The sequence below is a fragment of the Pseudoalteromonas amylolytica genome (assembly GCF_001854605.1).
Taxonomy (GTDB): domain Bacteria; phylum Pseudomonadota; class Gammaproteobacteria; order Enterobacterales; family Alteromonadaceae; genus Pseudoalteromonas; species Pseudoalteromonas amylolytica.
Window position 1 is genome coordinate 3,997 of record NZ_MKJU01000031.1, and the last position, 57,671, is coordinate 61,667.

General features: G+C 43.2%; 52 protein-coding genes (1 of these 52 running past the window's edge). 29 read left to right on the top strand and 23 right to left on the bottom strand.

The window, feature by feature from the left end; translation table 11 throughout:
• Positions 1–100: 100 nt before the first annotated feature.
• Together BET10_RS17760 and BET10_RS17770 are read right to left on the bottom strand one after the other, a co-directional pair.
• Entirely contained in the window at positions 101–487 is a 387-nt protein-coding gene (locus tag BET10_RS17760) for an energy transducer TonB family protein (protein WP_071038891.1), read from the bottom strand.
• A gap of 491 nt (positions 488–978) precedes the next feature.
• Positions 979–1,890, bottom strand: coding sequence for a hypothetical protein (locus BET10_RS17770; RefSeq protein WP_070986970.1), 912 nt, complete (start codon positions 1,888–1,890; stop codon positions 979–981).
• Between the two features lie 402 nt (positions 1,891–2,292).
• Here BET10_RS17770 and BET10_RS17775 point away from each other — a divergent pair, with 402 nt between their 5' ends.
• Positions 2,293–3,249: an integron integrase gene (locus BET10_RS17775; RefSeq protein WP_070986972.1), complete on the top strand. Its 957-nt coding sequence runs from the start codon at positions 2,293–2,295 to the stop codon at positions 3,247–3,249.
• A gap of 47 nt (positions 3,250–3,296) precedes the next feature.
• Here BET10_RS17775 and BET10_RS17780 read toward each other — a convergent pair whose 3' ends face one another.
• The 7 genes from BET10_RS17780 to BET10_RS17810 all read right to left on the bottom strand — a co-directional run bounded on the left by BET10_RS17780 (position 3,297) and on the right by BET10_RS17810 (position 10,888).
• Positions 3,297–4,058, bottom strand: a complete 762-nt coding sequence (locus BET10_RS17780) for an SDR family oxidoreductase (RefSeq protein ID WP_070986973.1) — start codon at positions 4,056–4,058, stop codon at positions 3,297–3,299.
• A 5-nt stretch (positions 4,059–4,063) separates the two neighbouring features.
• Positions 4,064–4,951, bottom strand: coding sequence for a 3-hydroxyisobutyrate dehydrogenase (gene mmsB / locus BET10_RS17785; protein WP_070986975.1), 888 nt, complete (start codon positions 4,949–4,951; stop codon positions 4,064–4,066).
• Positions 4,952–4,961: 10 nt separating this feature from the next.
• Positions 4,962–6,101, bottom strand: a complete 1,140-nt coding sequence (locus tag BET10_RS17790; protein WP_070986977.1) for an enoyl-CoA hydratase/isomerase family protein — start codon at positions 6,099–6,101, stop codon at positions 4,962–4,964.
• Positions 6,101–6,877 carry an enoyl-CoA hydratase gene (locus tag BET10_RS17795; protein WP_070986979.1) on the bottom strand — a complete coding sequence of 259 codons (777 nt, stop codon included), beginning with the start codon at positions 6,875–6,877 and terminating at the stop codon, positions 6,101–6,103. The genes BET10_RS17790 and BET10_RS17795 overlap by 1 nt, the downstream gene beginning before the upstream one ends.
• Before the next feature lie 10 nt (positions 6,878–6,887).
• On the bottom strand, positions 6,888–8,045 hold the full coding sequence (locus BET10_RS17800; protein WP_070986981.1) for an acyl-CoA dehydrogenase family protein: 1,158 nt from the start codon (positions 8,043–8,045) through the stop codon (positions 6,888–6,890).
• An 85-nt stretch (positions 8,046–8,130) separates the two neighbouring features.
• Positions 8,131–9,621 (bottom strand): CoA-acylating methylmalonate-semialdehyde dehydrogenase, encoded by a 1,491-nt coding sequence (locus BET10_RS17805; RefSeq protein WP_070986982.1) that lies wholly within the window; start codon positions 9,619–9,621, stop codon positions 8,131–8,133.
• An 88-nt stretch (positions 9,622–9,709) separates the two neighbouring features.
• Positions 9,710–10,888 (bottom strand): thiolase family protein, encoded by a 1,179-nt coding sequence (locus BET10_RS17810; protein ID WP_070986984.1) that lies wholly within the window; start codon positions 10,886–10,888, stop codon positions 9,710–9,712.
• A 320-nt stretch (positions 10,889–11,208) separates the two neighbouring features.
• Here BET10_RS17810 and BET10_RS17815 point away from each other — a divergent pair, with 320 nt between their 5' ends.
• From BET10_RS17815 to BET10_RS17850, 8 genes are all read left to right on the top strand, one after another.
• Positions 11,209–11,604, top strand: coding sequence for a MerR family transcriptional regulator (locus tag BET10_RS17815; RefSeq protein ID WP_070986986.1), 396 nt, complete (start codon positions 11,209–11,211; stop codon positions 11,602–11,604).
• A 20-nt stretch (positions 11,605–11,624) separates the two neighbouring features.
• Positions 11,625–12,800, top strand: coding sequence for an isovaleryl-CoA dehydrogenase (locus tag BET10_RS17820; RefSeq protein WP_070986988.1), 1,176 nt, complete (start codon positions 11,625–11,627; stop codon positions 12,798–12,800).
• Positions 12,801–12,810: 10 nt separating this feature from the next.
• Positions 12,811–14,418 carry a carboxyl transferase domain-containing protein gene (locus tag BET10_RS17825; RefSeq protein ID WP_070986990.1) on the top strand — a complete coding sequence of 536 codons (1,608 nt, stop codon included), beginning with the start codon at positions 12,811–12,813 and terminating at the stop codon, positions 14,416–14,418.
• Between the two features lie 12 nt (positions 14,419–14,430).
• Positions 14,431–15,213, top strand: a complete 783-nt coding sequence (locus tag BET10_RS17830; RefSeq protein WP_070986992.1) for an enoyl-CoA hydratase/isomerase family protein — start codon at positions 14,431–14,433, stop codon at positions 15,211–15,213.
• A gap of 10 nt (positions 15,214–15,223) precedes the next feature.
• Entirely contained in the window at positions 15,224–17,176 is a 1,953-nt protein-coding gene (locus tag BET10_RS17835) for an acetyl/propionyl/methylcrotonyl-CoA carboxylase subunit alpha (protein WP_070986994.1), read from the top strand.
• A gap of 1 nt (position 17,177) precedes the next feature.
• A complete protein-coding gene (locus tag BET10_RS17840) occupies positions 17,178–18,077 on the top strand; it encodes a hydroxymethylglutaryl-CoA lyase (RefSeq protein ID WP_070986996.1) in 900 nt (299 codons plus the stop codon).
• Between the two features lie 106 nt (positions 18,078–18,183).
• Positions 18,184–18,882 (top strand): CoA transferase subunit A, encoded by a 699-nt coding sequence (locus BET10_RS17845; RefSeq protein ID WP_070986998.1) that lies wholly within the window; start codon positions 18,184–18,186, stop codon positions 18,880–18,882.
• A 10-nt stretch (positions 18,883–18,892) separates the two neighbouring features.
• Positions 18,893–19,552: a 3-oxoacid CoA-transferase subunit B gene (locus tag BET10_RS17850; protein ID WP_070986999.1), complete on the top strand. Its 660-nt coding sequence runs from the start codon at positions 18,893–18,895 to the stop codon at positions 19,550–19,552.
• Between the two features lie 87 nt (positions 19,553–19,639).
• On the opposite strand, the gene msrA is transcribed toward BET10_RS17850, so the two are convergent.
• On the bottom strand, positions 19,640–20,842 hold the full coding sequence (msrA, locus tag BET10_RS17855; protein ID WP_070987150.1) for a peptide-methionine (S)-S-oxide reductase MsrA: 1,203 nt from the start codon (positions 20,840–20,842) through the stop codon (positions 19,640–19,642).
• Between the two features lie 259 nt (positions 20,843–21,101).
• Between msrA and BET10_RS17860 the strand changes: the two genes are divergently transcribed.
• From BET10_RS17860 to pcp, 6 genes are all read left to right on the top strand, one after another.
• On the top strand, positions 21,102–22,616 hold the full coding sequence (locus BET10_RS17860) for a leucyl aminopeptidase family protein (RefSeq protein ID WP_070987001.1): 1,515 nt from the start codon (positions 21,102–21,104) through the stop codon (positions 22,614–22,616).
• A 126-nt stretch (positions 22,617–22,742) separates the two neighbouring features.
• Entirely contained in the window at positions 22,743–23,399 is a 657-nt protein-coding gene (pxpB, locus tag BET10_RS17865) for a 5-oxoprolinase subunit PxpB (protein ID WP_070987003.1), read from the top strand.
• Positions 23,393–24,319 (top strand): 5-oxoprolinase subunit C family protein, encoded by a 927-nt coding sequence (locus BET10_RS17870; RefSeq protein WP_070987005.1) that lies wholly within the window; start codon positions 23,393–23,395, stop codon positions 24,317–24,319. The genes pxpB and BET10_RS17870 overlap by 7 nt, the downstream gene beginning before the upstream one ends.
• A gap of 9 nt (positions 24,320–24,328) precedes the next feature.
• Positions 24,329–25,057 carry a DUF969 domain-containing protein gene (locus BET10_RS17875; RefSeq protein WP_070987006.1) on the top strand — a complete coding sequence of 243 codons (729 nt, stop codon included), beginning with the start codon at positions 24,329–24,331 and terminating at the stop codon, positions 25,055–25,057.
• Complete coding sequence (locus BET10_RS17880; protein ID WP_070987008.1) at positions 25,054–26,073, top strand: DUF979 domain-containing protein; 1,020 nt, start codon at positions 25,054–25,056, stop codon at positions 26,071–26,073. Before BET10_RS17875 ends, BET10_RS17880 begins: the two co-directional genes overlap by 4 nt.
• Positions 26,066–26,728, top strand: a complete 663-nt coding sequence (gene pcp / locus BET10_RS17885; protein ID WP_070987010.1) for a pyroglutamyl-peptidase I — start codon at positions 26,066–26,068, stop codon at positions 26,726–26,728. The genes BET10_RS17880 and pcp overlap by 8 nt, the downstream gene beginning before the upstream one ends.
• 44 nt (positions 26,729–26,772) lie before the next feature.
• On the opposite strand, the gene BET10_RS17890 is transcribed toward pcp, so the two are convergent.
• The 4 genes from BET10_RS17890 to BET10_RS17905 all read right to left on the bottom strand — a co-directional run bounded on the left by BET10_RS17890 (position 26,773) and on the right by BET10_RS17905 (position 31,061).
• Positions 26,773–28,344 (bottom strand): hypothetical protein, encoded by a 1,572-nt coding sequence (locus BET10_RS17890; protein ID WP_070987012.1) that lies wholly within the window; start codon positions 28,342–28,344, stop codon positions 26,773–26,775.
• Positions 28,341–29,108, bottom strand: coding sequence for a hypothetical protein (locus BET10_RS17895; protein WP_070987013.1), 768 nt, complete (start codon positions 29,106–29,108; stop codon positions 28,341–28,343). Before BET10_RS17895 ends, BET10_RS17890 begins: the two co-directional genes overlap by 4 nt.
• A gap of 69 nt (positions 29,109–29,177) precedes the next feature.
• Positions 29,178–30,071 carry a hypothetical protein gene (locus BET10_RS17900; RefSeq protein ID WP_070987015.1) on the bottom strand — a complete coding sequence of 298 codons (894 nt, stop codon included), beginning with the start codon at positions 30,069–30,071 and terminating at the stop codon, positions 29,178–29,180.
• Between the two features lie 33 nt (positions 30,072–30,104).
• Entirely contained in the window at positions 30,105–31,061 is a 957-nt protein-coding gene (locus BET10_RS17905) for a M48 family metalloprotease (RefSeq protein ID WP_070987017.1), read from the bottom strand.
• A gap of 929 nt (positions 31,062–31,990) precedes the next feature.
• Between BET10_RS17905 and asnB the strand changes: the two genes are divergently transcribed.
• Entirely contained in the window at positions 31,991–33,664 is a 1,674-nt protein-coding gene (gene asnB, locus BET10_RS17910) for an asparagine synthase B (protein WP_070987019.1), read from the top strand.
• A 77-nt stretch (positions 33,665–33,741) separates the two neighbouring features.
• On the opposite strand, the gene pssA is transcribed toward asnB, so the two are convergent.
• Positions 33,742–35,067: a CDP-diacylglycerol--serine O-phosphatidyltransferase gene (pssA, locus tag BET10_RS17915; RefSeq protein ID WP_070987021.1), complete on the bottom strand. Its 1,326-nt coding sequence runs from the start codon at positions 35,065–35,067 to the stop codon at positions 33,742–33,744.
• A gap of 254 nt (positions 35,068–35,321) precedes the next feature.
• Here pssA and trxB point away from each other — a divergent pair, with 254 nt between their 5' ends.
• From trxB to infA, 4 genes are all read left to right on the top strand, one after another.
• Positions 35,322–36,275 carry a thioredoxin-disulfide reductase gene (trxB, locus tag BET10_RS17920; RefSeq protein WP_070987023.1) on the top strand — a complete coding sequence of 318 codons (954 nt, stop codon included), beginning with the start codon at positions 35,322–35,324 and terminating at the stop codon, positions 36,273–36,275.
• An 85-nt stretch (positions 36,276–36,360) separates the two neighbouring features.
• Entirely contained in the window at positions 36,361–37,077 is a 717-nt protein-coding gene (aat, locus tag BET10_RS17925) for a leucyl/phenylalanyl-tRNA--protein transferase (RefSeq protein ID WP_070987025.1), read from the top strand.
• On the top strand, positions 37,070–37,786 hold the full coding sequence (locus tag BET10_RS17930) for an arginyltransferase (RefSeq protein WP_070987026.1): 717 nt from the start codon (positions 37,070–37,072) through the stop codon (positions 37,784–37,786). The genes aat and BET10_RS17930 overlap by 8 nt, the downstream gene beginning before the upstream one ends.
• 143 nt (positions 37,787–37,929) lie before the next feature.
• On the top strand, positions 37,930–38,148 hold the full coding sequence (gene infA / locus BET10_RS17935; protein WP_058029687.1) for a translation initiation factor IF-1: 219 nt from the start codon (positions 37,930–37,932) through the stop codon (positions 38,146–38,148).
• Positions 38,149–38,317: 169 nt separating this feature from the next.
• On the opposite strand, the gene clpA is transcribed toward infA, so the two are convergent.
• Positions 38,318–40,582 (bottom strand): ATP-dependent Clp protease ATP-binding subunit ClpA, encoded by a 2,265-nt coding sequence (gene clpA, locus BET10_RS17940; RefSeq protein WP_070987028.1) that lies wholly within the window; start codon positions 40,580–40,582, stop codon positions 38,318–38,320.
• A gap of 29 nt (positions 40,583–40,611) precedes the next feature.
• Positions 40,612–40,929 carry an ATP-dependent Clp protease adapter ClpS gene (clpS, locus tag BET10_RS17945; RefSeq protein ID WP_070987030.1) on the bottom strand — a complete coding sequence of 106 codons (318 nt, stop codon included), beginning with the start codon at positions 40,927–40,929 and terminating at the stop codon, positions 40,612–40,614.
• Between the two features lie 200 nt (positions 40,930–41,129).
• On the opposite strand from clpS, the gene cspD reads away from it, so the two are divergent.
• A complete protein-coding gene (gene cspD, locus BET10_RS17950; RefSeq protein ID WP_070987032.1) occupies positions 41,130–41,348 on the top strand; it encodes a cold shock domain-containing protein CspD in 219 nt (72 codons plus the stop codon).
• Between the two features lie 268 nt (positions 41,349–41,616).
• Positions 41,617–43,839 carry an NADP-dependent isocitrate dehydrogenase gene (locus tag BET10_RS17955; RefSeq protein ID WP_070987034.1) on the top strand — a complete coding sequence of 741 codons (2,223 nt, stop codon included), beginning with the start codon at positions 41,617–41,619 and terminating at the stop codon, positions 43,837–43,839.
• A gap of 55 nt (positions 43,840–43,894) precedes the next feature.
• Here the strand turns inward: BET10_RS17955 and BET10_RS17960 are convergent, their stop codons facing one another.
• Positions 43,895–45,871 (bottom strand): TonB-dependent receptor plug domain-containing protein, encoded by a 1,977-nt coding sequence (locus BET10_RS17960; protein WP_170829177.1) that lies wholly within the window; start codon positions 45,869–45,871, stop codon positions 43,895–43,897.
• Between the two features lie 194 nt (positions 45,872–46,065).
• Between BET10_RS17960 and BET10_RS17965 the strand changes: the two genes are divergently transcribed.
• From BET10_RS17965 to BET10_RS17990, 6 genes are all read left to right on the top strand, one after another.
• Entirely contained in the window at positions 46,066–46,707 is a 642-nt protein-coding gene (locus tag BET10_RS17965; protein ID WP_070987037.1) for a pseudouridine synthase, read from the top strand.
• Positions 46,708–46,789: 82 nt separating this feature from the next.
• A complete protein-coding gene (gene mnmA, locus BET10_RS17970) occupies positions 46,790–47,890 on the top strand; it encodes a tRNA 2-thiouridine(34) synthase MnmA (RefSeq protein WP_070987039.1) in 1,101 nt (366 codons plus the stop codon).
• Positions 47,890–48,492: a high frequency lysogenization protein HflD gene (gene hflD, locus BET10_RS17975; RefSeq protein ID WP_070987041.1), complete on the top strand. Its 603-nt coding sequence runs from the start codon at positions 47,890–47,892 to the stop codon at positions 48,490–48,492. The genes mnmA and hflD overlap by 1 nt, the downstream gene beginning before the upstream one ends.
• A gap of 35 nt (positions 48,493–48,527) precedes the next feature.
• Entirely contained in the window at positions 48,528–49,898 is a 1,371-nt protein-coding gene (gene purB / locus BET10_RS17980) for an adenylosuccinate lyase (protein ID WP_070987043.1), read from the top strand.
• A 64-nt stretch (positions 49,899–49,962) separates the two neighbouring features.
• A complete protein-coding gene (locus BET10_RS17985; RefSeq protein ID WP_070987045.1) occupies positions 49,963–51,126 on the top strand; it encodes a cupin domain-containing protein in 1,164 nt (387 codons plus the stop codon).
• Between the two features lie 157 nt (positions 51,127–51,283).
• Entirely contained in the window at positions 51,284–51,742 is a 459-nt protein-coding gene (locus BET10_RS17990; protein WP_070987046.1) for a GNAT family N-acetyltransferase, read from the top strand.
• Here BET10_RS17990 and BET10_RS17995 read toward each other — a convergent pair.
• The 4 genes from BET10_RS17995 to BET10_RS18010 all read right to left on the bottom strand — a co-directional run bounded on the left by BET10_RS17995 (position 51,726) and on the right by BET10_RS18010 (position 55,377).
• Positions 51,726–52,154, bottom strand: coding sequence for a DUF4826 family protein (locus BET10_RS17995; protein ID WP_070987048.1), 429 nt, complete (start codon positions 52,152–52,154; stop codon positions 51,726–51,728). The genes BET10_RS17990 and BET10_RS17995 overlap by 17 nt on opposite strands.
• A 107-nt stretch (positions 52,155–52,261) precedes the next feature.
• The gene (locus tag BET10_RS18000; protein WP_070987050.1) at positions 52,262–53,491 is read right to left on the bottom strand and encodes a lipoprotein-releasing ABC transporter permease subunit; all 1,230 of its coding nucleotides are present in this window, start codon (positions 53,489–53,491) and stop codon (positions 52,262–52,264) included.
• Entirely contained in the window at positions 53,484–54,173 is a 690-nt protein-coding gene (gene lolD, locus BET10_RS18005; RefSeq protein WP_070987052.1) for a lipoprotein-releasing ABC transporter ATP-binding protein LolD, read from the bottom strand. Before lolD ends, BET10_RS18000 begins: the two co-directional genes overlap by 8 nt.
• Positions 54,166–55,377, bottom strand: coding sequence for a lipoprotein-releasing ABC transporter permease subunit (locus BET10_RS18010; protein WP_070987053.1), 1,212 nt, complete (start codon positions 55,375–55,377; stop codon positions 54,166–54,168). Before BET10_RS18010 ends, lolD begins: the two co-directional genes overlap by 8 nt.
• Before the next feature lie 156 nt (positions 55,378–55,533).
• On the opposite strand from BET10_RS18010, the gene BET10_RS18015 reads away from it, so the two are divergent.
• A complete protein-coding gene (locus BET10_RS18015; RefSeq protein ID WP_070987055.1) occupies positions 55,534–57,228 on the top strand; it encodes a SulP family inorganic anion transporter in 1,695 nt (564 codons plus the stop codon).
• Here the strand turns inward: BET10_RS18015 and BET10_RS18020 are convergent.
• A protein-coding gene (locus BET10_RS18020) for a LysR family transcriptional regulator (RefSeq protein ID WP_070987057.1) crosses the window boundary here: on the bottom strand, positions 57,167–57,671 show its 3' portion. It continues 377 nt past the right edge of the window; the window shows 505 of its 882 coding nt (coding positions 378–882); the start codon falls outside the window, past its right edge; the stop codon is at positions 57,167–57,169. The two genes, BET10_RS18015 and BET10_RS18020, sit on opposite strands and share 62 nt — an antisense overlap.

The window sequence follows — 57,671 nt, forward strand, 5'->3', positions numbered from 1 at the left end:
GGACACATAACGCCTTAATAAACGGCGGAAAATAGCAGGCTAAACTAAGCGAAGAATGAGCGCAAGCCTGCTGTTTTGCGTCCATTGTTTAATTAATTTGTTATGTTCTCTTTTTAAACTGTATGTATTTAACGTGCACTTTATTACCAACAGTACCATATGCATTGGGCAAGACTTTTGCTTTTCTAAGCCCTCTTAATATTGCACGTGAGTGTATTCTAATTGGATTGAGGCTCAATATTTTAAGGTTTATTACTTTACCTTCATTTGATACATCAAATTCTACGGTACCCTCTGTATTTGTTAAGGCACAGGCAGAAGGCAAAGAAGAATTAAACCGTATTGTACTGGGCTCAAAAATACTGGACTTACCTTCAATTGATGTAGCAATGCTAATGGGCTCATCTAGAAACTCAATGTCAGGATCATTACATGCTTTAGTAACACCAAATTGGACACCAGCTACAAGTAATAATGTACTAATCACGATGCCTCCTGAGAACATAACGCCCGCATAATGGGCGGATTAGCTTGGCTAAAATTAGCGAAGAATGAGCGACAGCCAAGCGTAAGACGTCCATTCATTAATGCGCTTGTTATATGCACGCTACTTGCAAGCTAAACATTCTGATTCGTCAATTGTTGAATACTCAGCGTACCAATAATGAGAGTCTTTAATTTCTCGGTACACCAAGTTATTACTTTCGTATTTTTCAGTAAACCTATTATTTAGAATAATTAGAGTTTTACACTTCGGTGGCCAAGAAGATTTTTCAGCAATTTGATTACCATTTTTCAACTCTTCTTCAAGCAATGAACTCAATTCTTTGGATTTAAACACCACTTCTCCATGTGCATATAACGCCGCATTAAGGTGTGAGTAACGCAGCCACGAAACTAAACTTTACCACCGTAAACACCGAACTCGACGATGGAATGAAAAACGCCAAGCGTTACGAATCACTCTTAAATGCTTTGTTAAGTGTCTAGTTCTGCAAATTCTTGATGCACAACACCAAGCAAGGTTTTACACTCAACAAGCGTATCCCAATCTTCAGAATCTAAGTACGGTTTATAAAACTTAAGTAGCTCAAAGATTATTTCATGAGGCTCTTCAATATCGTTCATTCTAAGTCGAGTGAAGATTTTTTCTTGTTGCCTACGTTCGGCTCGACTCAATTTAAGCAATTTACGATCCGTAGAAGACTCAAAAAGATTAGAGATTATTTCTACTATTGGTAGTGCGTTTTCAGCAATGGGATCAGCAATGCTCCCACAGAGTCGATCCGCAACTAAAGTAACCCAAAGAGCTATTTCTCGGAAAACAGTTGGTTGAATGGCATCACTGTCTATGCGAGTTTTCAAAGATGCTATTGCGTCTTCATCTTGGAACAAATTAGTTAAATATTCTGTTCTATTTAAAGTTTCTAGAACTGATGATGGGTATAGAGATAAAATTGAAATCAACTTACTTGTTATTGGGTACATTTCTTGCCCAGAAGTTGATAACAATTGAATTTCTTTACTGACTTCGACTGCCTCTTGAATTTTACTAGCATTTTCCAACCCAAGATAAGAAGCTTGGGTTAGGTAATCAATGTTCTTTTTGTCTTCTAGAAAGTTGATTATACTTAAAGCACTGTCTGAATCTGGAACTAGCAATTCTAATTCTCTAGCAACAGACATACCTAAGCCCACGTGAGCAGGTGTACTTAACAAGTCATCTACTTGTTCATACTTAATTCGATAAGTGGCAATCTGAGTTCGCACACCTTTTAGAGCGTCTCTTTGAGTTGATTTCCTGTACGTTACTAACGCTAAGATTACTGAGCCTGTTGTTGCGATAGCAGCAATAAAGGTTCCTAGATTACTAAGTTCTTGTAAGGTCATGATTTAAGACTCAATTGATGTTCAAATCGTATTCTATCTTCATTATTGATGTGTGCAAAGTTGAATAGACACTTAACAGTGTATTAGCGTGAATTCGCGTTAATGTTCTACCCATTAACCCTCATACACACCAATTATAAATCTTAATTACGCCAAATATTAGCATGTTAGATGCTATTTTGTCCTCAAAAAATTAACAATGGGCATAGTTCAAACCGAGAATCTACTTAACCGAGAATGGGCGAACTTGTTTATAGAAATTAAATCTAATAGGAATCATAGATATAAATAATCTGCCTGGTCTTTAGACTAACAATTTTCGCAAAAATTAACGGGGTCTCTAGTTGCAAAATTTGATGCCTTAAATTATACCTGTACAAAACCACAGTAAATGGACTTACTATGAACAAGTCACCTTTTTTGGAATCTGTGCGCGTTGAGCTTAGAACTCGTCGCTATAGTTTGAAAACTGAAAAAGCTTATCTGCATTGGATAAAACGGTTTATTTTGTTTAATGATAAGCGCCATCCTGAAGGAATGGGTAATGTTGAGATTGAGCGTTTTCTTAATCATTTAGCTTGTAACAGGCTTGTAAGTGCTGCAACTCAAAACCTTGCGCTATGCGCCATCATATTTTTATATCGCTATATCATAAAACAAGAAATTAAAGGTTTAAATTACGCTTCTAGCCAAGTAGAAAAAGCATTGCCTACCGTACTCACACATGATGAAGCGACAGAAATAATTAATCATTTGCAAGGCAAATATGCACTCATCGCGAACATGCTATACGGTAGCGGCTTACGTATAAATGAAGCGTTATCCTTGAGAGTGAAAGATTTAGACTTTAATCAAGGTACAATTTTTGTGTTTAGGGGCAAGGGTAAAAAAGACCGTTACACGCTACTACCAAAAAGTTTGCATCTACCATTACAACAACAAATAGAAAAGGTAAAACAATTACATAAGCGTGATCTAAACGAAGGCTTTGGCATGGCGTCTTTGCCGCCGTCTCTTGTCAGAAAATATAAGCATGCAGTGAAAGATTTTGCGTGGCAATATCTATTTCCTTCAAGCACACGATGTGTGCATCCGCATGATAACTACATATGCCGACACCACTTACATGAAACAACTTTTCGCAAAGCACTGCGTGTTGCTTTACTGAAGACGGATATATGTAAGCGAGTAAAAGCGCACACTTTTAGGCATTCATTCGCGACTGAATTGTTACAATCGGGCTCAGATATACGCACCGTACAAACGTTGCTTGGGCATGAAGACGTTAAAACCACACAAATTTATACCCATGTAATTGGCGATACCTTTGCCTACACAAACAGTCCTATCGACAAATAAAAAGGCATGTACCAAAAGTACATGCCTTTTCAAATTATAAACTCACGTTACAAACGAATACCGCCGTCAATCTCAACTACACGGCCTGTGAAGAAGTCGTTTTCAATGATGTACTTCGCAGTGTGAGCAATTTCTTGTGCTTCGCCTAAGCGCCCTACTGGTTTCATTTTCAGTAAGCGCTCTTTAGCTTCTGGCTTCATTGCGTCTGTCATCGTGGTGCGGATCACACCCGGTGCAATCGCACCAACACGAATACCGAAACGGCCCAACTCTTTTGCCCAGCTCGTCGTCATAGCCACTACACCCGCCTTTGCAGCCGAGTAATTGGTCTGCCCCATGTTGCCAGAACGAGCAACACTCGACATATTGATGATCACGCCACCTTCGCCCGCTTCTACCATTTTTGCAGCCGCCTCGCGACCACACAGGAACACGCCCGTCAGGTTTACATCAATCACAGATTGAAACTGCGATAACGCCATCTTATCAACGATTTTGCCTTCTTTGGCTTTAAGCAATAGGCCATCGCGCAAAATGCCCGCGTTATTGATAAGCACGGCAATATTGCCACTATCCGCTTGTATTGCATTGAATACCGCTTCAACTTCACTTTCAACACTGACATTGGCCACATAGGTGTGTACTTCTGCGCCTAGCGCTGTTAGCTGTGCTTTAGCATTCGCTAACACTTCCTCTTGCATATCAATCAGTGCCAGTTTTGCACCTGATTTTGCAAGCTCTGTGGCCATTGCAAAACCTAAGCCTTGCGCACCACCTGTGATCACTACGGTTTTATTATTAATATCCATAGGGTTTACTTTTCACTATATAATTTAAAAATTGCACTAAAATCTTCAGCGCCTTTACCTTGATTTTGCATCAAGTTGTAGAGGTTTTTGGCCATTGCACCAAGTGGTGTCGCTGAATTTGTTTGTTGCGCGGCTTGCTGTGCTAGCCCCAAGTCTTTTGCCATCAGGTCAACCATAAAGCCTGGTTTATATCCATTCGAGCTTGGTACGTTTTCTTGCACATTCGGGCATGGGTTATACACCTCAAGCGTCCAGTTGCGACCGGAGCTGTTTAGCATGATCTCACTGAGTACTTTTGGATCTAAACCATGGTCTATGCCCATTTGCAACGCTTCGCTAGTCCCTGCCATCAATATACTCAACAGCATATTGTTACAAATTTTAGCGACTTGGCCTGCACCTATGTTACCGGCATGGAATATGTTCTTTCCCATATCCGTTAAGATACTGTTAGCACGATTAAAGTCAGCCTCTGAACCACCCACGATGAAAGTCAATGTTCCTGCAGCAGCACCGGCAACACCACCAGATACCGGTGCATCAACAAAGCTCACGCCTGCCTTTGCTAATTCATTACCCACAAACTGCGCTGATTCTGCATCAATTGTAGAGCAATCAATTACCAAAGTTGACTTATCTAGATGATTGATAAGACCATTTTCGCCACAGTAGATCATACGTACATGTTTACCCGCAGGCAGCATGCTTACGACAAAATCCGCGTCTTCGCATACTTGTTCAACACTGCTTGCACCTTGTGCGCCTTGCGAACTCAATTCTGCTACGGCGCTTTCGCTTAAATCAAACACAGTGACTGAGTGACCTGCTCTCACAAGGTTGCTGGCCATTGGCCCACCCATGTTACCGAGCCCAATAAATCCTATCTTTGCCATGATTTGCTCCTTACATATCCGCTAATGGGTGCGTATCGTCCGACCATTTCGGCGTTAAAAACGCAGCAACAGCTTCATCTGTTACATCACTGACTGAGCTAAATTGCCATTTTGGTGTACCGTCTTTGTCAATCAACAAAGCACGAACACCTTCTTGAAACTCACCACTTTGACCTGCTTGAACCGACATACCCAACTCAAACATAAAGCACTCTTTGAGGCTTTTTCCCTGACCTGCTTTTAATTGCTCACTCACCAAAACAGCACTTAATGCAGAGCCATGTTTAAGTGACTTCTGAGCTTTGCTTAACCACTTATTGTCGTCACTTGGTAGTGCCAAAATATAATCGACTTGCGCTTGAAGCGAGTCCAATAAGTTAAGTTCATTGAGCTGATTTTGTATGCCTTGCAGCGCACTGTGTGGTGGTTGTGAAGACGCTTGTTCTAGCTCTTGTAATGACTGAGTAAGCTTTTCGTGGTTTGACTGTGCTGTGCTGCTCCAATCAACCCCCAACAAACCTGCCACCAACTCACCGTACTTGTCTGCTTCAACAAAGTGATCAGCCAAACCTACATATTGAGCATCACTGGCATTGATTGATGCACCAGTTAATCCTAAAAATAACCCAACGCCCTGTGGCATTTTGTTTAGGAAGTAGCTGCCACCGACATCAGGGTATAGTCCAATAGTGATCTCTGGCATAGCAATACGCGCAGACTCGGTAACCACTTTGTGGCTAGCGCCTGCCATCAAACCAAGGCCGCCCCCCATGATTATGCCATTACCCCAAAGTAGGATTGGCTTTTCATAGGTGTGAATTTGATAATCCAAGCGGTACTCTTGTGCAAAAAATGTTTGCACGTAGTCGTTACCGTCATTAGCAGCCATGGCCTTGTACAGGCTGACAACATCACCACCTGCACAGAAAGCTTTTTCACCTTCACCTTTGAGCACCACCATCGCAACTTTATCGTCTTTTGACCATGCATCTAACTGTGGCGAAAGTAAGCGGATCATATCTAAATTAAGTGCATTGAGCGCTTTTGGTACGTTCAATGTTGCAAATGCGATTTGCATCCCATTGTCGCAATCTGCCAGTTCAAAAAGAACTGGCGCATCAGGGTCATTTAATAACTGTAATTTTGCCATTATCCATTCACCCAGTTTGGTTTGCGTTTTTCTAAGAATGCGTTCACGCCTTCTTTTTGATCTTGCGTATCAAACAGGGTTACGAATAGCTCACGTTCTAACGGCAATGCGCTATTGATTGTGCCAGTGCGACCTTTTTGGATCAGTGCTTTACACGCGGTTACAGCGACAGGGCTTTGCTCACCGACTTTTTCAGCAAGTGCTATTGCAGCATTGAGTGCTTCACCCGTTTCTACCACTTCTTCAACTAAACCAATCTGCTGTGCTTTGTCTGCTTTTAAGCGCTCACCACACAAGATCATGCGCTTAGCCCAGCCTTCGCCTACGAGCCAAGACAGGTTCTGCGTACCGCCCGCACAAGGTAGTAAGCCTACTTTTGCCTCTGGTAATGCCATCTGAGCCTGTGACTCGGCAATACGAATATCACATGCTAACGCAACTTCGAGGCCGCCCCCCATGGCAAAGCCATTAATAGCAGCAATCGAAACGCCTCTAAAATCGCTTAACGTTTCAAACGCCTCACCGAAAACTCGTGACATATCGGCGGCAACACCTTTGTCACCACTGGCAAACACATTTAAATCTGCGCCCGCTGAGAAGAACTTTTCGCCTTCGCCTGTTACCACAAGTGCGTAGATGTTTTTATCTGCGTTTAATTCGTTTACAAGTTCTTTTAAACCAACCAATGTATCACGAGTCCAAGTGTTCGCTGGCGGGTTACTCATGGTGATAATTGCGGTGTTACCTTGTTTTTCAAGCTTTAATTGTGCACTCATGATGTTCTCCTTATAAAACGCTTGCAGCGCCTTCGGCTAAAATACGACGTGCGATGATCACACGCATGATTTCGTTAGTACCTTCTAATATCTGGTGTACGCGTACATCACGCACATGACGCTCTAATGGATATTCTTTGATATAACCATAGCCACCATGAATTTGCAGCGCGTCGTCACACACTTTGAAGCCCACATCTGTGGCAAAGCGTTTCGCCATGGCGCAGTACGTGGTTTTCTCACTATCATTGGTATCTAATTTAAATGCAGCCAGACGCACCATTTGGCGTGCGGCAACAAGCTCTGTATTCATATCGGCAATTTTAAACTGTAAGGCTTGGAATGCTGCCAACGGCTTACCAAACTGTTCACGTTCTTGCATGTATTGTTTTGCGGTATTCAGTGCTTGCTGTGCTGTACCCAGAGAACATGTCGCGATATTGATACGACCACCGTCTAGGCCCTGCATAGCGAACTTAAACCCTTCACCTTCACTGCCAAGTAGGTGATCGGCAGGAATACGCACGTTTTCTAGTGTAACTAAACGCGTTGGTTGGGCGTTCCAACCCATTTTTTCTTCTGCTTTACCATACACCACACCCTCGGCATTGGCAGGCACAACAAACGCAGAAATACCTTTAGGTCCGGCTTCGCCAGTGCGCGCCATTACCACTAAAACGTCAGTTTCACCTGCACCTGAGATAAACATTTTTGAGCCATTTAGAACGTATTCATCGCCTTCTTTAACAGCTTTGGTTTTCAAAGATGCAGCATCAGAACCTGAACCCGGCTCAGTTAAACAATATGACGCCAGCAACTCACCCATTACCAGTTGGTCAATGTAGGTTTCTTTTACTGAGTCAGTTCCAAAACTTGCAATCATCCAAGTGGCCATGTTGTGAATCGTCAACATCGCGGTGGTTGCTGTACACCCCATGGAAAGTTGCTCAAAAATAATGCTGGAGTCTAAACGTGATAAGCCAAGGCCACCTGCCTCTTCTGGCGTGTATAAACCACAAAAGCCCAGTTCGCCCGCTTTTTTAATCACGTCTTTTGGAAAAATATGCTCACGGTCCCAAAGTGCTGCATTAGGAGCCAGTTCGCTCATAGCAAATTGATACGCGGTTTCAGCAAATGCCTGTTGATCTTCGGTTAGATTAAAGTCCATAAAGACCTCTTGTTGTGTTGATGACTAAGCCAGAGAGACTCTGGCTTAGTTAGTAGTTATTCTAATTATCTTTTGAAACGCTGAATTACTTCAGGTCAATACTCATGTTTGGACCGCAAGCGATGTCATCTTCAAACCAGCGTGAGGTAATGGTTTTTGTTTCGGTGTAAAAGCGCACGCCTTGCTTGCCGTACGTGTGTTGGTCACCGTAGAACGAGCCTTTCCAACCTGTAAATGAGAAGAAAGGAAGTGGCACAGGAATTGGCACATTAATACCAACTTGACCCACTTCAATTTCATGTTGGAATTTACGCGCCGCAGCACCGCTTGAGGTAAACAGTGATGTGCCGTTGCCGTAAGGGCTTGCATTGATAAGCTCAATTGCTTCGTCCAAAGTATCAACAAACATACACGCTAACACTGGACCAAAGATTTCCTCTTTGTAAAGGTCCATGTCTGTGGTTACGTCAGTGAATAGCGTTGGACCCACCCAGTTACCTTGCTCATAACCCTCAACGGTAAAATCAGAGCCATCTAACAAACAGGTTGCACCTTGCTCTTTGGCACTGGCAATAAGCGATAAAATACGCGCTTTTGCAGCTGGCGTTGTCTGCGGACCATAAGCCGCTTCAGGATCATCCCAAACACCCGGGCGAACCTTTGATAAAGCTGCTTTTAAATCATCTACCCACTCTTTGGCCTGACCGACAAACACCGCAACAGAAATACCCATACAACGCTGACCTGCTGCACCCACTGATGAGCCAACTAGGTTATTAATAAGTCGCTCTTTTTTAGAGTCTGGCATGATAACCATGTGGTTTTTAGCGCCAACACATGCTTGCACACGTTTAAGGTGTTGTGTGCCTTTTGAATAAATATATTGACCCACACCGCAAGAACCAACAAATGAGATAGCACGAATTTCAGGCGCTTCTAGAATGTGATCTACTTGCTCTTTAGTGCCATGTACCACTTGAAGCACACCCTTAGGCGCGCCCGCTTCTTCGAATAGCTCTACCAAGCGCATTGGCGTTAATGGGTCTTGCTCTGATGGCTTAAGGATGAACGTGTTACCGCATACAATTGCCATCGGGAACATCCAAAGTGGGATCATCGCAGGGAAGTTAAATGGTGTGACACCGGCACATACGCCCAGCGGTTGCATGTACGAATAAGTATCAATTTTGCGTGCAACGTTCTCAACCGTTTCGCCCATCATAAGAGATGGTGCATTTGCAGCCTGCTCAACAACTTCGATACCACGCCAAACATCACCTTTGGCATCTTCAAAGGTTTTGCCTAGTTCATGACAAATGATGGTTGCCAACTCGTCATGATGCTCTTTTAACAATGCAGCGTAACGCATCATGATACGAGAACGCTCAGTAACTGGCACTTCTTTCCAGGTTTTAAATGTTTCTTGCGCTGAGTCAATCGCAGCGCGCATTTCTTGATCAGTCGCACAAGGTACTTTAGCCAGTACTTCTTGTGTCGCAGGGTTTACAACATCAATCCATTTGTCGGTTGATGATTGTGTGAATTCGCCGTTGATGTATAAAGGTACTTGGTGCATGGTGCACTCCTCCCCAGATTATGTGTCATGGCACCAAAGGCTATAATAGTTATCTTGCCTGATTACTTGGTGCCCTAAAAATGTGTGATTAGACTTCTACCGCCAATGCCACCGCTTCACCACCACCAATACATAGTGATGCAATACCTTTTGACAGGCCGCGATTGCGAAGTGCGTGAATAAGCGTCACAAGAATACGCGCGCCACTTGCACCGATTGGGTGACCCAACGCACATGCACCACCGTTTACGTTAACTTTGTTGCTGTCTAAGCCCATTTCATTAATCGCAAGCATAGTAACCATGGCAAAAGCTTCGTTGATTTCCCAAAGATCTACATCGTCTTTGCTCCAACCCGTACGCTCCAGCAAAGTATTCATTGCGCCCACTGGCGCTAACGTAAACTCAGACGGTAACTGTGAATGCGTTGCATGACCGGCAATCTTACAAAGCGGTGTTAATCCTTGACGTTTCGCCTCAGACTCGCTCATTAAAATAAGAGCAGCAGCACCATCTGAAATAGAAGAAGAGTTAGCAGCCGTTACGGTGCCGTCTTTTTTGAATGCAGGACGCAGGCTTGGAATTTTCTCAGGACGAGCATTACCAGGTTGCTCATCGATGCTTACCTCAACATCACCCTTGCGAGTGCTAAGCGTAACAGGCGCGATTTCACCCGCAAAGCTACCATTGTCGATGGCTCCATTGGCCTTGCTAAGTGAGCCTAGTGCAAATTCATCCATTTGCTCACGAGTAATACCATATTGATCGGCTGTATCTTGTGCAAAACAACCCATTGCTTTGTTATCGTAGGCATCTTCTAAGCCATCCGCCATCATGTGATCTTTGATCTCACCGTGGCCCATACGCATACCACCACGCGCTTTTGGAATGAAGTAAGGTGAGTTAGTCATGCTTTCCATACCGCCAGCAATAGCAGAATTAATGCTACCTGCTTTTATTAAATCATGTGCAAGCATGGCAGCTTTTAAACCTGAACCACATACCTTGTTAATCGTGGTTGCGCCAGTTGAGCGAGCAAGACCCGCATGTAACATAGCTTGACGCGCTGGCGCCTGACCAAGACCTGCTGGTAATACACAGCCCATAATAACTTCTTCAATTGAGGCGTCACTTAGACCAGTTTCTGCCATCACGCTTTTAATCGCGGTTGCACCTAAATCCGTTGCACTTGCGCCAGTTAAAGCGCCCATGAAGCCACCCATTGGGGTACGTTTTGCGGCTACGATGACTACAGCATCATTACTCATTTTAAACTCCTATTCACAGATGCCGTTGGATATGGCACCCTGCTTAAACGATTCATCATTAATTTGAGCATACATAATATTTACGTTTACGCCAACGTAAATCTAAAATCAAGCAAAGTGCGTTGACTGAATCTGTAAACATAAGTTGCAAACTAAGCTTTCCAAAGCGCGTTTTTACTCAGTTCTATGTCTATTTTTTGTCACATTCTGAGCCCTCACCACAAATAGTACGAAAGTAGTATTTTTATACATTACTTTACCTTTACGTAAACTTCACTTATATTGGACAAATAAGTATTGAAGTCAATGTGTACATAACCATGCAAGATAACCATAACGAAGAAACCTATTCGATCAGTGAATTAGCGAAGGAATTCGACATCACCACGCGAAGCATCCGCTTTTATGAAGATCAAGGCTTGCTATCTCCCGAACGCCACGGGCAAACCCGTGTATATTCAAAACGCGACAGAGTACGCTTAAAACTGATATTACGCGGTAAACGTTTAGGATTTACATTGGCTGAGACTGGCCGTTTGTTTGAATTGTATGATGCTGACAAATCAAGTGCTAAACAGCTCTCTACTATGCTGCAATTGATAGAAGAGAAAAAAGCAGATTTAAGTCAGCAAATGGATGACATCAAAGTGGTGTTAATGGAGTTGGTAACTGCCGAACGCCGCTGTCGCGACACGTTAAAGAATCTAGAAGAATAATCTCTCACAGGATAAATAGTATGAGTACCGTATCTTTATATAAAGAAATGAATTTTGGTCTAGGCGAAACCGCCGATATGATCCGTGACCATGTAAACAGTTTCGCAAGCGCTGAAATTGCGCCATTGGCTGAAAAAACAGATTTAGAAAATAGCTTTCCTAACCAATTATGGCCACAATTTGGCGATATGGGTTTATTAGGTATCACCGTACCAGAAGAATTTGGTGGTGCAGGAATGGGCTATCTTGAGCACGTTGTTGCGATGGAAGAGATCAGCCGAGCAAGTGCATCAATCGGCCTCAGCTATGGCGCTCACTCAAACCTATGCGTTAACCAAATTAACCGTAACGGTAACGAAGCGCAAAAACGCAAATATCTACCTAAGCTTATCAGCGGTGAACACATCGGTGCCCTAGCAATGAGTGAGCCAAACGCAGGTTCTGACGTTGTATCAATGAAATTGAAAGCGGAAAAGCGTGGCGACAAATACATTCTGAACGGCAACAAAATGTGGATCACCAATGGTCCTGATGCTGACGTGTTAGTTATTTACGCTAAGACCGACTTAGAAGCTGGTTCAAAAGGTATTACCGCATTTTTGGTTGAAAAAGACTTCCCAGGTTTCTCGACAGCACAAAAGCTAGACAAACTGGGTATGCGCGGTTCAAACACCTGTGAGTTAGTGTTTGAAGACTGTGAAGTACCAGAAGAGAATATTCTTGGTCAATTAAATGAAGGCGTAAAAGTGCTTATGAGCGGTTTGGACTACGAGCGTGTAGTACTCGCGGCGGGCCCATTAGGTATCATGCAAGCATGTATGGACATTGTTGTTCCTTACATTCATGAGCGTAAGCAGTTCAACAAATCAATTGGTGAGTTCCAGCTTATTCAAGGCAAAGTGGCGGATATGTACACACAAATGAATGCAGCGCGTTCATACGTATACACTGTAGCTAAAGCCTGTGACCGAGGTGAAACAACTCGTAAAGATGCAGCTGGCGCTATCCTTTATGCCGCTGAGCTTGCAACCAAAATGGCCCTTGATGCTATTCAAATCTTAGGGGGCAACGGTTACATCAATGAATATGCAACTGGTCGCCTACTTCGCGATGCAAAATTATATGAAATTGGCGCAGGTACGTCGGAAATTCGCCGCATGCTAATTGGACGAGAGCTTTTCACAGAAAGCCGCTAAGGAATACCAAATGACTGTACTTAACTCTTCGGTTAACCCTCACGACAGTCAGTTTAAAGCAAACAGCGAAGCAATGGCTTCGCTGGTTGCTGATTTAAACGACAAAGTCGCTACATTATCTCAAGGTGGTGGTGAAGAACTTATCGCCCGTCATCAAAGCCGCGGAAAACTCTTTGTTCGCGATCGAATCAACACACTACTTGATGAAGGTTCTCCCTTTTTAGAAATTTCGCAATTTGCCGCATTTGGCGTCTATGAGCAAGATATTCCTTGTGCTGGCGTAGTGGCAGGAATTGGTCGAGTGCAAGGCGTGGAGTGCATGATAGTCGGTAACGATGCGACCGTAAAAGGCGGAACCTACTTTCCGTTGACGGTTAAAAAGCACCTACGCGCGCAAGAAATCGCAGAGCGTTGCCATCTTCCTTGTATTTATCTTGTTGATTCGGGCGGTGCGAACTTGCCGGAGCAAGACGAAGTGTTCCCAGACAAACTGCACTTTGGCCGTATTTTCTACAACCAAGCTCGCATGTCTGCCAAAGGTATCCCACAAATTGCCGTGGTAATGGGTTTGTGTACCGCAGGTGGCGCTTATGTACCAGCGATGGCCGATGAGAGTATTATTGTCAAAGAACAAGGTACGATTTTCTTAGCAGGCCCACCACTTGTGAAAGCGGCCACAGGTGAGGAAGTAAGCGCAGAAGACTTAGGTGGTGCTGATGTGCACTGTAAAACGTCGGGTGTTGCCGATCACTATGCTGAAAATGATGAGCACGCGCTTTCAATTGCGCGCCAGTGTATTGCTCGTATTAATCATCAACGCCCTACTCGCCCTATTCTAAAAGACGTTAAACCACCTCGTTACGATATTCGTGAAGTCTACGGTATTGTTGGTACTGATTTGAAAAAGCCATTTGATGTGCGCGAAGTTATCGCTCGTATCGTTGATGACTCTCAGTTTGATGAGTTTAAACGCTATTTTGGTGAAACTTTGGTAACTGGCTTTGCAGAGATTTACGGCCACCCAGTTGGGATTGTCGCAAACAACGGCATTTTATTCTCTGAGTCAGCACAAAAAGGGGCTCACTTTATTCAACTGTGTGCGCAACGTGATATTCCGCTGCTGTTTTTACAAAACATCACCGGATTTATGGTTGGCCAGAAATACGAAGCTGAAGGTATCGCTAAGCACGGTGCGAAGATGGTAACTGCGGTATCGTGTGCCGATGTGCCAAAATTCACCGTACTCATTGGCGGCTCTTACGGCGCTGGCAACTACGGTATGTGTGGCCGAGCCTATGAACCCACCATGATGTGGATGTGGCCAAACGCGCGCATCTCTGTGATGGGCGGTGAGCAAGCTGCTGGCGTATTAACACAAGTACGTCAAGATGGTTTGGCACGTAAAGGTCAAAGTATGAATGATGAGGAAGTTGCCCAGTTCAAAAAGCCAATCATTGAGCAATATGAAAAACAAGGCCACCCTTACTATGCTAGTGCTCGTTTGTGGGACGACGGTATCATTGACCCTGCCGACACACGCACGGTGTTAGGACTTGCGCTTGAAGCGGCCGCCAATGCACCACATAAAGAGTCAAAGTTTGGCATCTTTAGAATGTAATAGGAGCAGACTATGTCGGTCACTTTAACCATAACAAAAACAAAAGTGGCGATTTTAGAGTTAAGTCGCCCCGAAAAACATAATGCCTTTGATGATGGCGTTATTGCCGAGTTGATCCAATGTATTGAACATGCCAACGGACTTGATATCAGAGCATTAGTGCTAAAGACCCAAGGTAAGCACTTTTCAGCAGGTGCAGACCTTGGTTGGATGAAGTCGATGGCTGATAACAACTACGAAGAAAACGTAGCAGACTCTGCAAAGCTAGCCAAGCTTATGTCGGTGCTAGCCACGTCTCCTCACCCAACAGTGTGTTTAGTTCAAGGCGCGGCATTTGGTGGAGCGCTCGGGCTGATTGCCTGCTGTGACATCGCTATTGCCAGTCCTGATGCCAAGTTCTGTTTGAGCGAAGTTAAACTTGGCTTGATCCCCGCTGTAATTAGCCCTTATGTGATCAAAGCAATTGGGGAGCGTCAAGCTCGTCGTTACTTCTTAACCGCAGAAGTGTTTAAGGCAGAGCAAGCATTGGCTCTTGGGTTAATTCATGAAATCAGTGATGACCTCAATAAAAGCGAACAACATTTTATCGATACGCTGCTTAACAATGGTCCGGCCGCAGTCAAATCTGCTAAAGCCTTAATTAATGAAGTAGCGAATAAAACAATTGATGAACAATTGATAGCTCATACCGCCAAACGCATTGCCGAAATTCGTGTAAGCCCAGAGGGGCAAGAAGGGCTAAGTGCCTTTTTTGAAAAGCGTGCGCCAAGTTGGCAAAACGCGGCAAAACAGTAAAGGATCAATCATGTTGAAAAAAATCCTCATTGCAAACCGTGGTGAAATTGCCTGCCGCGTAATGAAAACGGCCAAGCGCCTTGGTTTAAAAACGGTCGCTGTATATTCAGATGCGGACGCGAATTCTTTGCATGTGTCGCTTGCTGACGAGGCATACCACATTGGACCTGCACCGAGTAAAGATTCTTACTTAGTTGCTGATAAAATACTCGAAGTGGCAAAGCTTGCTGGCGCTGATTGCGTGCATCCAGGCTATGGCTTTTTGTCAGAAAATGATCAATTTGCCAATGCTTGTGAGCAAGCTGGCATCGCTTTTATTGGCCCGCTTGCCAGCTCTATTGAAGCCATGGGGTCTAAAACTCGTGCTAAAGAAATCATGGCACAAGCCAATGTCCCATTGGTCCCAGGCTATTACGGACAAAATCAAGACAGCGACTTTCTTGCCTCTGAAGCCGAGAAAATTGGCTACCCTGTACTGATCAAAGCAGCCTTTGGCGGCGGCGGTAAGGGCATGCGCGTAGTGCGTGAAAGCAAAGAGTTTTTAGCAGCTTTAGATGGCGCAAAACGTGAAGCCCTAGCAGGTTTTGGTAACGATTTGGTGTTGTTAGAGCGTTATGTCGACACCCCACGCCACGTTGAAGTACAAGTTTTTGCCGATAACCATGGCAACTGTGTATATTTAGGTGATCGCGATTGCTCATTGCAGCGACGTCACCAAAAAGTCATCGAAGAAGCCCCTGCCCCAGGACTGTCTGACCAACTTCGCAAAGAAATGGGCGAAGCCGCTGTGCGTTGTGCCCAAGCCATTAACTATCGCGGTGCAGGTACGGTGGAGTTTTTGCTTTGTGGTGATGAGTTCTTCTTTATGGAAATGAACACTCGCTTGCAAGTAGAGCATCCAGTGACAGAAATGGTCACAGGCCTTGATTTAGTCGAATGGCAAATTCGCGTGGCAAATAATCAAACACTGCCGCTGACTCAAGCGCAAATCACCCTAACAGGCCACAGCTTTGAAGCGCGCATCTACGCAGAAGACCCGCGTGAAAACTTTATGCCGTTCTCGGGAGAGTTAACGCATCTATCATTCCCTAAAGAAAGTGAAGGTGTGCGTATCGATACTGGCGTACAGACCGGTGCAGAGATCAGCTCATTTTACGATCCGATGATCGCAAAACTTATCGTTCATGGACCAGACCGCGAAACGGCGTTGTTAAAACTGCACCACGCCCTTGAAGAAGTCCACCTTGCTGGTGTTAAAAGCAATGTTGCATTTTTACACTACTTGGCAGGCCACCCTACATTTATGGCAGGCGCGCCAGATACGCACTTTATTGATAGCCAAACTGAAACGCTTACCCAGCAACCTGAGCCACTGGCACCGATGACCTTGCTTGCGGTAGCAGCATTTATAAAACATGCCATGCCCTGTGCAAATAAAACACCTTGGCAAAGTGAGCTGGGTTTTAGACTAAATCAAAGTGCAAAAGTGAATGTGCCATTTTTTGATGGGCCCGTTGAGGCCACTTTAACCAACGGCTTGATAAGTGTTGAGTACAACGGTAAAGCAATCAACATCAGTGCATCACTTGAGCAAACTCAGCTTAATGCCGTGATTGATGGTAAAAAGTACCAAGCGAATGTGCTTGTTGATGAAGATTTAATAACGGTGATGTATCAAGCTTACGCGCATAGCTTTGAACTTAAGTCTAAACATTACATTAGTGAACACGAACATGAGGCCGCCCCCCTAGCAGCGCCTCTAAACGGTACTGTGGTAAAACATTTGCAAAGTCTCAATAGCAAAGTCAGTAAGGGCGATGCGGTAGTAGTCATTGAAGCAATGAAGATGGAATACACGCTCAACGCACCATTTGACGGCACGCTAACAAGCTACTGCTTTGCTGAAGGTGCACTGGTAAGCCACGGTGACATGCTAGCGATTGTTGAACCATTGGAGGCATAACATGGCTTATCCAGATATGGTGCGAATTGTTGAAGTCGGTGCACGAGATGGTTTACAAAATGAAGCCAGCGTCACGACAGAGCAAAAGGTAAACCTTATCAATGCACTCGCAGCGGCGGGATTGCGCGACATCGAAGCAGGCGCATTCGTGTCTCCCAAGTGGGTGCCACAGATGGCTGACTCGGCAGATGTGATCAAAGGCATAAACGTAGCTAAAGAGGTAAACCTCAGTGCATTGACCCCTAATTTAAAAGGTGCAGAAGCAGCTTTAGAAGTTGGTATCAAAGAATTCGCGATTTTTACCGCTGCCAGTGAAGCTTTCACACAAAAAAACATCAATTGCTCGATTGCTGAGAGTATTGAACGCTTCAAACCAGTTATAGAGTTAGCCAAGGCCAATGGTGTAAAAGTGCGCGGCTATGTGAGCTGTGTTTTGGGCTGTCCTTATCAAGGAGAGGTCGAACCAGAAGTGGTGCTTGATGTGTGTAAACAATTGTTGGCTATGGGCTGTTACGAAATCAGCCTTGGTGACACTATCGGTGTAGGTACACCTAATAAAGTCCAAGCATTACTGAGCTTGTTACTCAAGCACATCAGTGCTGACAAGCTTGCGGTACACTTTCATGACACCTATGGCCAAGCTTTAGCTAATATTAGTAAGGCGCTGGAAATGGGCATTGCTACTGTTGATAGCGCCGTTGCAGGTCTTGGTGGATGCCCTTATGCAAAAGGTGCGTCAGGAAATGTTGCCACCGAAGACGTAGTTTACTTACTACAAGGACTTGGCATTAACCCCCAAATTGATTTAGAAAGACTAGCCAAAGCTGGCTGGGCAATTTGCGAGGCGCTAAATAAGCAACCTGTTAGCAAGGTGTCTTTGGCTTTACAAGCGAAGTGCTGAACACTCAATAGCAATATTCAGTGTTCAAACGAATAAAAATTGTGACCACAAGTGGGTAGCCATCTGTGGTCGCATAAGATAACAAATAACCTTTAGGAGTGGGCTAATGGCCGGTTTCGATAAAGTAGTAACAAGCTACGGTGAAGCAATGGAAGGATTGAAAGATGGCGATACCATCATTGCTGGCGGCTTCGGATTGTGTGGTATTCCAGAAGGCTTGATCAACGAAATTAAGCGTAGAAAAACCAAAGAGCTAACGGTTGTTTCTAACAATTGTGGTGTTGATGACTTTGGTTTAGGTGTGTTGCTACATGACCGTCAAATTAAAAAGATTGTTGCGTCTTATGTTGGTGAAAATGCTTTATTTGAACAACAACTGCTTGATGGCATTATTGATGTAGTACTAACTCCACAGGGCACATTGGCAGAGAAGATGCGTGCCGGTGGTGCGGGCATTCCTGCTTTTTACACTGCAACGGGCTATGGTACGCCAGTCGCTGAGGGTAAAGAAGTTAAAGAATTTAACGGTCGCCCATACATTTTAGAAGAATCCATCACGGGTGAGTTTGCCATTGTTAAAGCATGGAAAGCTGACCGCTATGGCAATCTCGTGTTTCGCCATACTGCAATGAACTTTAACCCAATGGCAGCAACAGCGGGCAAGATTACTGTTGCCGAAGTTGAAGAGATTGTTGAACCAGGTGAATTAGAGCCAAGCCAGATTCACACCCCTGGCATTTACGTAAACCGCGTTATCAAAGGCGACTTTGAAAAGCGCATCGAGCGTGTTACTACGCGTAAATAAGGAGAAGAAAATGGCTTTATCACGTGAACAAGTAGCAATGCGTGTAGCTCAAGAGCTACAAGATGGTTTTTACGTCAATTTAGGTATTGGTATTCCAACCCTTGTAGCTAACTATGTACCTGATGGTATTGAAGTTATGCTGCAATCAGAAAATGGCTTATTGGGTATGGGTCCATACCCAACACAAGACCAAGTTGATGCTGATATGATCAACGCGGGTAAAGAAACCGTGACAGCAGCGACAGGTGCAGCAATATTTAATAGTGCCGATAGCTTTGCCATGATCAGGGGTGGTCATGTAGACTTGACGGTTCTTGGTGCATTTGAAGTAGATCAACAAGGCAATATTGCTTCTTGGATGATCCCGAAAAAGTTAATTAAAGGCATGGGCGGTGCAATGGACTTAGTAGCCGGCGCACAGAACATTATTGTGACTATGACCCATGCCAGCAAGCACGGCGATTCAAAACTGTTAGAGGCATGTACTCTGCCATTGACAGGTGTGAATTGTGTGAAAAAAATCGTAACGGATTTAGCTGTGCTAGAAGTAAAAGACGGCGCATTTCATTTGCTAGAACGCGCGCCGGGTGTTAGTGTTGATGAAATTATAAGCAAAACAGCAGGTAAGCTAATCGTCGAAGGCGATATCCCTGAAATGCAGTTTGCCTAACACCATGTACCGCCCTCATTCCCAGTGCCAATGGCGCTGAGTTACCCAAAACCCCTCTCACGAGGGGTTTTTTTTATCTTTAAATCATCATAAAGCACGCGGGACAAATTCTAGCACTGTGGCATTAATACAATAGCGATCGCGCCCATCGGGTCCCTCGCCTGCAAACACATGGCCCAAATGGATACCACTGGATTTTGAGCGTATCTCCGTACGTTGCATACCGTAGCTGTTATCTTCATGATACGTTACGCTGTTTTTGACAGGCTGTTTAAACGATAACCACCCAGTTCCAGAGTTGAACCTATCTTTGGTATCAAATAGCTTCGCACCACTGAGTTTATCGATAAACACGCCATCTGTGGTATTTTTAAACAAGTCATATTGCTTACAAAATGGTGCATCCGTTTTACTTTGAAAAGCCACTTTAAACGCTTCTGAGTCGCCCAGTTTAAAAGCCCCAAGCGCCCTATAAAACGTGTTTTTATCCATAAAGCCTTGATGGGCATACACCTCTTTTCCTTGCTCTAAAAAGATAATCGTAGGCGTTGCCCAGGTAGGCGTTTTAACTTGCAATCCAGCTAGTTGATCAGCATATCGGTAGTGTAAAGGGATGCTACCTTGGTAATCATGTAACACTGTTTTTTTGAGCTTTTCACAGTATGGACAGTAACTTTTAGAATCAAGTACCACTATGTGTTTTCCTAGTAACAGCGCGCTATTATCTTCTTCTTGCTCTTCTTTTTGGTTAAACACCACACCCGTTGCATGGTCAGGACAATAACCATCAGGGTTCTTCACGAGATAATTTTGATGGTACTCTTCCGCAGGGTAAAATGCCGCCAAGGGTTTAATTTGGGTTTGGATCTCACCAAATCCTGCTTGATTAAGTAGTTTTTGATACTGCTTAACCAATGATAAAGCTACGGCTTGCTGCGACTCATCCGTGTACAGAATAATTGATCGATACTGAGTGCCAATGTCATTGCCTTGACGATTTTTTTGCGTTGGGTCATGACTTTCAAAGTACTGCATTAATAGTTGTTCAGTTGTGAGTATGTTGGCGTTATAAGTTACCTTAACCACTTCTGCATAATTGTTGCTGTCAAATCGTCTACTGCGTTTGGTAATGGCGGCATAACTCGCCTTAAAACCCTTGCCATCTGAATAGCCGGACTCTGCGTCCAACACGCCTTCCATCGCCTCATAGCGCTTTTCAGCCCCCCAAAAACATCCAGACCCTAACACGATGGTTTTTATATGTGTACTCGCGTGTTCTGGTGACTGCATAGCGCCCTGCTGAGCAGCCCATACCACTGTGCCTAAAGATAGCACTAGCACTAAATGACTTAACCACTTTGCCATAATTTGTTCCTATAACGCTCTACTCTATAAAAAGCTAGACCCTACACTTACACAATTTCTTTCATGATAGATGGTGTTATCTTAGTTTTTGTCCCCCCTATTTGGCATTTCAACGACAATTTATGACTTTTTGCAGCCTTTTGCGGTAAAAAAGTGACTAATAGTAATTATTAAGAATTTATCGATGAAATTAATGACTCACATAACCGCAGTAGCACTTGCTGTTGCGAGCTCAGGTAGTGCACTTGCCGCACAATTCGAATTCACTTCAAAGCTAACTGACGGTGATACCTTAGTGTTATTTCAAGCAACTGACACTAAAACAGAATTTAAATTTCTAGATAAAGATACCCGTACACAGCTTAACAAAGCTGTTAAAGCCACTGCTTTCTCGGCTGAATATGGTAAAAGCCTTGAGGTACTCGCACCTATTGACAGCGATTATGATCGCATTGTGTTGGTAGGTCTGGGCGAAACCGATGAATTGACCATAGCAAAAATGGCTAAGCTCGGTGGCAATGTACACGCTTCTCTTGCACAAAAGAAAGCGAATAAGGTTGTGATGGCTTTTGAAAAAGTATCAGGGCTTGCCAACAACAGTGAACTAGCTGCTCAGTTTGCACATGGTGCGAATCTGCGCGATCACCGCTTTGAGACTTACAAAGCCTCCAAAACAACCACCAGCATCAGCTATACCTTTGATGTAGCAGACGACAATGCCACCAGCAAACTCTACAAACAACTTGCCAATATAGAGCAAGGAGTATTTCTGGCCAGAGATTTAACCTCAGAGATTGCCAGTGAAATGACGCCTGTAGACTTCGCACAAGCGGCCAAATCCCTCGAACAATACGGCGTTAAAGTTACTGTATTAGAACCTAATGAAATTAAAGCGCTCGGCATGGGGGCACTAGAAGGTGTAGGTCGCGGTAGTAAAGATGGTGCTCGCTTAGTCGTCGCCCATTACAAAGGAAGTGATGAGGCTCCTATTGCACTAGTTGGTAAAGGGATCACTTTTGATTCTGGCGGTTATAGCATTAAAACCGGTAAAACTATCGCACTCATGAAAGGTGATATGGCTGGTGCTGCTGCGGTGCTCGGTACGGTAAAAGCCATGGCTTTGAACAAAACCAAAGTTAACGTCGTGGCCGTCATGGGCATGGCAGCCAACATGGTGTCAGAAAATGCCATCGCCCCAGGTGATGTGCTACGTACTGCTGAAGGCTTAAACGTAGAAGTTCTCAACACAGACGCTGAAGGCCGACTGGTACTCAGTGATGCTATGTGGTACGCACGTAAACATTTTAACCCAGAGATCATGATAGACGTAGCAACACTAACGGGTTCTAAAATTCGTGCTGTGGGAGACCGCTACAGCGCCATTTTCTCTGATGATAAGCATTTAGTAAAAGAGCTAACCATGGCGGGAAAACAAGTTAACGAACAAGTTTGGCGTCTACCGCTTGGCTACAAAGACATGCTCAAGTCTGATATCGCTGATTTAACTAACTTAGGCTCAGGTGGACCAGGTGCAACGACGGCCGCATCATTCTTACAGCATTTTGCAGGTGATACACGTTGGGTACACATTGATATGGCAGGTAATGAATTGTCTAGCGTCGCTGCTGGTGAAGTACCGACAGGTGGCACTGGTTACGGTGTACGCCTACTCAGTGAATGGCTCCTAAGCAATCAATAGGTTAACATTACTCCTAACCTTAGCCATGCCTAGCATGGCTTTTTTTATTACTGTTATATAACAGTTGCGCAGCTGCCCCACCTATTCGCTATACTAATGCCATGATAATTAATAAGAACCGTTAACATGTCAGATGCTCAAAGTTACCTACTCGGAGAGAATGCCTTAGTTCTTTCCTTAAATGTAAACACCCCAACACACGCCCAACAGCGTAAACTGTTTGCACTGTGTGCAACATTACAAGATAGTAACGCTTTTATCGATATTGTCCCGGCTAAATCTTCTGTCACAGCGTATTTAGCTAATCCAAATGACTACCAATATTGGCTCAAACACATCATGTTGCTGTGGCGTGAGTGTGACGACTTCGCTTTTGAAGCTAAGACACACGTTATCGAAACAATTTATGGCGGGGAATTTGGTCCCGACTTAGCTGAGGTAGCTAAGCGGGCTAGCTTAACAGAACGCCAAGTTGTTCAGCTACATTGTTCACAAACATATCAAGTAGAGTTTTTGGGATTTTTACCTGGGTTTGCTTATCTAGGTAAAGTGCCATGCGAATTGCAGCTGCCTCGCAAAACAACACCAAGAAAACAAGTGCCAAAAGGGTCAGTGGCTATCGCTGAGGAACTTAGTGCCATTTATCCAAATCAGTCACCTGGTGGATGGCATTTATTAGGCCGCTGTCAGCACACTCTATTTAATCCAAGCAATAATCCACCCAGCCTTTTTGCACCAGGCGATAAAATAAAATTTGTGCCGCTTAAGGAGGGCGTATGCTAAAAGTCAATAAAAGTGGTGTAATGGCAAGCATTCAGGATATTGGCCGTTTTGGATATCGCCATTATGGCGTTTGCCGCAGCGGAGCATTAGACCCTTTTGCGGTATGTTTGGCAAACTCATTGTTAGACAATCCCGTCCATAAGGCAGTGATTGAAATCACCATCGGCCTCGCTGAATTTGAGTTTACCTCAGCCTGTAATTTTGCACTCACCGGTGGTTGTCTCAACGCTAAATTAAACGACCAAGCGATTTACCCGGGTTGGCGTTATTATGCCAGCGCCGGTGACATACTGACTTTTGGTACCAGTGCACATGCCCAGCGCGCATATCTGTCCGTCGAAGGGGGATTTGAACTCACTCCAGTGATGGACTCATGCGCTACTGATCTTCAATCTCATTTTGGTGGTTTTCAAGGCAGAGCATTAAATGCCGGCGACACGCTCAACTACTATCCATCATCCGTTAAACTTAACACGATCGGGGTGAAGCAGCCTCCTTACTCACAGCAGGTACGAGTACTTAAAGGGCCGCATTGTGATAAGCTACCTGACAACACCTTTGAGCGCTTAATTGAGCAACCATGGCGCGTCAGTGAGTTAAGTAATCGCATGGGTAGCCGATTGACCGGCGATGATTTGTTATCTCACAATGTCTCTATTTCGACACAGGCTGTTCATCCAGGCGTCGTACAGCTGCCACCCAGTGGTGAGCCAATCGTATTGCTGAATGATTGCCAAACCACAGGGGGCTATCCGATTATCGCAAGCGTAATCGACGCTGACTTGCGACTGTTCAGTCAATTTGGGGCAAATCAAAAGTGTCAGTTTATTCCCTGTACGTTAGAGGATGCTCGAAAAGCCAGTGACAAGTTGAGTGCACATTTAGCGCAGTTTTCATTGGCAAAAAATAATAATAACTAGAGTAATTTTATGTCTGAGTTAAACCTTTTGCCTTTGTTAGGCATCGTTATTGTTGTGTTTGGATTTGCACTTCGTTTTAATCCTTTACTCGTTGTCTGTGTTGCTGGATTGGCGACAGGCTGGGCTGTAAATATCGACTTTATCTCTTTGCTAGAAACCTTTGGTGAAAAGTTTATGAACTCACGCCAGTTGGCAAGCTTTTTATTGATATTACCGGTTATCGCCTTACTTGAACGTTACGGTTTACAACAAAGAGCAAAATCTTGGGTTGCCAGCATAAAATCTGTCACCACGTCACGTATTTTAAGTGTTTACTTTATTGTTAGGGAATGCTCTGCTGCCCTTGGACTACTTAGCCTTGCAGGACAGCCTCAGACCGTTAGACCCTTACTCGCGCCTATGGCACTGGGAGCTGCAGCCAATATGCACGGTACACTCCCAAAACATATTCAGGACTTAATCAGCGCTCATGCAGCAGCCTGTGACAACATTGCTGTTTTTTTTGGCGAAGATATTTTCATAGCATTCGGCGCGGTGCTGCTTATGGACGCGTTTCTTAAGGAAAATGGTATCGCTGGCATTGAACCGTTACATATTGGCCTTTGGGCCATTCCTACCGCGATAGCCGCTCTGATTGTACACCTATTTAGACTGGCACGTTTAGAAGCTAAAATTCATCACCTAATGAACGAGTTTAATCACTGCTCCACCGTTGAGATGAGCGAGGAGCTATCATGAGCGCGCCAATTACTGTTACAGTTGAAACTCATTCCATCCTCTCTATCAATAACATTTACTTGCTGATTGGTTTTGTGGTGATGTTTTTAGTCGTTAAAACCCTACAAGATAAAGGCCACCCGAAAAGGTTAACCACCGCCCTATTTTGGTTTTTGTTTGGTAGCGTATTTCTATTTGGTGACTTATCAATTGAACTGCTTGGTGAGTCGCTAACCTACCAATGGGTGGGCATTAGCGTATTGTGCATCGCGTTACTGGCGGGCTTGGGTAAAGTTTCTATGGGCAGTTACGATGTCCCATCAGAACAAGAACTAAATTCCAGAGCGCAGCGTATCGGTAATCATTTATTTATTCCAGCTGTTATGATCCCTGTTGTAACCGTTGTCTGTACACTACTACTAAGCGATATAAACATTGCCAATATCTACCTCTTCGATCAAAAACATGTCACCTTAGCGGCATTGACTTTAGCGTGTGGCGTGGCGTTATTAGCGGGTTGGAAGCTCACTTCAGGCTCGCCATTACTCGCGCTGGGTGAGTCACGCAGGCTCGTTGACTCTATTGGCTGGGCGGCAATTTTGCCACAAATGTTAGCCATGCTTGGCGGCGTATTTATTGTCGCCCAAACTGGTACCGCCATTCAGGATTTAGTTACTCTATTCATTTCACCCGACAATCGCTTTATGTTGGTTGTTTTGTATTGCACGGGCATGGCTCTATTTACGATGATAATGGGCAACGCTTTTGCTGCTTTTCCGGTAATGACCGCAGGAATAGCGGTACCATTTTTGATTCAAGGGCATGGTGCTTCACCAGCTCCCCTTGTCGCTATCGGAATGTATTCAGGGTACTGCGGTACATTGATGACACCAATGGCTGCAAACTTCAATATCGTTCCCGCTGCACTGCTAGACTTAAAAGACAAATATCAGGTTATCAAGGTACAGATCCCCACAGCGTTAACCTTGTTAGCCATTAATATCTTGCTTATGTATGGAGTCATCTTCAATGACTAGGACACAAAAACCCAGTATTTTACTCACGGGATTCGCCCCATTTGGCGGCGAGCACATCAACCCCTCTTGGCAGGCTGTCTCACAGCTTGAAGGAGAACATATTGGCGGTTTTATTGTTCATACCAAAGAGCTGCCATGTGAATTTGGTGCTTCTTTAAAAGAGCTGCATTTAGCAATCGATAAATACGCCCCGCAGTTAGTGCTGTGTATCGGTCAGGCTGGTGGCAGAGCTGAAATTTCGCTAGAGCGCGTGGCTATCAATGTCAATGACGCACGCATACCAGACAATGCAGACAAGCAACCCATAGACACCCCAGTTATTGCAGGTGGCCCTGCGGCATATTTCACTAACTTGCCTATCAAGCGCTTGCTACTAGCTTTACAACAAGCTGAAATCCCAGCAGCCATCTCGAATACAGCAGGGACTTATGTCTGTAATCATGTTATGTATGGCTTAATGCATTTGATAAATCAACATGATACCCATGTAAAAGGTGGGTTTATTCATATTCCATACCTCCCCTCACAGGCTGTTAATCATCAAGGCTCAGCAAGTATGAGTTTAGAGACCGTGGTGAGTGCATTAAGAGTGATTATTACCTGTGCAATACAAGACAAACAAGACATTAAAGTGGCAGCTGGAACAACGCACTAAGCTAAAATGCTCAGCTTTTAACAAAGCTGAGCAGTAGATTGACATTAATTGCTTACCTGAGTTTTGTAAACGTTAAATAAGTCATGTTGTAGTGGGTCAAGGATCTTCTTCTCATAGCCTACAAATGCCTCGATGAGCTGCTGTGCTGACATAGGCTGCTCAGCTCTTGTTTGAATATAATTAAGCGCTGAAACGGCAATTGGCGTTGAGAACGACGAACTATGGAAAACAGAATATATCGGCCCGGCTGTAAGCACCCCATACAACGTCATTGGGAACGCTCGCGTGCGGTTTTTTATACCATTGTCTTTGTAACCACCTGTTGGAATATAGACATCACTACACATCCAAATATTGTAGTCATCAATACTGAGTTTTGAGTTGTCACTAACGCCCTCAACAGGCACTGACTCAATGCCTAGACTCTTCATTGAAGTTAACGGGTTTGCAACCCTCAGCCTTGGGCTAATATCTGAGTCACAATCAATCGGAAAGTTCACATCATCCTCCGATAGTGAATGTGACGCTTTAGGTATACCCGCCTGAACGAGTAATGGCTGGCGTGTTTCATTCTGCTCAGTGATATATGTCATGGTTGCCAGCTTTTCAATGTAACGGTGCTCCAATGCCATCAATGAGCTCATCACCGACTCAGTCAGTACACTGCCACATTTAGCGGCAACGGTCTCTTCTAGTACCTGCTTGGACACACCAAATGACGCATTGATAAAGCGTATCTTATGTTGTTTGACAGCCTCCTGTAGCCCTGCAAGTGCACTATCCTGCTTGCTGGTCATATTGTCCAGCTCTTGTTTTACTAAGTTCTCATCATCACTCGCAAGTGCATCACAAGCGCTTGAAGTCATCCAGTGCTTATCCTCTACTAACAACAATTGTGCTTTGGGGTTGTATTCAAACAAAAAAGCAGCAACATGTGCTCCATGCCCGTCTCCCAGTGAGAACGGCGCACCTTTTTCGTTGATCAGAGGCAAAAACTTAGAGGCAAAATCTGCTGATATCATTGAAAAGTTAATGGCCGATAAACTTTGCTCAGCACCGCTTACTTTCTCAAACACGGTTTGCGCATCCTTCGGCACTTCAAATACTGGCCTGTATGGCACAAGGTTCAACTGGGCATCAAACGACATTAAATCAAGCACTCTATCGCGATAAGCTGATATAGCTTGTTTGGCCAGACCATAATCAATCACTAAGATACGCTGATTCTCATCAAATTTGTCAGCATTAAACGGCTTAGGCTCGAAAACAACCTCGACAAGATCACAACTATTTGGCAACCCATTACAAGTTGACTCTGTAACGATTTTAGAAACCTCTTCGACGATGTTCTTATCTTGTTCTAGCACGGGATACTTTGGAAATAGGATCCCTTGCTGTTCAACAAGACGGTCTGCCGAGGTTGGTGGAATAACATCGGGTTCGGGTTCTGGCTCAGGGTTGGGCTCAGGGTTGGGCTCAGGCGCTGGGGTCGGTTCATCTGGAGTAACGATATCCGGTTTGGAAGTATCATTATTTGTGGGGGCTACGGCATCATCACCACCACCACATCCACATAAAGATGTCACAACCAGTGATGATAAAATCAGTCTTTTCATAATTGCTCCTTGACCAAATTTAAGCGAGTTTTTAACTCTTCCATTTTGTTATCCGGCAGTAAGAGTACTGTTTCGGAAAGCGATAGTCCAGTTGTAAATAAGTCGTGACTTTTCTTTGAATATCCTGAAAACGCAATGATCTCTTCAAAATTGCTCATTAGCTCATCTTGTGTCAGAGAGTCAGTATACTTAAACATCAGATCGACATAGTCGTGTTCAATCCCCTTACTCCATTGCTCATTGTTAATTCGCTTAGATAAACCTGAAATGGTACGCTCGATAGCATCACGTTGACCATTCTTTGATAGATAACCTAAGTAATCTATCGCCAATAGCCTCGCATGGGCCTGATTGCTGGCAAAAACCGACTCTGCAAGGCCAGCCTGAACTAAAATATCTTGCTGCAATTTGTGCATTTTTGAGTCTAGCGCCCACCGCTCAAATAACGCTGTTTTTCTCTGTGCCCGATCAGCGTACTGATTAAACTCGATGTAACTCGTAACATCCTTTTTCGCCGCATCCAAAACAGATGAGTCAAACGCGCTTGCATGGGTATTACTATTTGATAATGCTTCCTTACTGTGAATGACAGCGAGGCTCGTTGTTTGTTCCGCGTTACTATGCTCACCACTGGCAGTAGTAGCATAATTTGTTGGTGTTTTTTTTGCTGCTGTATCTTCAGTCCCAATAAACTGTGTGGTCGCAATGATCGAACCTAGAATAACAAGTGAGACAGCCAACGCCACATGGTTTTTTTTAATCATAATAGTTCCTACAAAAAACCAACTGCGGATAGTTGTAATACCCACAGTTGGTTTAGTTATTGCTGTGTATTACTGTCTAACTTGGAATTTAGCCATTTCGCTCATTAGAATGTTCTGCCAGTAAAGGTCACCCATTACTAAACCATTCGCGATTACTAAGTGGCCTTGCTCATCATCTGAGTCTGTCAGTAAGTTATAAACAACTTGATCTTGTGCACCTTGCTCAATTGCAGTGATCACGTCGATAGAACCGTCTTCTTTTACCAACTTGTCACCAACACTCAGATTGCGTGCTACATCCATTTTACCTGATGCTAGTAGTACGCCATGCTCTTCAGATAAACCAATACGAATGCCCGACGCAGTGTTAACGATAACAAGTGGCTTTTCTTCAGGGCCTTTTGTTGTATCTGTAACTTGCTCTAGGTCAAATTGCACATCTGACATAGTCGCGGTATCTGCCATTGCCAATACATCGTACTGCTTTTCGTTATCGAATAAGTCCTCGATGTTTACTTGACTAGTAACGCTAGTGCCAGATAAACGCGCAGATATTTTGGTACCAAGCTCAAAACAACCACAACGACATACAGCAATTAATTTTGAAGGGTCAAACTGGTTACATACCGGCGCAAAGTTGTTTTCTTTTGCATAGTAGTACTCAGTATCGTTGATACATCTTCCACGCGCGTAATCACGGTATTGGCGACATTCTTCTTGAGATAACTCAGTGCCGTTACAACGCGCCTTTAGCTGATCAACATATTTTTGATCCAAAAAGCGGTTCGTTTCTGTTGTACCTGTGCCGCCGCCACCTTCACAATCAATTGCCATTTCCCCCTCAGCCGCTAACATACATGGCTCAGGAAACTCAGGTACTGGCATGCGTGCCTCTGCACTGGTTGCCAACATGAATGCGACAGAGAAACTCAACAAAAGCGCTACATTTTTTAGAATATTCATTGTTTTTCCTTAATTTTTATATGATTAATTCTGTTATTCAACTAAACGAGGTTTGTACCAACACTTAGGACGGAATGCGTCATTTGCGTTAGGGACATCGAGTGTTTTTGAGATGCTTGCACAGTGATTGCGTGCAGATTCAAGCTCGGCGTAAATAGATTGACGGCCTAAAGCCGCATCTTTGCCTGGGATCAGGAAGCTATCGTCCTCGATTTTACACAATGCGCCTTCAACATACGTGTCTAAGCGGCACTGAGGTTGTGGATGGTTTTCGTACGTTTGAGAGACAACTGATCTATCTCTGTCATCAAAACTAACGTGTTGGCCACGACCAGCTGCCAGTAGCTTTGCCAATGAAAGACCCGCCATAGATGTTCGATAGCAAAGGTTTTGCTCATAATAGCTACCATACGTGGCATCGCACTGTCTTTTCGCTGTTGGATGAACAGAGTATCGATATTGACTGTTGTCGTCATTACTCCAGATTTTCTTCGCGCAAGAATGAGAAGCAAAGTAGTCAGATTGCCCTTCACTTGACGCCCAACGCGTTCCTTTAAATGGAAAACCGCCTAAATGATGCCCCAATTCATGGCAAACAACTAACGCGAAGCCGTCAGCAGTAACTTCAGGTGCTCGTGCTAGACCACCAAACATTGATACGATCCAGTTATTACCTTGCTGCATTGCGTAAGCATTAACCGTATCGTCGTTCCAGTTTCTTTTCCAAACTAGGTTTGCACCGTGGGAGTTTACAAGTGGCTCGTAGTAGATGTTCACTTCATCAATAATGCGGTTGAATTCCGCTTCACTAATGTTACCGCCACCTGCATTATGCCTAAGATGTAAATTATTCTCAGGCATAAATATGTCAGCATGGTTTATTAACGATGCTTGCTCAAACCCACTTTCTCCTGAAGAGTGAGCCTGAACACCTCCAGCAAAAACTGCTAACATCGACGCAGCTATCACTGTGATTTTTGCTTTAATCATTTTAAATTTTCCTTATTTAACTGATCGTACACATAACCGTGTACCCAATTAATTTAAGGAAAAACAGGAATAAAAAACACACAAAAACTGACTGATATTACTGCAATATTAGAGTTTTTATACTGGGAACGTTATATGAAATAATGAACAAAGCACCATGATAAATATCGAAAGTTTATAAGCTGTAAAAACAGTTAATTATGACGAAGCAGAAACCACTTGTTAAGAAAACAAAAACAAAGCAAACACAATGATAGTTTTTAGTATAATTTTTATTAATCAATCTAGTGAGTTTCACAGCTAAATATTATAAAAAAACTTTCATTTCATATTTATTAATATTGCTAAATTTTAAAATCTATTACTGTTCAAAGGGATACTGCTCCCTCCCTGTCCGACACAGCCACACATGCCTAGTTTTTTTATTGTATGTTGCCATTCTATTTGCCATGTTCATCAATTCTACGCTGTGACAAGCTAGTAGAGTTGTACAACTCACGTGAGACTATATCTATCGCTCAATACTACTTGAAATACTTTGCACCATTTAGGGGCGCTTCCTCCTAATTGAACTAAGCTAACACGTTTAATTTGAGCGTATTTCACTCAACATTCTTCTCGAAATGGATCGACAAGCCCACCCCTGCACCAAATAAGTGCAAAAGCGCTATAAGTTGCACCAACCTTGCACAAAATTATTCCAAGAAAAACTATTTTTATATGTGACTTAGCGTGCCAATTCTGATACATCTAAGGCTATCGCCGAGTTATGCAAAACACCCAAAGTTTGTCGCTTTGACGTGATTCAAACAAATGTTATGTCATTACTTGGCCCATCTATAAAGTTATATCGTGCTTCTTATTTACTTTTGTGTATTAGAAGTGAGCGATAAACACCACAACAAATCAACACAGGAATGAGGTAATTTATGTGTTCAATTTTTGGCGTATTGGAGCTTAAATCCGATCCCACAGAGCTTCGCGCTCAAGCGATAGAAATGTCAAAACTGCTGCGCCACCGCGGCCCAGATTGGTCTGGAGTGTATTCATCTGATAAAGCCATCTTAGTCCATGAACGACTTGCAATTGTTGGTGTTTCAAGCGGTGCTCAGCCTTTGTATAACCCAGAAAAAACACATATTTTAGCGGTAAACGGCGAGATCTATAACCACAAAGAGCTGGCCAAGAACTTAGAGATTGAATTTGAATTTCAAACAGAATCTGACTGTGAAGTTATTTTGGCGCTTTACAAGCAAAAAGGGCCTGAGTTTTTAGATGACCTCAATGGCATTTTTGCTTTTTGTTTATACGACGAAGAAAAAGATGCCTATCTAATTGGCCGAGATCACATTGGTATTATTCCTTTGTATACTGGCCGAGACCAACATGGGAACTTCTATGTTGCGAGTGAAATGAAGGCTTTAACTCCGATTTGTACACAAATCGAGGAGTTTCCTCCTGGTCACTACCTATATTCAACAGATGGTGAACTGCGCCCTTACTACAAACGTGACTGGCAACAGTTTGATACGGTGAAAGATAACGATGCCAGCGCGACTGATGTCAAAAATGCACTTGAAGCTGCCGTTAAACGCCAACTGATGTGTGATGTACCATATGGTGTACTACTGTCAGGTGGTTTAGATTCGTCCGTGATATCTGCTATTACACAAAAGTTTGCAGCAAAACGTATCGAAGACAATGATGCCTCAGATGCTTGGTGGCCAAAACTGCACTCTTTCTCTATTGGCTTGGAAGGCTCACCTGATTTAGCGGCGGCCCAAAAAGTTGCCGATGCAATTGGTACGGTTCACCACCCTATTCACTTTACAGTACAGCAAGGCATTGATGCACTTAAAGAAGTTGTTTACCACCTCGAAACCTATGATGTAACAACCATTCGCGCATCAACGCCAATGTATCTAATGTCGCGTCAAATTAAAGCGATGGGCATTAAAATGGTGCTCTCTGGTGAAGGTGCCGATGAGTTATTTGGCGGCTACTTATACTTCCATAAAGCGCCAAACGCACAAGAATTTCACGAAGAGCTCAACAGAAAAGTTTCCAAGCTACACATGTTTGATTGCCTACGCGCAAACAAGTCAATGGCGGCTTGGGGTGTAGAGGCGCGAGTGCCATTTTTAGACAAGGAGTTTGTGGACGTTGCAATGCGAACCAACCCCGAATACAAAATGTGTAAAAATGGGCGAATCGAGAAACATATTTTACGCGAAGCGTTCGATGGCTATTTACCTGATGAAGTACTTTGGCGACAAAAAGAGCAATTCTCTGATGGCGTTGGTTACAGCTGGATCGATTCACTCAAAGCACATGTTGAAGAACAGGTTTCCGATCAAGATCTGGAAAATGCTAAATATCGCTTCCCTATAAATACACCTGACAGTAAAGAAGCCTATTTTTACCGCCTGATCTTTACAGAGCACTTCCCAAGTGATGCAGCTGCCCACTGTGTACCTCATGGCAAATCTGTGGCGTGTTCGACGCCCGAAGCGCTGGCTTGGGATGAGTCGTTCCAAAACAATGCAGACCCTTCTGGTCGCGCGGCTAGCGTACACAACGAGGCTTATAAAGCAAAAGCTTAGACTATTAAATGATGATAAAAAACCCAGCACCTGTGCTGGGCTTTTTATGTCGAAATGGTAGGTTAACTATCTATAACCTAAATAAAACGCTTGATAATAAAATCAACCTTTACCCGTTTGGCTTGGCCTAATAGTTTTCTAACTGGTAATGGGTAGTCATCCAATGTTTCTACATCTTCTGGCCCGCTTAACAGTCGACAGTTTGCCAAAATAGCCTGCTTTTCTTTTTCTATATCTGCTTGGATCTGATGGTCTGGATCTTCGATCAGAATGCCATTTTCAATGTCCAAACCCCAAGCTCTTGGATTAAGGTTATGCCCGCTCAGCAAATGCGTGTGGTTATCTTTGCATATACCTTTTAGGTGAAATGAATTGTTCCCTTCTTTCCACAAATATACTTTTAGCTGACCGGACTTAATAAAACGATGTTGAGACTTTAAGAACTTTCTCAATATGGTTTCATACAGATATGGCAGCGCACCAATACGGCTAAATGGCTGACTTGGACATATATAGAAGTCATTAGCTGTTTTGTCACCTACAACAATGCTGACCTGTTGCCCTTGTTTCAGTAAACGGCGCAATGAGCGTAGTAACGGTGCAGGAAAGTTAAAGTACGGTGTGTATAACACCAACTCGTGCTCTGTAGTATCAAATAAGCTCTTGATTAATCTGTTTAGTTTATTTGTACGCCGACCAAAGCCTAGAAAAGCGCGAACATTAAGCCCTGCATTGCAGTCTGCACCTTCAAACGTATATTTTGCCTTCTTAAGGTCACGCATAAGCTGCTTTTGTGCCAACTTTATATCCGCTAACTTCGGTAGTGGTCTAGTATCTAAACGAGCCACCGCTTCAGAACTCAGAAGGTGCGTTTCAATAAAGTGGCAAAAGCTATTCGCAAGTAAAGGCTGTTTAATTACAAAGTATCTATCTAATCTATACTTATCATCATAATGTAAATACACATTATTTAAGCTTGCTCCACTGTACAATACCGTATTGTCAATGACGAAACCTTTGAGGTGTAACACACCAAATAGCTCTTTTGCTTTTACCGGCACACCATACACTTTTACATTACTATGTGTCTGAGCCAGTTTGTCGCAATATAGTTTCGCATTTCCTTCAGATCTTTCCTCGCCAATTAAGCCACGTTGTGCTCGATGGAAGTCGACCAACACGTTAATTTCAAGCGCTGGATTTTCAAGCGACTTCTTATGCAAAGCTTCTAAAATCTCACGGCCTGCTTCATCGTCTTGTAAGTACAATGCGGTGATGTAGATCCTTTCCTCTGCACCACGTATCAAGTCGAGTAATTCATCATGATACTGCTTTGCATCCGTTAAAATTTGGATTTTATCAGCTGTCAATGCAAATCCAGGTGTATCCTGCCAAAATGCCATAAATACCTATTCGTTAGGGGCTATTCTCTAGAGAATAACGAAACAAAATTACTAAGAACATACCAAAAAAAAACAATTTGATCATCGAATAGCGTTAGTTTTGCCTCTGATGGCTTAAATATCCATCAAGTACAGTATTTTTGACAACTGTACGATTTAGAGAAAAATGAAATTACGGTTTTATTTTACATCTAGGTTGAATTACATAGAATCGACCTCATTAATTCTCGGTATGTTAATTTTAGGAATGACCCATGAGTGATGTTAAACACTGCAAACTGCTTATTTTAGGCTCAGGCCCCGCTGGCTACACTGCTGCAGTCTATGCTGCACGTGCAAACTTAAATCCAGTATTGATCACTGGTATGCAACAAGGTGGACAATTAACCACTACAACTGAAGTTGAGAACTGGCCTGGTGATGCCCACGGTTTAACAGGTCCTGCGCTTATGGATCGCATGAAAGAACATGCAGAAAGATTCGAAACGGAAATTATTTTTGACCATATTAATAAAGTAGATGTGACTAAGCGCCCTTTCACATTAACAGGTGATCAAGGTACTTATACGTGCGACGCACTTATTATCGCCACTGGTGCATCGGCTAAATACCTTGGTATGGAATCTGAAACAGCGTTCCAAGGGCGTGGTGTGTCAGCTTGTGCTACATGTGATGGTTTCTTCTACCGAGGCCAAAAAGTAGCTGTTGTTGGTGGTGGTAATACCGCCGTTGAGGAAGCCTTATATTTGTCTAATATCGCTGAAGAAGTTCACGTGATTCACCGTCGTGATACATTTAGAAGTGAGAAGATCCTTTCAGATCGTCTACTTGAAAAAGCGAAAAATGGTAACGTCGTTCTACATTTGAATCGCACTTTAGATGAAGTGTTAGGTGATGATATGGGCGTAACAGGAATTCGAATTAAAGATACGGATTCTGAAAACACTGAACAGCTAGATTTGGCTGGTGTGTTCATCGCTATCGGCCACAAGCCAAATACAGATATGTTCGCAGGGCAACTTGAAATGAAAGATGGCTACCTTGTTGTACAATCAGGGCTGCACGGCAATGCTACACAGACCAGCGTTGAAGGTGTATTCGCAGCAGGTGATGTGTCAGATCACATCTATCGTCAAGCAATCACTTCTGCTGGCACAGGCTGTATGGCGGCTTTAGATGCAGAGCGTTACTTAGATAACTTAAAATAAATCTTGAAATGGGAGCAAATGCTCCCATTTTATTTATCACAGTTTTGCGCTATTTTAGCTATATCAGAAGCCATAACGTCTTTATATGACACAGCAATTATTCCACCTCAATCTGCACGATACTTTTTTTCCACCATGTAAATATGCTTTAAAAGACCCTGATGGCCTGCTAGCTATTGGTGGCTGTTTAAGTGTTGCACGTTTAAAAGTTGCCTACGCCAATGGTATATTTCCTTGGTTCAATGAGAACGAGCCCATCATGTGGTGGTCACCTAGCAATCGGGGGATTCTTGAACTTGACGAATTTCATGTCAGTCGGTCCTTAAAAAAGGCACTGCGACAACTGAACCCAACCGTCACAGTCAATACTGCGTTTAATGACGTTATCAATGCTTGTAGGATGCAACGTATTAATAAAGAGGGAACATGGATAAACAGTGATATGTTACTAGCCTACCAGAATGCACACGAAAAGGGTTTAACACATAGTCTAGAGCTGTGGCAAAACGATCGCCTTATCGGAGGTCTATATGGCGTAATGCAATCTGGTGTGTTTTGTGGCGAATCAATGTTTTTTTATCAGCCTAATGCATCGAAGTTGGCCATGTGGGCATTGACTAATTGGCTGAGAAGGCATAATGCCCATTTCATTGACTGTCAGCTAGAAAACCCTTATCTAACAAGTCTAGGTGCAAAAGTTATATCTCGAGATGAATTCTTGACTAGACTTAATGTAGCGGCACAATTTAACGTGCCAAAAACAATGTGGCTTGCTCAAACATTGGATGACATTTATGACTGAACACTTTCCTTCTAAAATTGGTCTGAGTCAGCAGTTTAGTTGCAGTTATCTGCCGCAGCAAAACGAGCAGTTATTAGTGATTCTGGATCCGAACTGTTACACGCCAGAGCGCTTTGAAGCACTGTTGGAATTGGGGTTTCGGCGCAGTGGTGATCAAATTTACCGCCCTCACTGTCCAAAATGTAGTGCGTGTCAGTCTATTCGTATTCCGACAAAACTCTTCACCCCCTCAAAGTCTCAAAAGCGTAAGTTAAAAAAAATAACGCAAGAGTTCTCTTTTACAGTCAGTCATAAAGAGAGGGAGGAATATTATCCTCTGTATGAAAAGTACATTTCACTTCGACATTACGATGGCAGTATGTATCCGCCGAACAAACTGCAATATGAAAGCTTTCTGTTTTGTCAGTGGCTACCTATCTCTTTTATTGAGCTTTGGCATAATGACAAACTCATTGCCGTTGCCGTGACTGATACTATGCCAAATGCTTTGTCAGCTATCTATACATTTTTTGACCCTGAGTATGACAGTTACAGCCTTGGAAATGTTATGATAATGGCACAGATTGAACACGCGAAAAAATTAGACAAAGAATTTGTTTATTTAGGCTATCAAATCGATAGCTGCAAAAAAATGCGTTATAAGTCACAATTTTTACCTGCTCAAAGATTTGTAAACGATGTTTGGATTGAGCAAGATCCGCCTCAATAACGTGGACAATATGTACTGTGTAAGTAAAAATGAACTTAAATTGGCTATTTAAATAACAAATTTTTGACCCTTACCTTTACTTATTGCCAGCTTTTGGGCAAAATCTCCAGCGTTTAATTATTCAAAGAGGTGTTACGCTACACATGGCGAAAGAAGACGTAATTGAAATGCAAGGCACAGTCCTTGATACTTTACCAAATACAATGTTCCGCGTTGAGCTAGAAAATGGCCACGTGGTGGTTGCTCATATTTCAGGTAAAATGCGCAAAAACTATATCCGTATTCTTACTGGTGACAAAGTGACGGTCGAAATGACACCGTACGACTTGACCAAGGGACGCATTGTCTTCCGCGCTCGTTAATCGAACCGTGTAGAAACCTGCCGTTAATTAGTACAATCTTAGGTTGTAGACTTCACTTGCGTTTAGCTATTTTATTTAAATGATAAGTCGTTGTTACTATCGGTGAGTATTCGATATATAACAAAAAGCCTAGCAAATGCTAGGCTTTTTGACGTGTAAAGCTCTGATGCTATGCCGATACAAGATTAGACTCATATCTAAAGTCCAGCTCTCCAGCCTTAACGCCAATTTTAACACTACCACCCTCGCTTAGCTTACCAAACAGGATCTCGTTCGCCAGTGGCTTTTTAAGCTTGTCTTGGATAACTCTTGCCATCGGTCTTGCCCCCATAGCTTTATCATAACCAAGGTCACCAAGCCATTCACGCGCTGCGGAAGTAAGTTCCAAGTTAACTGACTTTTTATCCAGTTGTGCTTGTAGTTCCACTACAAACTTATCAACAACTTGCAAAATAACTTCTTTTTCAAGGTGATTAAACCAAATGATGTTATCTAGTCGGTTTCTAAACTCAGGCGTAAACACCTTATTGATCTCAACCATTGCATCGTGTGAGTGATCTTGCTCTTGGAAACCAATAGATTTACGCACGGTTTCCTGCACACCCGCATTAGTGGTCATAACTACAACTACATTGCGAAAATCCGCTTTGCGACCGTTATTGTCAGTTAATGTACCGTGATCCATAACTTGCAGTAAGATATTGTAAATATCTGGGTGTGCTTTCTCAATTTCATCTAAAAGCACCACTGCATGGGGGTGTTTTATTACCGCATCAGTCAGCAGTCCACCTTGTTCAAATCCTACGTAACCTGGAGGCGCACCAATTAATCTGCTAATTGCATGACGCTCTGAGTATTCAGACATATCAAAGCGAATAAACTCCACACCCATACACTTAGCTAACTGCTTAGTTACCTCTGTTTTACCTACCCCGGTAGGTCCTGCAAACAGAAATGAGCCGATCGGTTTATCTTCATTAGCAAGCCCTGATCGAGACAGACGTATTGCTGACGTTAAAGCATCGATAGATTGGTCTTGACCAAACACCAACATTTTCAAATTACGATCTAAGTTCTTCAAGGTCTCTTTATCACTATTAGAAACGCTTTGTTGAGGAATTCTCGCAATTTTTGATACGATCATCTCAATATCTGAAACACCGATTGTTTTTTTACGTCTTGATGCTGGTTGCAAGCGCTGATTAGCACCCGCTTCATCAATCACATCAATTGCTTTATCTGGCAAATGACGCTCATTAATATACTTGGCACTTAGCTCAGCTGCAGCTCGCAATGCCTTTTGCGTATAACGAATACCATGATGCTCTTCATAACGCTCTTTTAGTCCATATAAGATTTTGGTGGTATCAGCCACACTCGGTTCCACCACGTCAATTTTTTGGAATCGACGAACTAGCGCTCGGTCCTTTTCAAAAATATTCTTAAACTCAGTATATGTGGTTGAGCCCATACAACGGAGTTGACCGCTAGATAGCAATGGTTTTATCAAGTTTGATGCATCCATCACGCCACCCGACGCAGCACCTGCACCTATGATGGTGTGTATTTCGTCAATGAATAATATTGCTTGTGGTTTTGACTGCAGCTCCTTTAGCAATGCTTTGAAACGTTTCTCAAAATCACCTCGGTATTTAGTCCCCGCAAGCAAAGCCCCCATGTCTAGCGAATAAACCACTGCATCTTCGATAACTTCAGGTACTTGCTTGTTGATAATGCGATATGCAAGTCCCTCAGCAATAGCTGTTTTACCCACCCCTGCTTCACCAACAAGTAAAGGGTTGTTTTTCTTACGACGACATAAAACTTGAACCGTACGCTCAACTTCATCATCACGTCCTACGAGCGGATCCACCTGTCCTGCTTGCGCTAACGTATTGAGGTTGGTTGTAAAGTTCTCCAACTTAGTTTTTTCTTCGTTTTGTACGTCACTCGAATCGTCATGAATGTCTTCATGATCATCGTGATCAGATTCCTCATCAACTTTTGAAATACCATGAGAAATAAAATTAACAATATCGAGGCGGCTAATATCGCTCTTTTTCAACAAATAAACCGCTTGGCTTTCTTGCTCTGAGAAAATCGCTACCAACACGTTAACACCGGTAACTTCACTACGCCCTGATGATTGTACGTGAAATACTGCACGCTGTAATACGCGCTGAAAGCCCAACGTTGGCTGCGTTTCTCTGTCTTCTTCTAAATCGGGAATAACAGGCGTTGTTTCGTCAATGAATTCTGACAATTCCCGTTTTAGATTTTCTATATCCACCCCACAGGCGCCTAACGCCTCTCCTGCCGATGGGTTATCAATTAGCGCCAATAACAAATGTTCAACTGTCATGAATTCATGGCGACGCGTGCGCGCCTCGCGAAAAGCGGCGTTTAAGGTAACTTCTAGATCTTTATTTAGCATTGGCAACCCCCAAACGAGAATTAAAAAGGTTATTCTTGCTCACAACTACACAGCAAAGGATGCTCATGGTCGCGAGCGTAACGATTGACCTGCTCAGCCTTGGTGTGGGCAATATCTGCAGGATATATACCACATACAGCTTTTCCCTCATGATGCACTTTCAGCATCACCTCAGTTGCTCTTTCGCTATCCATATTAAAAAATGTCATTAAAACTTCAATTACAAATTCCATTGGCGTGTAATCGTCGTTGTTCAAAATGACCTTGTACTTACGCGGTGGGCTTAGCTTTTGCTTTGCACTTTCGCGTACCGTGTCTATCACACCTGATTCTTTCGTCCCACTCATAATTAAATATAGTCTTGTCTTGGTAACTCAAGCAAACTTGAATTAAAAAATAAATAAAATGTTAAAAAATTCGTTAAAAAACTTGACTGACTGCTTATATAAACTACAGTCCTAATTAGATTGCTTAATCTATGGGCAGTCTAGCAAATTATAAAGTTTAGATTAACTAAATTAGTCAACTTATAGAAGGATGTAGAAGTATGGCTTGCGGAAAAGTCAAATGGTTCAACAATGCCAAAGGGTTTGGTTTCATCGTAGAAGACGGCAGTGAGGAAGATATCTTCGCCCATTACTCAACGATTGTAATGGATGGATACAAAACGCTTAAAGCTGGTCAGGATGTAACATTCGAGCTACAAGAGGGGCCTAAAGGCCTCCACGCTACCAACATCGCTCCACGTGATGAAGAGTTAGCTTAGTTGTAGTTTTGGCTATCGGAAGCGGGCTGCAATTGTTGCTCGCTTCATATTCCTTATAATTTTTGTCCCTTCTCCTTTAAAATTTCTAATTAGCCCTCATCTATTTTGCTTGCTACAATAGCGCTCGTTGTCGTTAGGTAGGTTAGATATTTTTATTTACGTGCAAAGTGAAAATATCTAACAAACTTGCTATAACCTGTTGCCTTAGGCAACATAGCATTCCCTTTGCATTGTTGAATGGCGAAAAGCCACAAATCTAGGAATGATGATGACATCAAAAATTATTTACACCAAAACCGATGAAGCTCCGGCGCTTGCCACTTACTCATTGCTTCCGATCATTCAAGCTTACACCAATGCCGCTGGCGTAGAAGTAGAGACTCGTGATATCTCTCTTGCTGGACGTATTATTGCTAACTTCCCTGAGTTCTTAACTGAAGAACAGCGTATCAACGACGCACTTGCAGAACTGGGTGAATTGGCGAAGACACCAGAAGCCAACATCATTAAGTTACCGAATATCAGTGCTTCTATTCCTCAGCTTCGTGCAACCATTAAAGAGTTACAAGAAAAAGGTTACGCACTGCCTGACTACCCTGCTGAACCAAAAGATGACAAAGAAGCTGCAATCAAAGCTACTTATGACAAAATCAAAGGAAGTGCGGTAAACCCAGTATTACGTGAGGGTAACTCAGACCGTCGAGCACCAGCTTCTGTAAAAGCCTATGCGCGTAAAAATCCACACTCAATGGGTGCTTGGTCTGCGGATTCAAAATCGTATGTTGCCAGTATGACTGACGGCGATTTTTTCGGCTCAGAACAATCTACAACCGTTAGCGAAGCAACAGATGTTCGTATTGAGCATGTAGCAGCTAATGGCGATGTTACTGTTTTAAAAGCGAGCACACCACTACTAGCCGGAGAAATCATTGACGCTTCACGTATGAGCGTTTCTGCTTTGCAAGAGTTCTTAGCTGCTGAAATCGCATCTTCTAAAGACAAAGGCGTACTGTTTTCACTACATATGAAAGCAACCATGATGAAAGTGTCAGACCCAATCATCTTTGGTCACGCTGTTAAGGTTTTCTATAAAGATGTGTTTACTAAGCACGCTGCGCTTTTCGCTGAGCTAGGTGTAGATGTAAACAATGGTTTAGGTGACGTTTATTCTAAGATTCAACAGCTTGACGACGCGAAGCGTCAAGAAGTAGAAGCTGATATCGCAGCGGTATATGAGTCTAGCCCAAGCATCGCAATGGTAGACTCGGATCGTGGCATCACGAACCTACACGTGCCAAGCGATGTGATCATTGATGCATCAATGCCAGCAGCCATTCGTACAAGTGGCCAGATGTGGAACGCTGAAGGTAAGCAACAAGACACTTGCTTTGTGATCCCAGATCGCTGCTACTCAGGCGTTTACCAAGCAACTATTGACTTCTGTAAGCAAAATGGTGCTTTTGACCCTCGTACCATGGGAACAATCCCTAACGTTGGTTTGATGGCACAAAAAGCTGAAGAATACGGTTCACACGACAAAACGTTTGAAGCGCCAGCAGCGGGTATCATCCGCGTTGTAGACAACAACGATAATGTACTGCTTCAACATGGTGTTGAGCAAGGCGATATCTGGCGCATGTGTCAGGTTAAAGACGCACCAATCAAAGATTGGGTTAAACTTGCAGTGAACCGCGCTCGCGCGACTGGTGTACCAGCAGTATTCTGGTTAGATGAAAACCGTGCTCACGACGCGCAGTTAATCAAAAAAGTACAAGCATACCTGCCAGAGCATGATACTGACGGCCTTGAAATCCTGATCAAAGCACCAATAGATGCAACTTTATACTCTCTTGATCGCATGAAAAACGGTCAAGACACAATTTCTGTAACTGGTAACGTACTGCGTGATTACCTAACTGACTTATTCCCAATTCTTGAGCTTGGTACAAGTGCTAAAATGCTGTCTATCGTGCCACTGATGAATGGCGGCGGTTTATTTGAAACAGGTGCAGGTGGTTCCGCACCAAAGCACGTTCAACAGTTCGAGAAAGAAAACCACTTACGTTGGGATTCGTTAGGTGAGTTCCTTGCTTTGGCCGCATCTTTAGAGCACTTGAGCCAAGCTACAGGCAATACTAAAGCACAGGTATTGGCTGATACACTTGACCAAGCAACTGGTAAGTTCTTAGATGAGAACAAGTCTCCTTCACGTAAAGTGAATGAGTTGGATAACCGTGGCAGTCACTTCTACTTGTCACTGTACTGGGCTCAAGCGCTTGCAGCACAAACAGCAGATGCGCAGTTACAGTCTCAGTTCACAGACATTGCACGTGATTTAGAAGCTCAAGAGCAAACTATTGTAGCTGAACTCAACGGTGCACAAGGTAAAGCTATGGATGTAGGTGGCTACTATCAACCAAATGATGAGTTAGCATTCTCAGCAATGCGTCCTAGCAACACATTCAACGAAATCTTAGCTAAGCTAGTGTAACGTTGTAGTAATGTGGAAAAAGCCTGCTTATGCAGGCTTTTTTATTATCTGTTCGCTAAAACTGATATCGGTAGGACAGTGAAACGTTGCGCCCTCTTGCTTGATATTCTCCAAATGGCTGGTTGTTCTTCTCTCCAAACGGAACAATAGCGCTGGTACTATACTCTGTATCCAATGCGTTATTGATATCTAATGACAATGACATATTATCACTCAGTTGATAATTAACCGCCGCAGAAACCGCTGTGTTTGAATCTTTATCTGACAAAACTTCCACCGTACTTCTACCATTGACCGACACCGAGATGCTCCAGTTTTGATTCGGATAATACACAAGTGATGTCATGCTATAGGTTCTAGGGACGAGTATGTCTGATGGCGTTATTTGCTGTGCTTCGTCAATATGTGTCTGATTACTGAACAGGTGCGTGATAAACCCTTTTAATTGCACTTTGTTAAACAGTCTCAATTGCCAGTCTATTTCCACACCTCGTGTAGTATTGCTTGCAATGTTATCTAGAAATACATTATCTCCATCCACACGAAAATCTATCAGGTCGTCAATATCGTTCCTAAACAAGCTAGTACTGATAGAAAAATCCTCACCGACAAATTGATACACAAACTCTAATGCCTCGAGTGTTGTTGGACGGAGGTTTTGATTACCTATCGTCAAACCGCTTTCTTCGTCATACAAATCTCCAAGTGAAGGCACTCGGTAGGCTTGGCCATAAATTAACTTAAAGGTGTGCCGTTCGTTTGGACTGTAGATCAAAGTTGCCCTAGGATTGGTTTTATCCGTCACATCATTATACGCATCATTACGTAAGCCCAACGTTGAGCGCCACTGGTCATTCCATACTGATTCCAGCTGTACGTAAACCATTTCTATGCGCCGCTCGTTATCCAAGATAATACGCTGCTCAGGTGCCGTTAACTCAACCACATTACCGAAGTATTCGAGATCTCCAAAAATATTGTAGTTACTACGTAAATACCCTCCTGGCACTTGGGAGCGAACGAACTCGAGCCCTGCTGATACCCTATGCTTAGCAAGCAGTTGGTAGCTGTAATCAATATTTGCTCGATAAGAATCATGCGTAAAGTTTTCTCCAAATAGAAAATCCGCTTGGGTAAATGGTCCTGTTCCTTTTAGCTCAAGCGCCGAGAGCGATTTACGCTTGGCTTTGGAATATTCAAGTCCCGCTTTAAACATCCAATCTTGCTGTTGAGCATTTTGGTATTCAAGCCGAGATAGCCAGTGTTTGTTTTCTACATACGCCGTTCCATCTCTCAATCTGCGAAACAAGTAATGATTCTTGCGCTTTGAATTAAAATAATGGTTTCTGAGCGTAAACCCCGCATAGGATAGATAGGCCTCTAATTGATTGGCCTCGTGTGCATCATTTGTAGTAGTTTGAATATTAAAGCGGTCAAAGACATTTCCTAAAGTATCACCATCGTCTTCATAAATACGCGCATCAACCCCAAAGGACAACTCTTCACCTTGATAGTTAAAGCCCCCGTTGATTTCTCGCCTGTCAAACGAGCCCACAGCAACTTCAATATTATTCTCTATTTTGGTCACGATATTAATGACACCGTTAAACGCATTTGAACCATATAAAGTCGATCCAGGGCCTCGAATAACTTCAACTTTCTCAACATTATGTAAGCTAACAAACCTGTCTATGTAGTTGATTCCACCTGTATAATCTTCGTTCAAGCGTTGACCATTAACTAAAACTAAAAGCGTGTTAGCGTATTTTTGCGGGTGTCCGCGTGTGATCAGATAAGATTGGTTACCTTCGACCGAATTATACATTGGATAAAACCCAGAAATGTGGGCAAATAATTCACTCAGTGTTTCAATACCTAACAGTCGGATATCTTGTCTCGAAAAGTAACTGACCGTTGAAGGGGCATATTTAAGTTGGGTATCCGTCTTGGTTGCGATGGTTACAGTAACGTTTTGTAACTCTTCAAGAGACAAGCCATAGATGTCCTCTTCTGCAACACAGTTACATGCCATAAAAACACCCAACAAATAAATCAAGTGGATGGCAGGCGTATTAGTCATAGTTACATATCGGGTTACTTTAAAGTCATATCTATAAGTTAGTTATGTTACATTCATTTGTCACGTGAAACATTGTGCAACTCGCCCCTTTGTCACTATCACAGGCAATGATACAATTCATAGCGCTACAATTAATCGGTGAAGTAATGAATAAAGCCCGTACACAGTTCAACAAAAGTAATAGAAACAAGCCTAAGACCAAGTTTCAAAGTAAACGCCCTGTCAAACAGGCTCTCCCTCCAGAACAAGTAAAAATAATTTTGTTCAACAAGCCCTATGATGTTTTGTGTCAATTTACCGATGACGCAAATCGCGCAACGCTTGCTAATTACATCAAAGAAAAGCATGTCTATGCCGCAGGTCGTTTAGACAGAGACAGCGAAGGTCTTTTGCTTTTAACCAACTGTGGAAAACTACAACATCAATTAACTAACCCCAATCAAAAAACCACCAAAACTTACTGGGTGCAAGTCGAAGGTGTTCCGTCAAATGAAGCTTTAAAAGCTCTATCTGAGGGTGTAGAGCTCAAAGATGGTCTAACTCGACCTGCCACTGTTAAAGTTATTGAAGAGCCAGATATTTGGCCAAGAACTCCACCAATTCGAGAACGTGCAAGTATTCCTACAACGTGGTTAAGCATCAGCATAAGTGAAGGTAAAAACCGCCAAGTTCGTAGAATGACAGCGCATGTCGGCCATCCAACACTGCGACTAATTAGAGCAAAGATTGGAAAATACACCCTTGATGGATTAAAAAATGGCGAATATAAGATACTCAGCGGTTATTGATAGAGATATCGACTTTTAGCGGCAGGCTTTTGCGTGCTATAATCACGGCCTTTCCACATCAGGTAGATTTACAGCAAAAATTATGAGCGATAATAGTCACATTAAAGTCATCGTTGGCATGTCCGGCGGTGTTGATTCTTCGGTTTCAGCGTATCTGTTAAAAGAGCAAGGCTATCAGGTTGAAGGCCTGTTCATGAAAAACTGGGAAGAAGACGATAATGATGAGTATTGCGCCGCCGCTGAAGACTTAAAAGATGCGCAAGCTGTCTGTGACAAATTAGGCATTGAACTACACACCGTAAACTTTGCCGCTGAGTATTGGGACAATGTGTTTGAATACTTCTTAGCTGAATATAAAGCAGGCCGTACACCTAACCCCGACATCATGTGCAACAAAGAGATTAAATTCAAAGCGTTCTTGGAATTTGCCGCACAAGCACTAGGTGCCGACTACATCGCCACCGGTCATTATGTTCGTAGAGAAGAACGCGATGGTCAGTTTGTTATGTGTCGCGGTTTGGACGATAACAAAGATCAAAGTTACTTCTTATACACTTTAAGTCATGAGCACATAGCTCAAACGCTTTTCCCTGTTGGTGATATTGCCAAGCCTGAGGTACGTCGTATCGCAGAAGAGCAAGATTTAATTACACATGACAAAAAAGACAGTACAGGCATTTGTTTTATTGGTGAGCGTAAATTTAAGGACTTCCTACAAAAGTTTCTACCCGCCCAGCCTGGCAAAATAGAAGACACCGAAGGCAATGAAGTAGGTGAGCATGAAGGCCTTATGTATCACACTCTAGGTCAGCGTAAAGGTCTACTAATAGGCGGTATGAAAGAAGGTAATGGTGAGCCTTGGTACGTTGTTGACAAAGATATTGAGCGTAATGTGCTAGTTGTAGGACAAGGTAAAGATCACCCTCGTCTGTTCAGCAACGGTCTAAATGCCGACCAACTTCATTGGGTTGACCGTACGGGACCTAAAGGCACCACCCGCTGCACCGTAAAAACCCGTTATCGCCAAACTGATATTCCATGTACCTTACTCGTTGGTGCAGACGGCATGGCACGTGTTCTGTTTGATGAGCCACAAAAAGCAGTCACGCCAGGTCAATCGGCTGTCTTTTACGCAAATGAAGTTTGCTTAGGCGGTGGAATTATTGATTCGGTGATTAAGTAATGGCTGCAAACTATGTAATGCCACTTGCGGCAATGTGTCAAATAACACACTTAGTTCAAAAAGCTGCAAAATTTGGTCAGTTTAATGAACGTGAAGTTGAGGGCTTTTTACAAAGCATCGTCAACCTAACCCCAGATAAACCAGAAGACGTTTACCCGGATCACTTTGCTTTGAAGTCTGGTTATCGCACCTTGCTTGCACAACTAACCCCACAAGGTGAAAAAGACGTAGAGATGGTTAAGTATGTGGGCAGCTTAATGCAGCTGGAAAGGGCTTTATCCAGCAATAAAAAAGCACTCGATATGCTTGCAAAGCGCCTTAAAGATATAGAGCGCCAATTACAACATTTCAATCTATGCGATGACACAATCATTGCGGCTTTCGCTGACATTTACAGTGAAGTGATTAGTCCGCTTGGACAAAAGATCCAAGTATTTGGGCAACCTGAATTGCTAAAACAACCTGCAGTTCAGCAAAGAGTTAGAGCACTACTACTTGCGGGTATTCGTAGTGCTGTGCTTTGGCGTCAACTAGGTGGTAAACGCCGCCAGTTTTTCTTCGGTAAGAAAAAAATTATCGTCCAAGCACAAAGCAGAATTTAAAATATCGTTCAAAACCAATTAGTTTAGGAGAAATTATGGAGCTTTCAGCGTTAACCGCTATCTCTCCAGTGGATGGTCGCTACGGCAGTAAAACTACCGAATTACGTGGCATCTTCAGTGAGTTTGGCTTAATTAAGTACCGTGTCACTGTCGAAGTACGTTGGTTACAAGCACTAGCCCAAGCCCCAAGCATTGCTGAGGTACCTGCATTTAGCGATGAAGCTAACGCGTTATTAGACAGCATAGTTGATAACTTTAGTGAAGCTGATGCCGCTAGAGTCAAAGAGATAGAACGTACAACAAACCATGACGTTAAGGCTGTTGAATACCTTTTAAAAGAAAAGGTTGCAGATAATGCTGAATTAAATGCTATTAATGAGTTTATTCATTTCGCATGTACATCTGAAGACATCAATAACTTGTCTCACGGCTTAATGTTAAGCGAAGCACGTGACAAAGTATTGTTGCCTTATTGCGATGAACTACTCGCTGCACTGAAAGCAAAAGCAGTTGAATACCGTTCTGTCGCTATGATGACACGTACCCATGGTCAGCCTGCATCTCCTTCAACTATGGGCAAAGAGTTTGCCAATGTGTATGTTCGCTTGAAGCGTCAACGTGATCAAATCGCACAAGTGGGTATTCTTGGCAAAATAAACGGCGCTGTTGGTAACTACAATGCACACTTAAGTGCCTACCCTGATTATGACTGGCACGCTCACGCAGAGCAGTTTGTTACTAGCCTTGGCTTAACCTGGAATGCGTTTACCACACAAATCGAACCACATGATTACATTGCAGAATTATTCGATGCTATCGCTCGTTTCAATACTGTTCTACTTGATTTTGATCGTGATGTTTGGGGCTATATTGCACTTAACCACTTTAAGCAAAAAACGGTAGCTGGCGAAATTGGTTCCTCTACAATGCCACATAAAGTTAACCCAATCGATTTTGAGAATTCAGAGGGTAACCTTGGCTTAGCGAATGCTATTTTTGCTCATCTTGCACAAAAACTACCTGTTTCTCGCTGGCAGCGTGACCTGACTGACTCAACAGTGCTACGTAATCTAGGTGTCGGTATGGGTTACACACTGATCGCTTATCAAGCAACGCTTAAAGGTGTTAGCAAGCTTGAAGTGAACGCTGACAAGCTACTTGAAGAACTTGACCAAAATTGGGAGCTACTTGCTGAGCCTATTCAAACAGTTATGCGTAAATACGGTATTGAGAAGCCATATGAGAAGCTTAAAGAACTTACCCGTGGTAAACGTGTCAACCAAAGCATTATGGCTGAGTTTATCGACGGCTTAGAGTTACCTGAAGATGTAAAAGCACAGATGAAGCAAATGACGCCAGCTAACTATATCGGCCGTGCGGAAGCTTTTATCGACGAGCTCGTATAACTTACACGTAAATTAAGTTATAAAGCGAAAGAAGCATTTCTTTCGCTTTTTTTATGGAAAAATTATGTACCAATTGAGAATTAATGATCTAACCACAGCGCAGTTTTTATCGCAGTATTGGCAAAAACAGCCTTTACTAATTAAGTCAGGTTTCAGCAACTTTATTGACCCTATAGAGCCTGAAGAACTTGCTGGATTGGCGATGGAGGAAAGCATTGAATCTCGCTTGATCACCAATCATAACGACGATTGGCAAGCACACCATGGGCCCTTCGAAGACTTCACACTGCTAACCCCAGAAAACAGCACACTTTTGGTGCAAGCGGTTGATCACTGGCACCCTGAAGCCGCACAATTACTCACACCCTTTAGATTTATTCCGAATTGGCGGATTGACGACTTGATGATCAGTTACTCGACTCCTGGCGGAGGGGTTGGCCCGCATTTAGATCAGTATGATGTGTTCATTATTCAAGGCCAAGGTAAAAGGCACTGGCGTGTTGGTTTGCCCGATCAGAACCTAAAACAATTTGCAAAAAATAAATCTCTGCTGCAAGTAGAGCCCTTCGAGGCTATCATTGATTCGGTATTAGAACCTGGAGACATCCTTTACATACCGCCGGGTTGTCCTCATGAAGGATATGCCGTTGAGAATGCACTTAATTACTCCGTCGGATTTAGAGCGCCAGATCAAAAAGATTTGGTATCAAGTTTCGCCGACTACCTTATCGACCATGAGCTTGGAAATACACGTTATAGCGACCCTGATTTACTTACTCCCAAATCTATTGGTCAAATCAGCGATACTGAAATCAATAATGTACGCAAACTGATGCAAGACGTTCTTGCCGATGACAATACCTTCAAGCACTGGTTTGGAACCATGATCAGTCAAGCCAAGCATGATATCGACTTGGCACCATTAGATGAGCCTTTGAGCGTAGATGACTTGCAAGAATACCTTGAGACAAGTGAAGTCATTATTCGCGCAGGTGGTGTTCGTTCGATGTACCAAGTTTTACGTCACTCCATATTATTAAGTGTTAATGGAGAGAGTTATACTTTACCACTAGAAACGCTTGAGAGTGTAAAGCTGTTAACCGACGAAACTGAATTTACAGTATCACAAATAAAAGAATCATTTAGTTGTTTGGAATTTATGAAAACCTTAACTAAACTGATTAGTGAGGGAACGTATTACTTACAAGAAGACGATGAGTTTGAATAGCTTGACTGAGGCGTTCAAACTGTGACCGTTGCCAAGTTGATTTAGGTTTTTATTTATTACTTTGCAGACACTAGCACTGTAACTAAATAGCAGCAAAAATAGGCACTTAATAACTTGGTAACCTGCGCAAATACGTTATGTATTCGGTGGAGGAATCATGAGTTACCACGTTGACAAGGTCAGTTGGCTTCAGAAAAAGGCGCTGCTAAAGCAAATTCGTGAACGCGTATTTGTATACGAGCTTCACATACCAAAAGAAGTCGAATTTGACTCACTAGACGCGCTATCGGAACACGTTATCATTCACAGCGAGAAGAATGAAGCGGTAGGAACAGGAAGGCTAAGCCCTGATGGATTAATTAGCCGAATTGCGGTGCTGCAATCACACCGCAACAGGGAGGCGTACACTTCGTTGCTAAACTTTCTTGTACTGATTGCCAGTGAAAAAGGTTTAGACACAATTTATGTTAATTGTATACTTGATGAAGTTCCGAACTTTATTGAGAGCGGCTTTTTAAAACAAGGTTGTGTATTTATGGAAGCAGGGATCCCGAGGCAAAAGCTCAAGTGCCCTATCTCCTCATTTAACACCGAACCATTTACGATGCTTCATTAGCCCAAAGTTGCTCTCTATCTGCAATTTCATATATTCCATGGGCACTGTTAACAAGTAGGTTTGCAAACTTGACTTGTGTTTCATCATGTTTACTTGTCGCCAGAATATCATCTGCTTTTAACTGCCAACGGTATGAAAAGTACTTAATTGCTTCTCGTGCTGTTTTCGCTGCACTTGCTTCCATATGATCTGTTGGTAATCGACCCGTGATCACCCAGTAGTTTTTCCCATTTTGTGCTTTCATTTTCCAAATTGCGCAAAGTGGCGCTAAAAAGCGGCTTTCATTATCAAAAACTGTACTTGGGATAATACCCTTCTCGGCCAAGTGCTTTTGAGCATTTTGAAAACATTCTCTTTGCCATTCTCTTTCTAGTTCTTCAATTTGCTGTGGTGTTAACTGTTGTTCGCTCATGATCTACTTCTTACCTAAGCTTGAATTGTGACTGTAATGTACGGGTTTACGAACGTGCTTGCAAGCATCAAGGTACTATACATAATATGTCGCGTAAGCCACACCCGTTAGTTGTTCCCAAGTACCTGTGCAGGATCGGTTTTAGTTGCCTGCCATGCAGGGTAAACACTTGCAAGAGTTGCCAGCAAAAGCGTCACTGTCAAAGTGATAAATATATCTGACCACACTAACTTCGATGGCAAGAACTCAACAAAGTATACGCCTGACAGGGGGTTACTTTCTGGACTCGAGTAAATAGCATTAAATAAGTCAGGCAGATTAATAGCCATTAATACCCCGAAAAGAGTGCCAATAACAGCACCAATTGTAGCGTAAGTCACCCCTTGCAACGCAAACGTAGCGAATATAGTACTATCTTTTGCCCCCATGGTTTTTAAAATCGCGATATTTGCCTGTTTATCTTTCACCTCCATGACCATGGAGGAGACTATGTTAAAACTCGCAACTGCAATAATCAAAAACACAACTAAGAAAACTATCGTTCTAACCATTTGAATATCTTGATATAAACTACCTTGTGTTCTAAACCAGCTATTCACATATACTAAGTCGGGAATACTCTGCCCTGCACTCATGGCGATATCATGGGCACTGAATACATCATTGACCTTTGCTCGAAGTCCTGTCACTTGATTTTTGTTCAGCCCAAGCGTTTCTTGCAGCGCGCTGATATGTGTTAGGGTCAAACTTTCGTCAATTGGCCCACCCATATTGATGGTCGCTACTACTTGCAACGTTAACCTTTTTGGCGCGGCAAGCGGCTGCTCTGCGTGCTGATTGGCGACCAACAGCGTTACTTTATCCCCGGCTTGCACATCAAGCGCTTGTGCTATCTTAGCTCCTAACACGACTTCGTTAGCTGCGAGTTGCGATATGGCTTTGCCCTGAATATAACGACCGACGTTGGAAACTTTATGGTGTAAATGAGGTACTATTGCTTTGAGCTGCGATGCTTTGAGCTTACCTTTATACTGCACCATGGCAGTCAAATTGATCTCTGGCGTTGCAGCCATTATGTTCGAATGAGCTTCCAGCGTTTCTACCTTTTGTGGCCAGTCTGATATCGGCTCATATGGCGCTTGATAACTGACATGGGGAACCACTGAAAGAAGTCGCTCTTCTAACTGCTGTTCAAAACCATTTATGACCGATAAAGCTACAATCAAAACTGTCACGCCCAACATAACACCGAGTGTAGAGGCTTTGCTTAATAAGCTAACGATCCCTGTTCGTCTCTTGGCATGACGAAAACGTTTGCTCAAAAATGCACTAAGCATGACTCACCTCAGCAATCACACCATCGTCTAATTGAACGCTGCGGCCCAGCTTTTCAGCTAATTCCAAATCGTGCGTTACTACCACAAAACTGGTATTAAGTTGCTGATTAAGCTCAGCAAGTAACTCATAGATATTGATGGCATTGTGCTTATCTAGGTTTCCGGTTGGTTCATCAGCAAGTACTAATGCAGGTTTAGTGACCAATGCGCGAGCTATCGCCACACGCTGGCGTTCACCGCCAGATAATTCCGATGGCTTATGGGATGCGCGCTTCCCTAATCCTACCCGCTGTAACATAGCCTGCGCTTCTGGTTCGGCCTGTTTGATACTCATCCCTCTTATCAACAGTGGCATTGCCACGTTTTCTAGGGCTGTAAACTCCATCAGCAGGTGATGAAACTGATATATAAAGCCCATGTGTTGGTTACGAAACTCGGCTTGTTTTGCCCTTGATAATTTTGCCACCTCCACGCCTTTAATACTCACAGTACCCGATGAGGCGCTATCCAAGGTGCCAAGAATATGAAGCAAGGTACTTTTTCCAGAACCCGAACTTCCGACGATAGCAAGCATTTCACCTTGTTTGATTTGTAGATCCACACCTTTTAACACTTCAACTTGTGCTTTCCCATCTTGATAAGATTTACCCAACTTTTTACAATCAATAACTAAATCATTCATATCTTAATACCTCAGCTGGTAATACACTTGCTGCCTTTTTCGCGGGATAAAGTGTCGCTATAAAGCTCAAGGCAATACTTACCAACGTCATCATCAGTAAACTTGACGTTGAAAAAACAACCGGCAAACTGGCACCGCCCAAAAGTGAAAGCCCAGTAAATTGCAAAATTTCGTTAATATTGTTGGCCACTAACAGCCCAAAGAATACGCCAATTCCCGTGCCAATCAGGCCATTATATAAGCCCTGTATCATGAACACTCGGCCTATCATGGTTGGTGTAAAGCCAAGAGTTTGCAGAATCGCCACCTCTCCTTGCTTTTCTCGTACCATCATCGAAAGCGCCGAGAGAATATTGAATATCGCAACAATTACGATGAGACCAAGTAACAGCGACATAATACGTTTCTCCATCGCTACCGCGGCAAACAAAGTGCCTTGTTGCGACTGCCAGTCATCAACAACATATTGCTGCTGTAAATTAGGCATTTCTTCATAAAACTCAGTCAAGGAGAAAGCATCATCCAACGTAATACTCACATCATATTGAGCGCTATCTGTGCGACGCATTAATCGAGCTAAGCTTCGTCCATCAGCAAAAGCTAAGCTTGTATCAGCTTCACTATTGGAGTCATAAATTGCAGCCACGCTGAACAGTCGCTGCATTGGTACGCGCCCAAGCGGTGTGTAACTTGTGACATCAGGCATAATCACCCTAATCTCTTCTCCCACCCCGACGGAAAGTTTGCTGGCGAGATAGCGGCTTATCATCAGCTGATATTTTTGCGAAACTAAGCGTTGGCTGGTGCCACTATATACAGAGTGCTCAACTGGGTTCTTGTAACCGTCAAAAACCCCTTGTAGGCGCACGCCAACCAGCTCTTTGTTAGTTTGTAAAATAACATCTGAAGTAAGATAAGGCTGTACACGTTTTACTTGTTCTTTTGCCATCAGTTCAGCCATCAATGACTCACTATTAAACTGTGACGCGCTAGTTTGCTTGACCTGAACATGTGGGATCAAATCAAGCATCGCGGTTTTTAAGGTTTGCTCAAAGCCATTCATCACAGAGCTGACAGTGATCAGCGACATCAAACCTAGTGAGATACCCGCAATAGAAAAAAACGATATAAAAGAAATAAATGCGTTACCTTTGGCAGCCGTAGCATACCTTAAGCCAACGAATAAGCTGACAGGCTGAAACATACTTAATTTTGATTATGTTTGAGGTTAATGCGACGCATATTAGCACAAACCAACTGAGCTTTGGTACGCTACAAATTGTAAAAAAATATTGGATATCCAATAGTTAAATGAGATTTTTAGTGTAAAATGCCTGAAATCTCACGGCATGGAAGTTTTATGTTGTCTTTATCTAGATTTAAGCACATGAATTTAAAGGGGGATTTGTTCGGTGGTGTAACTACCGCAATTATATCCCTTCCATTAGCTCTCGCCTTTGGTGTAGCTTCCGGCGCAGGTGCCGAAGCTGGTATGTGGGGCGCAATACTCGTTGGCCTCTTCGCTGCTTTATTTGGTGGCTCTACCTCTCTGATTTCTGAACCAACAGGTCCGATGACGGTCATTATGACCGCAGTTTTAACCACTATGATGGCTAAATACCCTGAAACAGGAATGGCCATGGGTTTCACCGTTGTCATGATGGCCGGAGCCTTTCAAATCTTACTCGGTACACTCAAACTCGGTAAATATGTAACCTTGATGCCTTATAGCGTCATCTCAGGTTTTATGTCTGGAATTGGGGTTATATTGATCATTTTGCAAATTGCACCATTACTTGGTCATAAAGCCCCCCCAGGAGGCGTTATTGGTACACTCTCTATGTTACCAGACCTGATAATGAATCTGCATTTTTCAGAGTTATTGTTGGGTGCTCTAACCCTTGGTATTCTATTCTATCTACCAGAAAAGTATCGCCAATATGTTCCCGCGCAACTGGTTGCTCTAGTTGCCATTACCCTATTCTCAGTCATCTTTTTTGACACTGATAGCATACGACGCATTGGTGAGATCCCGAGCGGATTGCCAGACATGGTCTTTCCGACATTTGGGGCTGAAGTCTTTACTGAAATGGTTATAGATGCATTAATTTTGGGCACTTTAGGGTGCATCGACACCTTGCTCACTGCCGTTATCGGAGACAGTTTAACCCGTACGGAACATAACTCAGATAAAGAATTACGTGGCCAAGGTATAGCAAACATGGTATCGGGTCTATTTGGCGCATTACCAGGAGCTGGCGCGACAATGGGAACCGTGGTCAACATTCAAGTTGGTGCGCGTTCGCCGGCTGCTGGTATTATCAGAGCGCTCATTTTGATGGCCGTGGTGTTCGTGGCCGGTAGCCTAACAGAGCCCATCCCAATGGCCGTTTTAGCGGGTATTGCGGTATATGTTGGCTTCAATATTTTAGATTGGAGCTTCATTCAGCGTGCTCACAAGTTAAGTCTCATGCAAATGGCCATTATGTATGGCGTTATGCTTTTAACAGTATTTGTTGATCTCATGGTCGCCGTAGGGCTTGGCGTGTTTATATCAAACATCATTGTAATCGAGCGGCTGAGCCAGGTACAAGCAGAGCAAGTTAAGGCTATCAGCGACAGTGATGATGATGTGCCAATGAGTGAGCAAGAGCGTGAACTGTTCAATCAAGCACAGGGTCAATTGCTCTACTTTTACCTCTCTGGCCCCATGATTTTCAGTGTCTCTAAAGCAATTGCCAGACAGCACCGCGATGTTGCAAAGTATAAAGCTATGGTGCTGGACTTAAGTGATGTTCCAATGTTAGACGTCACAGTAAGTCTAGCGCTTGAAAATGCCATTATTGACGCATTGGACGCCAACTGTGAAGTATTTATCTACTCACCAAACCCACAAACTAGCGAACAGTTACATCGCTTCAACATCAATGAGCGATTGGGCGGTAGTGCCTTCTGTCAAAGCCGTGAAGAAGCACTTAATTGTGCTCTTGCTGCTATGCAGACAATTGAGCAAACCGCAGGGCTAAATAATCAAGCAACAGGCGTAAACTCGTAGGCATGTATTGTCTGGGCGGATATAACGCCCAGACTCCTTCTGGCTCAGGCCTAAAATGCGGTAGCACCTCCACAAGCCTTTGTTCATTGAGCGCTTCTTGAACGTAGTAATGCGGTAATTGAACCAACCCTATTCCTTTACACGCCGCATCTAACAAAGACCACCCGCTATTACAGATCAGATTGCCATGTACTGTAATGTTACGTTCTTTCTCATCATCTAAAAACCGCCATGATCTACTATTTCCTATCAAACAATTATGCTGAGCAAGTTCGCTTAAACTATTAGGCTGTCCATGACTTGCCAGATAATCCGGCGCTGCACAAACCAAGGTGTTGCGCCACGCTAATTTACGGGCTTTGAGGCTAGAGTCTTTTAGGTTGCCAAGCCGAATCGCCACATCAATACCCATAGCAACAATATCCAACTGCTCATTACTTAAC

What these genes read in the sequence shown, in the direction of transcription:
- clpA (WP_070987028.1), bottom strand. Translation starts at nt 40,582, where the DNA reads ATGCTAAATAAAGATCTAGAAGTTACCTTAAACGCCGCTTTTCGCGAG.
- BET10_RS17960 (WP_170829177.1), bottom strand. Translation starts at nt 45,871, where the DNA reads ATGGCATGTAACTGTGTTGCAGAAGAGGACATCTATGGCTTGTCTCTT.
- BET10_RS17840 (WP_070986996.1), top strand. Translation starts at nt 17,178, where the DNA reads ATGGCTTATCCAGATATGGTGCGAATTGTTGAAGTCGGTGCACGAGAT.
- BET10_RS17835 (WP_070986994.1), top strand. Translation starts at nt 15,224, where the DNA reads ATGTTGAAAAAAATCCTCATTGCAAACCGTGGTGAAATTGCCTGCCGC.
- BET10_RS17880 (WP_070987008.1), top strand. Translation starts at nt 25,054, where the DNA reads ATGAGCGCGCCAATTACTGTTACAGTTGAAACTCATTCCATCCTCTCT.
- aat (WP_070987025.1), top strand. Translation starts at nt 36,361, where the DNA reads ATGACACAGCAATTATTCCACCTCAATCTGCACGATACTTTTTTTCCA.
- mnmA (WP_070987039.1), top strand. Translation starts at nt 46,790, where the DNA reads ATGAGCGATAATAGTCACATTAAAGTCATCGTTGGCATGTCCGGCGGT.
- BET10_RS17820 (WP_070986988.1), top strand. Translation starts at nt 11,625, where the DNA reads ATGAGTACCGTATCTTTATATAAAGAAATGAATTTTGGTCTAGGCGAA.
- cspD (WP_070987032.1), top strand. Translation starts at nt 41,130, where the DNA reads ATGGCTTGCGGAAAAGTCAAATGGTTCAACAATGCCAAAGGGTTTGGT.
- mmsB (WP_070986975.1), bottom strand. Translation starts at nt 4,951, where the DNA reads ATGGCAAAGATAGGATTTATTGGGCTCGGTAACATGGGTGGGCCAATG.
- purB (WP_070987043.1), top strand. Translation starts at nt 48,528, where the DNA reads ATGGAGCTTTCAGCGTTAACCGCTATCTCTCCAGTGGATGGTCGCTAC.
- BET10_RS17775 (WP_070986972.1), top strand. Translation starts at nt 2,293, where the DNA reads ATGAACAAGTCACCTTTTTTGGAATCTGTGCGCGTTGAGCTTAGAACT.
- infA (WP_058029687.1), top strand. Translation starts at nt 37,930, where the DNA reads ATGGCGAAAGAAGACGTAATTGAAATGCAAGGCACAGTCCTTGATACT.
- BET10_RS17965 (WP_070987037.1), top strand. Translation starts at nt 46,066, where the DNA reads ATGAATAAAGCCCGTACACAGTTCAACAAAAGTAATAGAAACAAGCCT.
- trxB (WP_070987023.1), top strand. Translation starts at nt 35,322, where the DNA reads ATGAGTGATGTTAAACACTGCAAACTGCTTATTTTAGGCTCAGGCCCC.
- BET10_RS17905 (WP_070987017.1), bottom strand. Translation starts at nt 31,061, where the DNA reads ATGATTAAAGCAAAAATCACAGTGATAGCTGCGTCGATGTTAGCAGTT.
- pssA (WP_070987021.1), bottom strand. Translation starts at nt 35,067, where the DNA reads ATGGCATTTTGGCAGGATACACCTGGATTTGCATTGACAGCTGATAAA.
- BET10_RS17890 (WP_070987012.1), bottom strand. Translation starts at nt 28,344, where the DNA reads ATGAAAAGACTGATTTTATCATCACTGGTTGTGACATCTTTATGTGGA.
- BET10_RS17830 (WP_070986992.1), top strand. Translation starts at nt 14,431, where the DNA reads ATGTCGGTCACTTTAACCATAACAAAAACAAAAGTGGCGATTTTAGAG.
- pcp (WP_070987010.1), top strand. Translation starts at nt 26,066, where the DNA reads ATGACTAGGACACAAAAACCCAGTATTTTACTCACGGGATTCGCCCCA.
- BET10_RS17780 (WP_070986973.1), bottom strand. Translation starts at nt 4,058, where the DNA reads ATGGATATTAATAATAAAACCGTAGTGATCACAGGTGGTGCGCAAGGC.
- clpS (WP_070987030.1), bottom strand. Translation starts at nt 40,929, where the DNA reads ATGAGTGGGACGAAAGAATCAGGTGTGATAGACACGGTACGCGAAAGT.
- BET10_RS17790 (WP_070986977.1), bottom strand. Translation starts at nt 6,101, where the DNA reads ATGGCAAAATTACAGTTATTAAATGACCCTGATGCGCCAGTTCTTTTT.
- BET10_RS17800 (WP_070986981.1), bottom strand. Translation starts at nt 8,045, where the DNA reads ATGGACTTTAATCTAACCGAAGATCAACAGGCATTTGCTGAAACCGCG.
- BET10_RS17985 (WP_070987045.1), top strand. Translation starts at nt 49,963, where the DNA reads ATGTACCAATTGAGAATTAATGATCTAACCACAGCGCAGTTTTTATCG.
- BET10_RS17930 (WP_070987026.1), top strand. Translation starts at nt 37,070, where the DNA reads ATGACTGAACACTTTCCTTCTAAAATTGGTCTGAGTCAGCAGTTTAGT.
- BET10_RS17955 (WP_070987034.1), top strand. Translation starts at nt 41,617, where the DNA reads ATGACATCAAAAATTATTTACACCAAAACCGATGAAGCTCCGGCGCTT.
- BET10_RS17845 (WP_070986998.1), top strand. Translation starts at nt 18,184, where the DNA reads ATGGCCGGTTTCGATAAAGTAGTAACAAGCTACGGTGAAGCAATGGAA.
- BET10_RS18015 (WP_070987055.1), top strand. Translation starts at nt 55,534, where the DNA reads ATGTTGTCTTTATCTAGATTTAAGCACATGAATTTAAAGGGGGATTTG.
- BET10_RS17895 (WP_070987013.1), bottom strand. Translation starts at nt 29,108, where the DNA reads ATGATTAAAAAAAACCATGTGGCGTTGGCTGTCTCACTTGTTATTCTA.
- asnB (WP_070987019.1), top strand. Translation starts at nt 31,991, where the DNA reads ATGTGTTCAATTTTTGGCGTATTGGAGCTTAAATCCGATCCCACAGAG.
- BET10_RS17815 (WP_070986986.1), top strand. Translation starts at nt 11,209, where the DNA reads ATGCAAGATAACCATAACGAAGAAACCTATTCGATCAGTGAATTAGCG.
- lolD (WP_070987052.1), bottom strand. Translation starts at nt 54,173, where the DNA reads ATGAATGATTTAGTTATTGATTGTAAAAAGTTGGGTAAATCTTATCAA.
- BET10_RS17860 (WP_070987001.1), top strand. Translation starts at nt 21,102, where the DNA reads ATGAAATTAATGACTCACATAACCGCAGTAGCACTTGCTGTTGCGAGC.
- BET10_RS17770 (WP_070986970.1), bottom strand. Translation starts at nt 1,890, where the DNA reads ATGACCTTACAAGAACTTAGTAATCTAGGAACCTTTATTGCTGCTATC.
- BET10_RS17990 (WP_070987046.1), top strand. Translation starts at nt 51,284, where the DNA reads ATGAGTTACCACGTTGACAAGGTCAGTTGGCTTCAGAAAAAGGCGCTG.
- BET10_RS17825 (WP_070986990.1), top strand. Translation starts at nt 12,811, where the DNA reads ATGACTGTACTTAACTCTTCGGTTAACCCTCACGACAGTCAGTTTAAA.
- BET10_RS17810 (WP_070986984.1), bottom strand. Translation starts at nt 10,888, where the DNA reads ATGAGTAATGATGCTGTAGTCATCGTAGCCGCAAAACGTACCCCAATG.
- BET10_RS17995 (WP_070987048.1), bottom strand. Translation starts at nt 52,154, where the DNA reads ATGAGCGAACAACAGTTAACACCACAGCAAATTGAAGAACTAGAAAGA.
- BET10_RS17850 (WP_070986999.1), top strand. Translation starts at nt 18,893, where the DNA reads ATGGCTTTATCACGTGAACAAGTAGCAATGCGTGTAGCTCAAGAGCTA.
- BET10_RS17870 (WP_070987005.1), top strand. Translation starts at nt 23,393, where the DNA reads ATGCTAAAAGTCAATAAAAGTGGTGTAATGGCAAGCATTCAGGATATT.
- BET10_RS17875 (WP_070987006.1), top strand. Translation starts at nt 24,329, where the DNA reads ATGTCTGAGTTAAACCTTTTGCCTTTGTTAGGCATCGTTATTGTTGTG.
- pxpB (WP_070987003.1), top strand. Translation starts at nt 22,743, where the DNA reads ATGTCAGATGCTCAAAGTTACCTACTCGGAGAGAATGCCTTAGTTCTT.
- msrA (WP_070987150.1), bottom strand. Translation starts at nt 20,842, where the DNA reads ATGCAGTCACCAGAACACGCGAGTACACATATAAAAACCATCGTGTTA.
- BET10_RS18010 (WP_070987053.1), bottom strand. Translation starts at nt 55,377, where the DNA reads ATGTTTCAGCCTGTCAGCTTATTCGTTGGCTTAAGGTATGCTACGGCT.
- BET10_RS17805 (WP_070986982.1), bottom strand. Translation starts at nt 9,621, where the DNA reads ATGCACCAAGTACCTTTATACATCAACGGCGAATTCACACAATCATCA.
- BET10_RS18000 (WP_070987050.1), bottom strand. Translation starts at nt 53,491, where the DNA reads ATGCTTAGTGCATTTTTGAGCAAACGTTTTCGTCATGCCAAGAGACGA.
- BET10_RS17900 (WP_070987015.1), bottom strand. Translation starts at nt 30,071, where the DNA reads ATGAATATTCTAAAAAATGTAGCGCTTTTGTTGAGTTTCTCTGTCGCA.
- hflD (WP_070987041.1), top strand. Translation starts at nt 47,890, where the DNA reads ATGGCTGCAAACTATGTAATGCCACTTGCGGCAATGTGTCAAATAACA.
- BET10_RS17795 (WP_070986979.1), bottom strand. Translation starts at nt 6,877, where the DNA reads ATGAGTGCACAATTAAAGCTTGAAAAACAAGGTAACACCGCAATTATC.